Raw genomic sequence first — 49,151 nt, 5'->3', positions numbered from 1 at the left:
AAGTGTTTGATGTACTCAAGACAACCAACTAGCTTAGTTATCTCTCGTCATTACTGTTATAAAAAGTTCATTCATTTGAATGATGATTCGTTAAGAATTTTCGAGAATCGTATGTGTTTCACTGTTTAGTTATCAAGGTTGTTCCGCTGTCATTTCTTTGCGACAGCTTTTTTATTTTACCTCATCTCTTTTTGTTTGTCAAGAACTTTTTTAAGTTTTTTTCAAAACTTTTTTGATGAAGTTTTTTGTCTTTATTGACGACTTGTCTACTTTACCACAAGTAGAAAGCTTTGTCAACCACTTTTTTGATTTTTTAAATTTAAAATTTTAAAAAATCAAAAGCGGAGAAGGAGGGATTTGAACCCTCGCGCCGCGTTAACGACCTATACCCTTAGCAGGGGCACCTCTTCGGCCTCTTGAGTACTTCTCCAGTCTCCGAACTACTTAACCAATGTTAAATTGTGGAGTTGCGCATCTTTCGTAGCGCATTTGTTATTATACTTAAAAGATCACTTCTTGTCAACATCTTTTTTAAGTTTTTTATTTTTTATTTATTTTCATTTGCCCGGATAGTCTCTTCAATTCTTCTTTTTACCTCTGCGGCAATCTCAGTTGATTTCATATCTTTATATTCTTCATATTCCACGGGCTTCAGAAAATGCACTTGAACATTCAGCATTTTTGCAGAACCGGTATCAAATGCTTTATAAGAATCAATCAATGCAACCGGTACAATCGGACATTTTGCTTTCATGGCAGCCTTAAAACTTCCGCCTTTAAATTCCTGAGGATGGTTTCCATTTTTGCTTCTGGTCCCTTCTGCAAAAATAAGATAATTTCTTCCTGCTTTTACTTCTTTCGTTACATTAATGATCACCTGCATAGATTGTTTAATATCTTCCCTGTCAATCAAAAATGCCTTCATACATGAAAATACCTGCTTCAAAAACGGTACATTTCCAACTTCCTTCTTTGCAACTACTGAAAAAGGTACCGGGCAGACCTCCATTATGGCAAGCACGTCATACAATCCCTGGTGATTCGGATAAAACATAAATCCATTTTGCGAAGGTATATTTTCTACTCCATGGCCATCTATATGAAGATTTCCTCCACGATTAGCTGCATGGTCAATTTTTTTCAACATGGCATAACGCTGTTCCTCTGTGTATTTATCCACATGCGCAGCATACCAGTTCAGCATAATCCAATAATATGGTACGAATATAATATTCTTCAGTACCATTACAATGATTCTTTTCATTTCCAAGCTCCTTTCCTCTATGCAAAACTCCTCAGTGAGATAAAAATATTTTTTCGGTTTCATATCAGATCACGATATGAAAAAGGGCCACTGCAAGATTCAATCATCCTGCAGCAGCCTCCCTTCTACTCTGCATCCAGCTTATTTGCAATTTTCTCCTCATACCCCGGGTTCTTTTTGATAAATACATTGTATGCTTTCGTATAAGTCTTATAAGAATCTGCAGTCATAAACTTGGCATAGTCATCCGCAGCCTGATTCCGCAGATCATCTGTGATCTCGGAAGGTGACATTACATAGTATTTACCATCTTTTTTCTCCGTCATATAGGTTCCTACGCATGGATACTCCTGGTCATTTTCCAATACCAGATTGTAAATAATGTACACGTAAGTATAGTCACCGTTTTCGGAAAGAATATCGCACTGTTCCACCTTTACTTTTGTTGGATTATGAGCAGCAAAATATTTCAAAGTAGCATCAATCTCATTCTGCAGAAGTTCATTGGTATCCTTTTCCTGAGAATAACACTGCTTCACCTTCTTCTCACTTCCGCTTACATAATTCTTTATGAGGGCTTCCACTACTCCCTCCGGCGATTTATGATTTACGCCGCATCCGGACATTGCCATGATAAACATCATGGCAATACCCAGGATTAAAATTCTGGTTCTTTTTTTCATACTTCACAGATTCCTTTATTCTGCATCATTTGTATCCTGTGAATCCTCTTCTTCAAAAACTTCCTCAGTCTCCTCAGTCGGCTCCTCACTGCTGCCGTTCTCCGTATTTCCCTCTGCTTTCTCGCGAACCTTGGCAAGACTTGCCACTGTTACACCCTCATCCAGATTGATCAGCTTCACTCCGGAAGTGATTCTTCCAAGAATAGAAATTCCAGCACAGGTAATACGAATAATGATTCCTTCTGTAGTGATCATCATAATCTCGTTTTCTTCATTGACAGCTTTAGCACCAATCACATTACCGGTTTTCTCGGTGATCTTGTAACACTTCACACCCTTACCTCCACGGTTCTGGCAGGTAAATTCACTCATAGCTGTACGTTTGCCCATACCATTTTCAGATACTACAAGCAGGTAATCTCCCTGAGAATTCAGCTGCATTGCCACAACCTCATCTCCAGGATCAAGATTCATACCCCGAACACCCATGGAGCTTCTTCCGGTACTTCTTACATCAGTCTCCTTGAAACGGATGCACATACCGTCTTTCGTCACAAGCATAATATCTTTTGTATCGTCTGTAGCCTTAACTTCAATAAGCTCATCATCATCACGAAGTGTGATTGCCACAAGACCTGTCTTACGTACATTTGCATATTCTTCCATAGGTGTCTTCTTCACAAGACCAGCCTTAGTTGCCATAACCAGATACTTGCCTTCTTCGAATTTACGCATAGGAATAACAGATGTAATGCGCTCACCTGGCATAAGCTGCAGAAGATTGACAATTGCAGTACCTCTTGCAGTTCTTCCTGCCTCAGGGATCTCGTATGCTTTTAGTCTGTATACACGTCCTGTATTGGTAAAGAACATCAGATAATGGTGAGTAGTAGTCATAAGCAGTTCTTCGATATAATCGTCATCTATGGTCTGCATTCCCTTGATTCCACGTCCGCCTCTGTTCTGGCTGCGGAAATTATCTACAGTCATTCTCTTGATATAACCAAGTTTTGTCATAGTAATGACCGTATTTTCCCTTGGAATCAGATCTTCTGTGGAAAGATCATAGACATCATATCCGATGGCAGTTCTTCTCTCATCGCCGTATTTGTCAGCGATTGCGAGGATTTCTTCCCTTACAACACGAAGAAGGAGATTTCTGTCTGCAAGAATTGCCAGGAATTTGCGGATCTTCTCTTCTAATTCTGCATATTCTGCTTCCAGCTTCTCTCTTTCCAAACCGGTGAGAGCTCTCAGACGCATATCTACAATAGCCTGAGCCTGCACATCCGTCAGTTCAAATCTGTCCATCAATTCCTGCTTCGCAATCTGAACATTGCGGGCAGCACGAATGATTCTGATAACTTCGTCGATATTATCCAGGGCTTTCAGCAAGCCTTCCAAAATGTGGGCACGTTCCTGTGCTTTATTCAGATCATATTTGGTTCTTCTGGTAACAACGTCCTCCTGATGAGCCAGATAATGCTCCAGAAGTTCTTTCAGATTCAGTACCTTTGGTACAAGGCTGTCGCCCTGAGGTACCACGCAAAGCATAATAACGCCAAAAGTATCTTGCAGCTGGGTATGCTTGTACAGCTGATTCAGAACAACATTTGCATTGGCATCTTTACGCAGGTCAATACAAATACGCATTCCCTCACGGCTGGAATGATCATTCAGGTCAGTAATTCCATCAATCTTTTTATCACGGACAAGCTCTGCGATCTTCTCGATCAGCCGGGCTTTATTTACCAGATAGGGAAGCTCCGTAACGATAATACGTGATTTTCCATTTGGTAAGGTCTCAATATTTGATACTGCACGTACACGGATCTTTCCGCGGCCTGTGCGGTATGCCTCCTCGATTCCCCTTCTTCCGAGAATAGTAGCTCCTGTAGGGAAATCCGGACCTTTTACAACGTCAAGAAGCTCTTCAATTGTGGTTTCTCTCTGCTCCTCGATGGTATTGTCAATAATTTTTACAACAGCATTAATAACCTCACGAAGATTGTGAGGCGGAATATTGGTAGCCATACCAACAGCAATACCTGTAGTACCATTGACCAGCAGGTTCGGGAACCTGGAAGGAAGCACCTTTGGCTCTCTCTCAGTTTCATCAAAGTTTGGCTGGAAGTCTACAGTATCTTTATTAATGTCAGCAAGCATCTCCATGGAAATTTTGCTCAGGCGGGCCTCAGTGTATCGCATGGCAGCTGCGCCGTCGCCGTCCACAGAACCGAAGTTTCCATGTCCGTCAACAAGAGTATAGCGGAAAGACCAGTCCTGTGCCATATTTACAAGTGCTCCGTAAATAGAGCTGTCACCATGAGGATGATACTTACCCATGGTATCACCAACGATACGGGCACATTTACGATGTGGCTTATCCGGACCGTTGTTCAATTCGATCATAGAATACAGCACTCTACGCTGTACCGGTTTCAAACCATCTCTTACATCAGGAAGCGCTCTTGAAGCAATAACGCTCATAGCATATTCGATGTAAGATTCTTTCATGGTTTTCTCCAGATCCACATCATGGACCTGGTCAAAAATCTTGTCATCCATATTGTTCTATCTCCCCTAGATATCCAGATTCTTTACAAAGCGTGCATTCTCTTCGATAAATTCACGTCTTGGTTCTACCTTGTCACCCATAAGTGTGGTAAATACAAGGTCAATTTCGGAGGTAGCTGCCTCATCCATTGTAACGCGGAGAAGAATACGCTTCTCCGGATCCATGGTAGTTTCCCAAAGCTGCTCTGCATCCATCTCTCCCAGACCTTTGTAACGCTGGATCTTATTGTTGGAGTCTCGTCCTATCTCTGTAAGGATGGCGTTCAGCTCATCGTCATCATAAGCGTACCATACCTTCTTGTTCTTCTCGATCTTGTACAGCGGCGGCTGTGCCAGATATACATAGCCCTGCTTGATCAGTTCCGGCATAAATCTGTACAGGAATGTAAGAAGCAGTGTGGCAATGTGGGCACCGTCAACATCGGCATCAGTCATAATGATGATCTTGTGATATCTCAGTTTGGAAATATCGAAATCATCATGAATACCAGTGCCAAAGGCTGTGATCATAGCCTTGATCTCTTTGTTTGCATAAATCTTGTCCAGACGGGCTTTCTCTACGTTCAGGATTTTTCCACGAAGAGGAAGAATAGCCTGTGTAGCACGGTTACGTGCTGTCTTCGCAGAACCACCCGCAGAATCTCCCTCTACGATATAGATTTCGCAATTTTCCGGATTCTTGTCCGAGCAATCGGCAAGCTTGCCTGGAAGGGACATACTGTCAAGGGCAGACTTCCTTCTTGTAAGATCTCGTGCCTTACGCGCTGCCTCTCTGGCTCTCTGGGCAAGTACAGACTTCTCTACGGTCGCCTTGGCTACAGCAGGATTCTGTTCCAGAAAAATCTCAAGCTGTTTGCTTACAACACTGTCCACAGCTCCTCTGGCCTCACTGTTGCCAAGTTTCTGCTTCGTCTGGCCTTCAAACTGCGGATTGCCAATTTTAACGCTGACAATAGCTGTCAGGCCTTCTCGGATATCATCACCGGAAAGGTTTGGCTCGCTGTCCTTGAGAAGCTTATTCTTTCTGGCGTAATCGTTAAATGTGTTTGTAATGGCATTTCTGAAACCAGTAATATGGGTACCGCCTTCAGGAGTATTAATATTGTTTACAAATCCGTAAGTATTCTCTGTATAAGAATCATTGTGCTGCATGGCAACTTCAACCGCCACACCGTCCTTCTCACCCTCGCAGTAAATGATCTCCGGATAAAGAGCTTCTTTACTTCTGTTCAGATAAGTTACAAATTCACGGATACCACCTTCATAGTGGAAAGTTTTCTCCCTTTCCATACCTTCCCGCTTGTCAGTAAGAATGATCTTCAGACCTTTGGTAAGAAAAGCCATTTCACGGAGACGCTGTTTCAGGATATCGTAATCGTATACAGTCTCCTCGAATATCTGCTTGTCCGGGAGAAAAGTAACAGTAGTTCCGGTAGAATCACCACATTCTCCAACTTCCTTAAGCGGATACATTGTCTTACCACGCTCGTAACGCTGCTCATATCTCTTTCCATCTCTGCAGATTGATACTTCAAGCCATTCAGAAAGTGCATTAACAACGGATGCACCTACTCCGTGAAGACCTCCTGATACCTTGTATCCTCCACCGCCAAACTTACCGCCGGCATGAAGAATGGTAAATACCACCTCTACAGCTGGAATGCCGGCTTTATGATTGATTCCTACCGGAATGCCTCGTCCATTGTCTACAACTGTGATGGAGTTATCAGGATTGATCGCTACATTTATTTCTGTACAGTAACCAGCCAGTGCCTCATCTACGGCATTGTCCACGATTTCGTATACAAGATGATGGAGACCACGGCTGGATGTACTTCCAATGTACATACCAGGTCTCTTACGTACGGCTTCCAGACCCTCCAGAATCTGGATTTGGTCCGCTCCGTATTCTGTATTTGTTTCGCCCATGATATTCCTCCTGTTATGATCTATTAAAAAGTTACAGGAATTTACGGCTCATTTCTGCTGCCAGATCTCATTCCTGTTTTTGCGCATAAAAATACAGATTTATTATAGCACAAAATCCCCGTTTTTGCCAGTTAAAAGCCATTTCAAGATGTAAAAAAAACGGCGTATTTTCAACGGATATCCGTCAAAAATACGCCTTATCTCCCCCTATATGTCTGCTTGTCAGGAATAACACCTGCCAGAACAGTTTCTTCTCTATTTTTGCAGCAAAAGCGCCTGGTAAATATCTCTTTTTGTCACACCTCGATCCTTTGCAACCATCTTCATTGCCTCTTTGCGTGCGATCCCCTGATTCTCATAAATCGCCATATGTTCCTCAATGGAGATGTCTCTCCAGGATTCCTGTGACTCCTGTTCCATTTCCTTTCGGCTTCTGCCCTCGATCACCAGGACACACTCTCCAAGGGGCTTCTGATCTTTGTAAAAAGCAATCAGATCTTCGATTGTTGTCCGAAATGCCGTTTCATACTTCTTGGTAAGCTCACGGCAAAGAGTCATTCTGCGGTTTCCAAGAGCCTGGTACAATTCCTGCAGGGTACCAACCAAGTGATGGGGTGCCTCATAAAGGATGATGGTGCGGGTTTCGTTTTTCAACTCTTCCAGAATGGCTTTCCTCTCTTTTTTATCCGGAGGTAAAAAGGCCTCGAATGCAAATCTGCGGGTGGAAAGTCCGGACAGGGTAAGAGCCGTGATGCATGCTGCCGGGCCTGGAAGCGAAGTTACTTCAATTCCGGCATCGTAACACATAGCAGCCAATACTTCCCCTGGGTCAGAAATTCCAGGTGTTCCCGCATCTGTGATCAGAGCCACATTCAGACCCTCCTGCATTTTCTCAATGAGGGTGTAGGCTTTCTCCACTTTGTTGTACTCATGGTAACTGGTCATTGGAGTTTTTATGTCAAAATGATTGAGAAGCTTGATACTGTTGCGGGTGTCTTCCGCAGCGATCAGATCCACTTCCTTCAGAACACGGAGCACGCGAAGCGTAATATCCTCCAGATTTCCGATTGGCGTGGCACATAGATATAATTTACCACTCATATTTTTCTCCCTTCTGCAATCATCTGTTTTTCATTTTTTATTTGCGATCTTTTTAAATCATATCGTACATTTCCAGAATGTCCTTTGTATAGACTCCCGGCTTCTCATACACGATCAGCGGTCTTTCCACAGTAATCCGGGAATTGCCGCCTTTCAGGGCTTCTATGAGCACCATATTAGGCTCCCTGTCAATGTATGGATAAACAAGCTGCATACGCTTAGGCTCCAGCTTATATTTCGTCAAAACCTGCATAATTTCTGTCAGTCTGAACGGTCTGTGTACCATGTAAAAACGTCCTCTGTCTCCAAGAAGCTTCGAAGCCTGGCTTACCACATCCTCAAGAGTACAAAGGATCTCATGTCGGGCGATTGCCTTTGGCATATGCGGATTGGTCAGTCCATGCTGCCCGATCATATAGGGCGGATTGCAGGTGACAACATGAAAAGAAGCTGCCCCGAAAATACTGACAGCCTCCTTAATATCACCTTGTCTGATACTGACCCTGTCCTCCAGGTTATTGTATTTCACACTTCTTGCTGCCATTTCAGCACACTCTTCCTGGATTTCCAGACCTGTGAAATGCTCTCCCACAGTCTTGGAAGCAAGGAGTACCGGAATAATACCAGTTCCCGTTCCCATATCGAGAACCTTCTCTCCCTTCTTCACTCTGGCAAACCCAGATAAAAGAACAGCGTCCATACCGAAGCAGAATTTCCGGGGATCCTGAATGATATAATAGCCATTCTGCAGATCATCTACCCGCTCATTCTCCTTCACAAGATCATTAATCATCTAATTTGGAATCTCCCTTTTTATCTTCAAGATCCTTCAGTTCCTTTAATTCCTGTTCAGAGACTTTTACTTTCTTTTTTCTGGAACGGAATTTCAGTTCGCCTACAGGGAATTCCTGAATTTCTTTCTCATCACCAATTTCTACTACTACCTTTACAAGCTGGCGGAGTACATTTACACTCTGTACATTGCCCTGGATTCCGTCTGGAGTAGTTACCGTATCTCCGATTCCCGGAAGTCTGCGATTCAGCTCCTCATAGGTCTCCTGCTCATTCTTCAGACAGCACATCAGTCTTCCGCATACACCTGAAATCTTCGTCTGGTTCAGAGAGAGATTCTGTTCCTTGGCCATTCGGATGGATACAGGTGCAAACTCGGAAAGATAAGTATGACAGCAGAGACATCTGCCGCAGATACCGATTCCTCCAAGAATTTTTGTTTCATCTCTTACACCAATCTGGCGAAGTTCAATTCTTGTCTTAAAAATAGATGCAAGATCCTTTACCAGCTGGCGAAAATCAATTCTGCCGTCTGCTGTAAAGTAAAACAACACTTTATTGTTATCAAAAGTATACTCTGCGTCAATCAGCTTCATCTCAAGTCCATGCTCGCGAATCTTCTTCTGGCAGATCTTGAAAGCGTCCCTCTCACGCTCCCTGTTATACTTCTCTCTTTCATCATCGTCTTTGGTAGCCACACGAAGCACTTCCTTCAAAGGATGTACCACCTGGTCATCCACCACATCCTTAGGTGCAAGCACCACCTTTCCATACTCAACACCGCGGGCAGTCTCCACAATTACATGATCGCCCGGTTTCACTTTATAGTTCTTCGGATTGAAGTAATAGATCTTACCTACATTCCGAAATCTTACGCCTACTACTTTTGCCATTCTATTTCTCCCTGATTGTAAGGAACAGAAGCTCAAGAGCAAGTTCTGTATTTACATTGGCACGAAGACGTACTTTTGTTTTCTCCAGTGCATCCAGAATCTTCTCCAGGTTCTCATAGGAACGCTGGCTTGCCTGTTCCCTTATATAATTTATTTCCTGCTTAAATACAAGATTATCAACTTCCCGTGTAGCCTTAAACATCAGTACATCACGGAACCAGAACTGGAAAAGATCCAGATAGTCACTGATGTTCTGCTTGTCATTGGAAAGCTCCTTGATTGCTTCTGTAAGCTCATATACTTCCATTCCGTCTGCATTCTTCAGGATGCGGAGTGCATTCTGGGTCATATCTGCAAACTCCTGGGAAGTAGCTACCTTTTTCGCTCTGCCAATACTGCCATGAGCATAGGAAGCATCGATCTCAGCCTGATAATCCGGTATATGGAGATGCTCCATCAGGTACTTCTTTACCAGACCGTCATCTACAACCTTCAGATCCAGACGTACACATCTGGAACGAATGGTCGGCAGCAGAGCATCAATATTGCTTGTGAGAAGCATGATAACTGCATATTCCGGCGGCTCTTCAATGGTCTTCAGAAGAGCATTCTGTGCCTGGGGATTCATCAGCTCTGCATTTGCCACAATATAAATCTTGTATGGGCTGCAGTATGGCTTAATATCCACATCATTGATAATCTGTTCCCTGATTTCGTCAATTGTAATCACATTTGGCTTCTCATGGGTCACCATAATGATATCCGGGTGATTCTTACCGATTGCCTTCTTGCAGGAATCACAATGTCCGCAAGGCTCCGTACCGCCCTCTTCACACTGCAATGTCATCGCATAGGTTCCTGCCAGCAATTTCTTTCCAGAACCAGGGTCACCTGTAAAAATATACGAATGGGACACTTTCTCTGTCTGTATGGCATTCTTCAAATGTCTGATTATCTCTTCATGTCCTATAATGTCGTTAAACCCTAACATCGGAATCACCTCACCCTATCATTTTCGCTATTGTCAAAGGCTGCGGTCAGCACCCCTGCATAGCTTATTTTGTACAAATACACTCTAAATGTATTTACCCTTTAATTCTATCATGTACGACAAAATCATGCTATAGTTTTTTGTGAATTTATTCACTTATCAACAAAAAATGTGTTACTGTTCACTCCGTGACCAGTAACGCGCTTCGCGATGCACATTATGCCTGTCTAATATATTCAGCAATTTCTTCTACACATTCCTCCAGATCAACATTCTGGAATTTTCTCGTAATCCCGGCAGCAGCAATTTTTTCTTCGGAAAAATCCTCCTGATCTGCAAGAAATCTTCTGCACATTTCCTCATAGCGGGGTATCTCCTGACCACGCTCTCTTTTCAATGCTCTTGCAAGACGCTCTCCGTCCTCCACTTCGATATAAACAGGACAAACATTCTCTTTTCCATAGTATTCTCTCATTTTCACATAAGATTCAAGTGTACCGATTCCCAGATAGTCAGCATTTTCCAAATCCACCTGACCGTCATCTGCTGTAAAATAGTTCCAGATTCCATGTACTGTATGATAAGCTCTGGCCTCGATCAGATTTCCGCTGCTTCGAAATTCTTCCAGCTTTTTATCATCCACGAAATAGTACTGTTTACCATTCTCTTCCTCTGCACGGATTGGGCGGGTAGTATAAAGAACCAGCTTCTTAAGTCCCAATCCCTCATGTGCTGCCAGCCTGGCATATATATGATCCTTACCAGATGCGCTTTTTCCCATAATGTAAAATATTTTTCCCATAATGTATCAGGCAGGGGTTACACCTCTGCCTGCTCCTTTACTACGCTTATTGTTTCGTTATTTTCTCCGCAAAGACCGTGAAGATTCAGTCCCTGTTCCATATATCTTCTCACATTCCTTGTAAAAAGTCCAGTAATCTGTTCGCCTGGAACAATAATGGGAATCCCCGGCGGATAAAGATATACAAATTCTGCGGCAATTTTCCCTGCACTTTCTTCCAGAAGACAAAGCTGGGATGGGGCATCCATTGCCCTGGAAATGGACATAAGCTGCTTCATAGGACCACACTTGCAGGCATATTTTTCATTTCGCAAGCCATCGCTGCGGGTATCCTTTTTTTCACATCTTTCACAATCTTCAGAATTACATTTAACACACTTCTGCCTTTCCACTTCCGGTACATAATCTGAATTTCCAACAGCTATTTTCTCTGTTATATTCCTGCTCTTCTCTGCCAGTTCAGCTTCCTGTCTGTCGATTTCTTCTATAGCTTTGCAAAGCCTCCGGAATCCTTCCCTGGTGTCTCCAACTGCTGCCAGCGCAAGCACATAATTCTCTGTAGTCATCTCAACTTCCAAATGATATTTTCTTCGAAGGATTCCCGCAAGTTCCGGACCATTTAAACTGCTGTGCAATGTGGACAGAATCAGCTTAGAGCGGTCATAATCAAATATTTCTGTTGTGCCCTGTTCGTCCTTTTCTTCCCCAGTCTCTTCCGGTGTCTGTAACAGACGTATATACCTGCGCTGACCAAGCTGTCTGCGGGCGGCTTCCAGATTTTCCGTAAATTCATCAAATAATCGTCCGCTGTCTTTTTCCAGCTTCGCTACACAGGCATCCAGACTGGACATAAGTATATAAGACGGACTGCTGGTCTCATAAATTCCAAGAAATCTGCGGATCAGCTTCTCACTTACACGTTCACTGCACAGATGAAGCACTGCAGTCTGGGTCATGGCCGGCAATGTTTTGTGAAAGCTCTGGATCACCACATCTGCTCCCAGATCTGTTGCTGAAACAGGAAAATAGTCAGAGAATCTGAAATGAGCACCGTGGGCTTCATCCACGATCAGCGGAATTCCATGTTTGTGGGCAGCCTCCGCAATCTGGCGCACATCTGAAACCACGCCATCATAAGTAGGCGATGTAATAAGTACCGCTTCGATTTTCGGATTTTCCTCAAGATATCTTTCCACACGTGATACGGAAATTGAACCATTTATCCCCAAATCGTTGTCAGATTGTGGATAAATATATGTGGGAACCAGTTCCCGGAGGTATATTGCGTGGTAAACAGCCTTATGACAATTTCTGGCCACCAGAATCTGTCCACCCTTTTTCACAGATGCGGAAATGGCAGTAAGAATTCCTGCCGTACTTCCGTTGACACTAAAAAAACTTTTCCTTGTGCCGTACATTCTGGATAAAGCATTCTGCGCTTCAAGTAAAATTCCCTCAGAATGATGCAGATCGTCGAATCCGTCTATTTCTGTAATATCACGTTCAATAGGAAAATCCCCCTCTATGCACGCCTTATTCCGCTTGTGACCAGGCATATGGAAAGGATAAAAGTCGGATTTGCCGTAGTTCTCCAATTCTTTATATAGTCTTCTCATTTTACCTCTCAATTTTCTCAGAAATTATCACACTTTAAATCTGTATCCCACGCCCCAGATGGTCTCGATATACTGCGGCTTGGCATTATTATACTCAATTTTCTCACGGATTTTCTTGATATGAACCGTAACTGTGGCAATATCACCTACCGATTCCATATCCCAGATTTCCCTGAAAAGCTCTTCCTTTGTAAAAACTCTGTTTGGATTCTGGGCCAGGAATGTGAGCAGATCAAATTCCTTGGTGGTAAAAGTTTTCTCCTCGCCATTTACCCAGACGCGGCGGGCAGTCTTGTCGATCTTGATTCCACGAATCTCAATAATGTCGTTCTTCTGCGTGGTGGAACCGATCAGACGGTTATAGCGATCCATATGTGCCTTTACTCTGGCAACAAGCTCGCTTGGGCTAAATGGCTTGGTCATGTAATCGTCAGCCCCAAGTCCAAGACCGCGGATCTTGTCAATATCATCTTTCTTCGCGGAAACCATAATGATCGGAGTATTCTTAGCTTCTCTTACCTGGCGGCAGATTTCAAACCCGTCTATCTCCGGCAGCATCAGATCCAGAATAATCAGGTCAAAATCTTCTTTCAATGCCATATTAAGCCCCAGATCGCCTCTGTTGCAGATTATAACTTCAAATCCTGAGAGCTCCAGATAGTCTTTCTCAAGCTCTGCAATTGCTTCTTCATCTTCAATGATCAGAATTCTGCTCATTTCATTGGTACCTCCTGGTATTTTCTAAGTACAAAATACATGATCGTGCCGATTCCAAGACGGCTTGTGGCCCATACCTTTCCCCCATGGTCCTCCAGAATTTTCTTTACAATGGAAAGACCGATTCCGCTTCCGCCTTTGGAAGAATTTCGTGAAACATCTGTACGGTAAAAACGGTCGAAAATATAAGGCAGATCCTTCGGGCCAATACCTTTTCCATTGTCCTCAATCTCAATCTGGATAAAATCACCCACATCCTTGATTCGGATCTGAATGATTCCTTTAGGCTTGTCCATATATTTGATAGCGTTGCTGATAATGTTATGGATAACACGGCGGATCTGCTCCCCATCGGCAATTACCATAACATCTTTTTCCACGTAGTTGGCATAAACCAGCTCAATTCCCCTGGTCTCAAGTTCCAGACCAACTTCTTCTGAACAGTCTTCAAAATAATCTTCCACATTTAGTTTGCTGAAGGTGTAAGGAATGCGGTTGGTATCGATTTTGGAATAAAAAGTCAGCTCATTGATCAGATGATCCATCTCATTTGTCTTGTTGTAGATGGTGCGGACATAGCGATCCATTTTCTCAGGGGTGTCTGCCACTCCATCCATGATTCCCTCTACATATCCTTTCACTGCTGTGATCGGAGTTTTCAAATCATGGGAAATGTTGCTGATCAGCTCTCTGTTCTCTTTTTCTATAAGGCTTTTTTCTTCTGTAGATTCTTTCAGACGGCGGCGCATTTCCTCGAAATCCTGACAGAGCTCAGAAAATTCGTCTTTTCCTTCTACATCCAGAACGAAATCCAGGTTGCCCTCTTTTATATTCTGCGTCGCTTTTTTTAATTTAACCAATGGAACGGCAATGCTGCGATATACCCAAAGACCAACTACCAAAGCAACGGAGATCAGGATTACAAACGCACTGATAAACAAATCCTTGGCCATTACATGTACCCTGCCCTGACTGTCGGCTGAGTCTGTTATGGAAATATCATATACTGTTCCATCGCCCTCAGTCACTGCCTGTGCTTTCTGCGCCTGTGACTGGCTGAATCCATACAAAGTGGCGGCAAACAGAAGCAGAGGCATAAGAATGATCATGGTGAATCCCAGAATAATTCTTGTTTTTAGCTTCATAACAGTTCTATCCTTTTTCTTCTTTTTACGGAAATTTTCAACAGCTTCCCTGTCGTATGAAGCTGCTTCACCGGATTTATATAGATTATAGCATAAAGCTCTGATTTCATCTCTTAATTTTCTATAAAAAATAGCTCTATAATATTCAGTTTTTCAACATAAAAAACCTGGAAAAGACTTCTTCTGCTATATACCAGTCTCTTCCAGGCTCTAACTTTAATATGGAATTTTCAAGCAGGCTTCAATACAAGCCATTTTCTTTTACCCAAATTTTACGCAAGATATTTCTTCAGATCATCAACCTTGTCCAGATGCTCCCACGGAAGATCTACATCTGTACGGCCGAAGTGTCCGTATGCAGAAGTCTGTTTGTAGATTGGGCGGCGGAGATCAAGCATTTTGATGATTCCAGCCGGGCGAAGGTCAAAGTTCTCACGGATAATCTCTACCAGTTTCGCATCAGATACTTTACCTGTGCCAAATGTTTCTACATGAATAGAAGTCGGATGTGCAACACCAATTGCATAGGAAAGCTGGATCTCGCACTTGTCAGCAAGACCTGCTGCAACAATGTTCTTTGCAACATAACGTGCTGCATAAGCTGCAGAACGGTCAACCTTTGTGCAGTCTTTTCCGGAGAAGGCACCGCCGCCGTGACGTCCTGTTCCGCCATAAGTATCAACAATGATCTTACGTCCTGTAAGACCGCTGTCGCCGTTTGGTCCACCAATAACGAAACGTCCGGTCGGGTTGATAAAGTATTTCGTATCCTCATCTACCATGTCTGCCGGGATGATCTCATCAAATACATATTTCTTGATGTCCGCATGGATCTGCTCCTGTGTAACATCCGGGTCATGCTGAGTGGAGCAAACTACTGCATCAATACGGCTTGGTTTTCCATTCTTATCATACTCAACTGTTACCTGAGTTTTTCCATCTGGTCTTAAATATTTCAGAGTGCCATCTTTACGGACTTTTGTCAGCTGACGGGAAAGTTTGTGTGCCATGTTGATTGCGTATGGCATGTATTCTTCTGTCTCGTTGGAAGCATAACCAAACTGGATTCCCTGGTCACCAGCTCCAATAGAGTCAAGCTCGTCCTCATCCATCTGATTCTCTTTCTGCTCAAGTGCTTTATCAACACCCATTGCAATATCAGCAGACTGTTTATCAAGTGCTGTGATTACCGCACATGTATCAGCATCGAATCCGAATTTTCCACGAGTATAACCAATCTCGCGGATTGTCTCTCTTACGATTGACTGGATATCGATATTTGCCTTGGAAGTGATCTCACCCATAACCAGAACAAGACCTGTTGTAGTTGCAGTCTCGCAGGCTACACGGCTCATCGGATCCTGTGCGATCAGAGCATCCAGGATGGCATCAGAAATGGCATCACAGATTTTATCCGGATGACCTTCAGTTACAGATTCGGAAGTAAATAAGATTTTTTCTTTGTTTTCCATTCTTTTGTTTTTCCCTTTCTTCGATGGAGCGAAAATTTCCAAAACAGCTAATATCTATCGCTGCATTGTATGTTTTCCGCGAAAAAAAGAACAGCCCGGACAAGCGGACTGTCTTATAAATGACTTTTTATATAAACAATCCTCTTATTGTTCGATCACTCGCTCAGGTTGGCACCTTCCTCTCTTTCGAGGGGTTGCCGTGGCTTCATAGATCCTATGTATCTCCACCACTCTGAATAAAAGGCTATTCTTCAGTTTTCCTGTTGCAAGCAATACAATATACTGATTGCTTATAATTGTCAATAGACATTTAACGTCTTATGACTATTTTTCACCAGATTAAATCTGATACTCAACAGATCAAGGCTATCAGGCTGCGATCTGAAATTAACAATTCACCCTACACGCAGGCGGAATTTCTGGATATCCTTCTCACTGGAAACTCTCTCGATCTCTGCGCCAAGGCTGCGAAGCTTCTCTTCGAAGTTCTCATAGCCACGCTGGATGTAAACAATATCATCCACAATGGTGATTCCCTCTGCTGCCAGTCCTGCAATAACAAGAGCTGCCCCAGCACGAAGATCCGGTGCACTTACTCTTGCACCAGTAAGCTTATTCACGCCATCAATAATTGCAGAATTGCCTTCAACCTTAATACAGGCTCCCATTCTGGAAAGCTCATCGGCATATTTGAAGCGATTCTCAAAAATACTCTCAGTTACGATGCTGGTTCCCTCTGCAAGTGCAAGGGTAACCGCAATCTGCGGCTGCATATCAGTCGGATATCCCGGATATGGAAGGGTCTTCACATGAGTGCGATGAAGTCTGCCCACTGCACGTACACGTACGGCATCATCAAACTCCTGAACTTCACATCCGATTTCCTCAAGCTTAGCTGTAGTAGCTTCGAGATGCTTTGGAATTACATTCTTAACTGTGACATCCCCACCGGTAGCTGCTGCAGCGAACATAAAGGTTCCTGCCTCGATCTGGTCCGGAATGATGGAATACTCTGTGCGGTGAAGCTTCTCAACACCCTTGATACGGATCACATCTGTACCAGCACCTTTGATATTGGCTCCCATGCTGTTCAGGAAGTTGGCAACATCTACTACATGTGGCTCTCTGGCAGCATTCTCAATAATCGTACGTCCTGGTGCAAGAGATGCTGCCATCATAATATTGATGGTTGCTCCTACAGAAACTACATCCAGGAAAATATGGCTTCCATGAAGATTAGATGCCTCGGCAACAATGGCTCCATGAAGAATATCAACTTTCGCACCAAGGGCTCTGAAACCTTTCAGATGCTGGTCAATCGGACGGCTTCCGATATTGCAGCCACCTGGAAGAGGAACTTCTGCTCTTTTATATTTGCCAAGTAATGCGCCAAGAAGATAGTAAGATGCACGGATCTTCTTAATATACTCATAATCTACACTTACATCACCAATGGTAGAACCATTGATCTTAACAGTTGACTTATTGATTCTGTCAACCTGTGCTCCGATGCCAGCTATTGCCTCCAGTAAAACATTGATGTCTCTGACGTCAGGCAGATTCTCGATGAGAATTGTCTCATCCGTCATAATGGCTGCTGATAAAATAGCCAGCGCTGCATTCTTTGCACCTGCTATCTCTACTTCACCAACAAGCGGATTTCCACCTTTAATCACATACTGTTCCATAATACACCTCTATTATTCTTACTCCGCGAGCCAAAAAGGCTATTGTCAATTTCTCTCCAATAACCTGACAGCCCTCCTCTGATTCACAGTTACTGTTCACTTCGTTCATCGTAACACATTCCGCGAATAGTAACGATCTACAGTTACTTAATAACCCCTGTCTGTAGTGTTTCCAAAAGTGCCTGCAGACTTGCTTCCAAATCTTTCCCTTCTTCATCTACCACAATGTCTGCATATTTCTCGTATAAGGGAACTCGCTCCTCATATAAACTCTTCAAGGTCTGTCCTTCTTTCAGAAGAACTCCCCGCTTCTTAAGATTTCCAAGCCGTTTCTCAAGAGACTCCAGAGAAAGGCTGAGGTAAACTACCTTCCCAATTGATTTCAAGTGTTCCATGGCTTCACTGCAATATACCACACTTCCCCCAGTAGCAATTACAGTATTCTCTGTATCAATCGACGCATTTACGCGATTCTCAATAGCCTTGAAACCTTCTTCTCCTTCTTCATCAATGATCTGATAAAGACGTCTTTTTTCTTCTTTTTGTATTAAAAGGTCTGAATCTAAAAATTCGTATCCAAGTATTTTCGCAAGAACAACGCCCAGTGTGCTTTTACCTGCACCGGGCATTCCAATTAATGTTATATTATTCATTTTCATTCGATACTCCTTTAAATAATAACACATAAGAGCCATTATTGCAATCATATTAAAAAATTGTTACTGGGTTCGGTTTTTTAATGGATGATTTTTAAGTTTCTGATTATGCTTTTTTCCTTTTTTTACGCTATATCCAAAGGTGCCCAGTTTCTTTCCAAGTCCCAGATATTCTCCATGGGAATATACCATCAGTTTTGACTGATTCAGCTGAAATTTATTATTTTTATCCATATAGGCTTCGTCCGCATGCACTGCAACTACTTCCGCAAGGAACATGTGATGAGAACCAAGCTTCTCAATTTTCTTAACTTTACATTCAATATTTACAGGAGCTTCACCGATCATTGGTGCCTTCACTTGATCCGCCTTTTCTTTGGTAAGATGAAGCTCCTGAAATTTATCAACCTCTCTGCCGGACCGCACGCCACAATAATCGGTGGCGTATGCAAGCTCTTCTGTGGTAAGGTTCAGAACAAATTCCTTTGTCTTGCAGATCATATCGTAAGAAAATCTGGTGGGACGAACGGAGATGCTTACCATTGGCGGGTTGGTACACACGGTGCCAGCCCACGCTACTGTTATTATATTATCATTACCCTCGCCATCTGTAACGCTGACCATCACAGCAGGAAGCGGGTAAAGCATATTGCCTGGTTTCCAGGTCTGTTTTGCCATATTTTTGCTCCTCTTTTATGTGAAAATTTCCCGTGCAAAGAACCATCTGCGTTACTTTTCACTTTGTGAGCAGTATCTTTTAACAGCCTCTTTGCCGGGAAAATCTTTATTATCAGTTAAAGTCATTTGCCATGATCTGTGCAGCTTCCATCATAGCCGGGATCATCTGTTTCTTACGGGAAACCACGCCTTTCAGGTGGAAGCACTTATCCTCCGGTTCCTGCTGGAATGCGATTTTTCCCATTTCCTCGCTGCCCTCGCCGTAATAAATTACATCTGAGGACTCGTCCATAATATTGGTTAACATAAAGTAAACACGGGTAATTCCATGGCGTCCGCACTCGCTTACCATAAATGGTTTCAGACGAACTTTGATCTCCTGAAGCTCTTCCTCGTCCATGGAACTGATCTGTCCAACACCAAAAGCCACATTTCCTTCTGCAATAAATTTCTTGTAATCCTGATAGAAAATTTCTTCAGGTGCTTTATCTTTCAGATTGCTTCCAGCCTTAAACATTTCTCTTGCGAAATCTTCAATCTTAATGTCCGCGATCAGTGCAAGCGCACTTGCTGCGATCTTGTCCTGCTGGGTGCAGGTTGGGGAACGGAACATTAAGGTATCGGAAATAATGGCTGCACAGAGAAGTCCTGCAATCTTAGGCGGAATCTCCAGTCGCTGCTCGTCATAAATCCGGTAAAGGATTGTCGCAGTACATCCAACTGGCTCATTTCTGAAATTAATCGGCTTCATAGTTTCCAGAGAACCAAGCTTATGATGATCAATGATCTCCAGAATCTCTGCTTTCTCAATATTATCAACAGCCTGGTCTTTCTCATTATGATCTACCAAAATTACCTGTTTCTTGTGCATGTCAAGGAAATTTCGTCTGGAAATGGTTCCCACACATTTTCCCCGCTTATTGATAACAGGGAATGCACGATGGCGGTGCTTGATCATAACATCCTGGATATCATCTGTGAAATCTTCAGTATTAAAAGTTACCAGATTATCTTTTTTCATCACATAATTTACCGGAATACTCTGGTTGATCATGCGGGCAATTGTGTAGGTATCATATGGAGAAGAGATAATGATGATCTGTCTCTCCTGAGCTTTCTTTATTACCTTCTCACTTACCTGAATACTCATTCCTACAATAATGCAGCTTACATTCAGTTCTATTGCCTTTAACTGATCTTCCTCACGGTTTCCAAGAATAACCATATCATTTTCTTCGATATAGTTCTTCATCACCTCCGGATCAGCAGTTCCAATAAGGATTTTCCCTTTGGTAAAATAGCCGTGACCATTTCCTTCTACAATTTCACCGTCAAGAGTATCCCTGATCTTGTTATACTGAGTTCTGGCATTTGAAAGAAGATAGCTGTCCTTGGTATCCATGTAAACATCAGCAATATCGCCGATTGTTACAATTCCCTCCAGCTCATCCTCGCTGTTACAGATGGGAAGGGTCACAATGCCTTTATTCTGCATCATATCCCAGGCATTTTTCAGGGACATGGTACGGTCTGCATCCGGTTTTGGACGGATATCCATATCTTTTACCTGCGTTCCGATATTTCCCAGATAAGCCGGTGGCTGTACCCCAAAACGATTCAGTACATACTGGGTCTCTTCATTGATCTGACCGGCACGTCTTGGAATATAACGCTTGGTCTGGGTGGTTCTGTTTTTGATATCTGCGTAAGCAATTGCCGAACAAATAGAATCCGTATCCGGATTCTTATGTCCCATTACAAATACTTTCTGATTCTTCATTCACATTCTTCCTTCCAAAATTCAGCTGACCTCTGCACACTTTTCATCTGTAAACAGAGTTTTTTATTTCGGGTCTACTTTTCAAACACGCTCTACAGAAGATTTTCATTTTGGGCGATTGTCTTAATCGTCCAAATCTGCACTTTATATTAATTCAGTTTAATATTTGCAAATAAAGCTCCCAGAGATGTGGTTGCCTCTTCTCCGGACTGTGGGATTTCAATTTTCTCTTCTTCCACTTCTTTTGCCATCATATCAGTTGCTTCTTTGATACTCAGGCTCAGTTTTCCATCTTTCACTGCAGTTACTTTTACTTTCACCTTATCTCCAACTGCAAGAACTTCTGATGGTTTACGGATTCTCTTTTCGCAAATCTGGGAAATATGTACCAGTCCGGATACGCCGTTTCCAAGATCTACAAATGCGCCGTATGGCTGAAGGCTCTCTACAGTTCCTTCTGTTACAAAGCCTGGCTGGATATTGGAAATTTTATTCTTTCTTTCCTCTTCTGCTTTTTCCCTTAAAATTTCTTTCGCAGAAAGAATCAGTTTTTTGTCCTCTTTATTGACATCGATTACCTGAACCTGGATGTGTCTGTTCAGATATTCGTTGGTGTCTTCTACGTAATTCAAGGCCAGCTTGGAGGCCGGGATAAAGCCGCGCACACCTTCTACATAAGCAACTGCACCGCCGTTTACTACACCTTTTACCACTACATCAAGAACCTCTCCGGAGGCTTTCAGCTCTTTTAATTTGTCCCAAGCCAGGACGTCAGTAGCCTCAACTTTGGATAAAAGGATGTTACCATTTCCATCGTCTTTTCTTACGACTGTGGCGGAAACTTCATCTCCAGGGTGTACTTCTTCTTTAACGTTAAAGCCCGGCTCTCTGCTGTAATCTTCTACCGGGATAATACCTTCTGCATAATATTTTAAATCTACAATAATTTCTTTATCATCTACACTCACAACTGTTCCTGTGAGAATGTCGCCTTCTTCAATTTTCTTAAAAGAAGCTTCAAGTTCTGCTTCGTAATCCTTCATTGTCTCTGCCATGACCTAGACTCCTTTGCCCCTGTTTTTGCTTCATTATAGCACACCGCTTATTCGTTGCAAATAAATTTTGGAATGTACATTCGAAAAAACACCGCTCTTTAAGCGTCAGAGTGTAATATCTGGCGTTTAAAGAGCGGCATATTCAGACAAATTTTTCCAAAAATTGTGACGCACATCTTGCAAAAAACCTTTTTCAAACACGCTCCAGAGCGTGCAGATTGCAGGAATACTTTTTCAAATACGCTCTAAAACGAGGAGTGCCCCGGCAGTAGCTGCCGGGGCGATTATTATGAAAAAATTTTATGTGTAATGGTGTCATTACAACGTCTTCTGTGTATGTTCTTTCGAACTGATTATATAGTATCAGATACTTATGAACAAAATACATGCAAATTGTTAACGAATAATGAACATTTGTTTTATTTGCACAATTTCTTCTTTCATTTTCCTCTTTTTTTATAAATTTACCACATTTGCATCTTTACTTTAATTTGGTAAAGTTATACATTTTGCACATTTTACGTTTCTCATTCGAATAATCCTTTTACAAATTCGATTAACTTCGACACAAGACCTTTGGCATCATCCTTTGTAACACCCATATCCTGCAGCTTACTGTATACAGAATTTACATCGCTTCTAAGAGCATCTTCGTCAATTTTTGCATCCAGAACCTTGCGTACTACAGAAACAAGGGAATCTACCTCTGAATCAGAAAGAGATACCCCAAAATGGTCTGCTGCCTGAGTTACAGCACTTCGTACCTGGTCATCTGTGATGTTCTGCTGGTCTACAAGATCCTTGGCATACATAATAATGTCTACTGCTTTTCCAGGGTCAGAAGCAAGAAAATCAATTCCACTGTCCAGAAGACTTTCTACTACTTCTGTATCACTGGATGCCATAACCGGCATCGGCATGGAACATGCAAGAACTCCTGCAAGGATAAGTGCTGCTGATTTTTTCATTTTTATCATGATAATTACCTCCTGATTGAATGTTGCTGTTCAAGACTTGCCCAGTAACGATTAAATGTCATCTGTTCAAATCTCTCCAGTAACAATTAAATAGCTGCTGTTCATGGTCTGACCAGCAATAGTTAATATTCTGTTCACAAACTGCTGGAATCTGGTCATATTTATGATCTGATTTCCTCATATCAAGTAATTTTCTTCTGAAATTTAATCAATACCGGAAATAAATCTTCCTCCAGATTCCAGCCCATTATACTACACCTTTTCCTTTTATTTGTAAAATGTATCTAAAAACTTTATAATCTTTTTATAACTAATCTCCAAAAACAGCCCATTTTTCCAGGAAGTTACAAATCTTTTCAAATTCGTTCACTAATTTTTCATAAGATAAACACGATTCTTTCAAACTTTCCCGATATACTAACATCATAAAAATAATAACAGCCAACATTATTTTTATAAAATTTCTTTTTCATATGTCAGTCACCCAAAAGTGATTGACTCTCCTTCCTTTTAAAAAATATATTTGAGACAAAATAAAAATCACCCGTCTAGCCACCGGGTGATTTTTATTTGTATGAAATTTATGCAGTAAATCAGTTCCTTCTATCTCAATTTATTAAATACGTTCGCAAGATCAGCAAATTCTGCTAAAGTAAGCGCTTCGCCTCTCACATTTACCGGAATTCCGGTCTCTGCCATAGCTTTCTCAATTTCCTCTTTTGAAAAATCAAGCTCCTGGGAGTTCTTCAGTCCATTTACCAATGTTTTTCTTCTCTGATTAAAAGATGCCCGGATCAACCTGAACATCAGCTTCTCATTGTCCACCTGCACTGGCGGCTCTTCATATCTCACAAGCTGGATAACAGCACTTCCCACCTTCGGTCTTGGCATAAAACAGTTTGGCGGAACATTCGCAATGATCTGCGGTCTGGCATAATACTGAACAGCCAGAGACAAAGCACCGTAATCCTTTGTTCCAGGACCAACCTGCATTCTGTCTGCCACTTCCTTCTGTACCATAATGGTGATGGAAGAAATGGGAACATGGTTTTCAAAAAGTCCCATGATGATTGGCGTGGTAATATAATAAGGCAGATTGGCAACCACCTTGATAGGCTTGCCCCCATTTTTCTCCTGTGCCAGCGCCGCAATATCAACTTTCAGGATATCCTCGTTGATCACAGTCACATTATCCCAGTCTTTCAAAGTATCATTTTCCAGAATCGGGATCAATGTCTTATCAATCTCTACAGCCACCACTTCTCTGGCTGCCTCAGCCAGATACTGGGTCATGGTTCCAATACCCGGTCCGATTTCCAGAACAAAATCATCCTTGGTGATCTTGGAAGCCTCGATTATTTTTTCCAGAACATGGGTATCGATAAGAAAATTCTGACCAAACCTTTTCTGGAAAGCAAAATTATACTTTTGAAGAACTTCAATGGTATATTTCGGATTTCCTAAATAAGGTCTGGTCATATTAATTTCCTCTTTCTTTTAAATTATTTAATCATTATCTGCAAATCACACAATCTGGGCAGCTGTCTGCAATTCCCCTATTACTTATTTTGCAAAATCTTTCTCATAAAGAACCGTAAATCCATCACGGTCTACTCTCTTTTTCTTATTAAACTTCAGAAGTCCGCCCTGGGATTTCGCCATTGCTGCGTCAAGCATTTCCTTAACTGCGCCAATGTTCATAGGCTGGTCTTCTTTCTGGTTCACACCGATCAGATTATACAATGCAAGCATTCCCATCTGGTCGATCTTGTAACCATTTTCCTTGGTGTAAACTCTTGCAAAGTTTACAAGTTCATCATTGGTAAATACCGGAATGTTGATCATGGATGTAAACTTCTTGGCAAATTTCGGGAATCTTGCAATCAGCTTACGCATTCCGATCTTCTCATCCTCAATAATCACAGTAAGTCCGTCTGTGCGGAACTCCATAGCCTTATCCAGAATATCCACTGTTTCCTGTGTCAGTTGATTAGCATTCTCAATGACAAGGAAACCACCGCTAAGTTTACCAATCACTTTCGTAATATCCATCTCATTCAGCTGGTCGGCAAACACATAAGCCACCTTGGAAGCCGGCAGATTCAGCTCTTTACAGATTGCCGGAATCAGACTTGCGATCAGTCTTGTCTTACCAGTTTCTTTCCCACCCATGACGATCACGTTTCCAGTCTTGGAGGTCTTATCAGCCGCTGCCATCTGCACATCGCAAAGTGCACTGATCAGCTGTTCCCGCATTCCCGGAACCTTTACAAAATATGTAAACAGCTTCTTCTCATCATCGGTAAGTGATTTCTCTCTTGGCACAATGTCAGATGGATTTCTCTTATCCTTTGGCTGAATAGAATCAATAAACTGTTCCAGTTCTTCTTCCTCGGAAAGAGATTCAGAAGACTCTTCTTCCTCTTCATCCTCGTCAAAATCAAAGTTTTCGTCCTCAGAATCTTCCGGTTCTTCCTCTGCATCTTCAGTTTCAACCACATCATCAGCAGCTGGAGGCATATCCTCATCCTCTTCTTCTCCAATGCTCTCTCTGAGAAGCTTGGCAATAAATTCATCCTCAGACATGGAATCATCAGAAGGCTCTTCTTTCTCCTTATGTCCTGCCGGACCATTCATAAACTCATCCTCAGCAGCCTGAAGATCCTCTTCGGAAAGGAATTCCTCTTCCTCAAGTTCTACAACCGGCTTTTTCTGTTCTGGTTCTGGCTCGATTTCTTCCTCGTCCTCAGTGATAACTTCCTCTTCTTCCGGAATCTTCTCTACTTTTTCTTCTTTTACAGCTTTCTGAGGTTGTGTAGATATTTCTTTGGCGACTTCTACAATTTCTTTATTTTCTTCCTGAACTTTCTCTTCATCTACCTTCTCATCTGGAATCTCAATTCCCTGTGCAGAAGCAGCAGCAAGAATCGTATCCTCCAGATTGAAATTTGAAAAATCAAATGCAGGTTTCTCGTCTTTCATTTTCTCCGCAGCATCAGCCTCATCACTGAAAAGGTTATTCTGTACAGGTGCCTTGGGAACCTCAATCTCTTCCGGTACCATATTCTTCATAGAATCCGGAATATTCAGTGTAGGCATTTTCAGGTTCTCAACAGGTGTTTCTGTTTCTGTGGAAAATGCGTTCTTCTCTTCTGCAGACTCTGAACGATCTGCATTCTCTAAACCTTCTGTATTTTCTTCTGAAACTGCTTCCGCTGATTTCTCTGCAGTCTCATCTGCTGTATTCACAGATTCTTCAGCAACAGTCTCCTTGGTATTCTCCACTTTCACCTTGCCAGTTTCAGGCTCCAGCTCCGGTACACTTTCATATTCTTTCTCAGAAGCCGGATCACGAAGCATTTCTTCCTGAACCTCTTTCGTCTGCTCAGTGGAAACAATGCTGTCTTCCATTTCATCCATCTTACGGCTTCCAAAGATGTCACGAAGTCCTTTGGAAATTTTATCCTGAAGACTCTCTACGCCATCCAGATCCTCGCTCTTGATCTGAATACTTTCAATAGATTCGCTTCCCTGGTTCTCAGCTTTCGGTGCTTTCTCTTCTTCCTTGATGGTATCTGCTTCCTCAGGTTTCAGAAGCTTCGGTACAAACTGCTGTTCATACCGCTCTTTCTCCTCGCCGGTAAGAGCACCCATACGCTGTTTCAGGTCCATAGCCTTCATCACGTAGTTACCCTCGTTGAACCAGAGAATGATCTCGTTGCAAAGCTCCAGACATTTCTCTTTGTCACCATCCTGATAGTACAGTTTGGCAAGCTCGTAAGACCATTTTTCGGTAAATTCTTTCTCCTTATAATCCTCCAGAACCTTGATCTGCTCTGCAAGAGGAGCCTTTTTTTCTTTCAGGATCTTGTATTTCAGGATGTACTGCGTATTATCATTTGGCGCAACTTCCCTGTACTCCTGATAAAATTCCACTGCCTCGGAAACCTGTCCCAGCTTCAGGGAAACTTCTACAAGACGATAAAGAATGTTCTTACCAATGGAGGCTCTGTGATAAGCCAGCAGGAAAATTTCCTTGCTGTCCTCATAGCGTTTATTGGCAGCATAGATTTCACCAACCACACAAAGGGTACGAACATTTTTCACACGGCGCCAGTCAATGCTGTCTACAACATTCATGGCTCCCTTATAGTCTTTCTGTTCTACTAAATGGTTAATCTCTTCAAGTTTAACCCGAAATTCCTCTTTGTCCAAATTTTTCACCAACTTTCCATAGTTAATGCCAGTTTAGCATATCGCATACTACTTCGCAAGCTTATTTATCTGCAGGACCCCCTATCGGCTGATACACATGCCCTGCCACAACGTGAAACACTTTATTGATCGTAAACTGATGACTGACAAAATCATCCAGACCAGTACAGGTGATCATGGTCTGAATATCATGAATACTCTCAAGAAGATAATTCTGACGGCTGCTGTCCAGCTCCGAAAGGACATCGTCCAGAAGCAGAACCGGTTTATCATGAATGATCTTCTCCACCAGATAAATCTCCGAAAGTTTCAGGGAAAGAGCTGCTGTTCTCTGCTGCCCCTGCGAACCATATTTGCGGATGTCAATTCCGTTTACAGCCACCATTAGGTCATCCCTGTGAGGTCCGGACGAAGTCATTTTCATCCGAAGATCCCGGTCTCTGTTGCGGAAAAGGCTCTCTTCCAAAGCCTCACTCTCCACGCTTGGTTCATATATCACTTCTATATTTTCAATACCGCCGGTAAGATTTCTGTGAATTTCCTTAATGATCTCATTAAGGGACTCCACAAATTCTCTTCTTTTGCCAATGATCTTACGGCCATAATTTACCAGCTGCATATCCCATACATCCAGAGTCGCCCCAAGATCCGGCTGCTTATACATATCCTTCAGCAGCTTATTTCTCTGGTTCAGAACATGATTGTATCCGGCAAGATCTGTGAGGTATAGTTTATCCAGCTGACAAAGCTCCGCGTCCATGAATCTTCGTCGCTCTCCCGGACCGTTTTTGATAATATTCAGATCCTCCGGGGAAAAGAAAACCAGATTCACCACACCGAGAAGCTCTCTCGCCTTCTTTATGGGAAGCCCGTTGATTGCCACGCCCTTGGCCTTATTTTTCCGAAGGTGCATGTCAATCTTATAAGACATGGAATCTTTTCCCACCATCATGCGGATATGGGCTTCATCCTGTTCAAAGCGGATAATCTCCCGGTCTTTGCTTCCTTTATGGGATTTGCTGGTTCCGCACAGATACACAGACTCCAGGATATTGGTTTTTCCCTGTGCATTATCCCCATAAAAAATATTGGTTCCTTTGTCAAAAGAAAGTTCCAGCGATTCGTAATTTCTGAAATTGCTTAATTTTATGGATTCAATATAAGCCATTTTACTCGTTTCCGGACAGAACCTTCACATCCTGGCCATTATAGGAAATAACGTCACCGCCATAAACCTTGCGGCCTCTTCTGGTATCTACTTCGCCATTTACTTTTACAAGTCCGTCGTTGATCACATATTTTGCCTCAACACCGTCTGATACAAGTTCAGCAAGTTTCAGTGCCTGGCCAAGTTTGATAAATTCATCTCTGATTCTGATTTCCAATTTTCTGCCTCCACTCTTCTGGCATCACGACTGCAATTCGTTTTCCAGACTGTCTCCAGCCATTATTGGCAGTCCGTGTTCACTTCCATACTCTTCCAATTGTCTGTTACGTTTCTCTCTGTGGCAAGTGTCATTATCTTGCCTGGTTCTGATTTATGTTAACCGGAAGAATCAGATACGTGTAAGTTTCTTCCTCATCTCTGATAAAGCAAGGTGCTTTCGGGTTTACCAGGTAAATGTCGATGGTCTCATCATCAATAACCTTCAGTGCATCGATCAGGAACTTGGGATTAAATCCGATCAGAATATCTTTCCCCTCTTTCTCAATATCAATATCCTCGTTCATGGAACCCATTGCAGAATCAATCTTCAGCTCCATGCTGCCATCTGTAATGTGGATAATGATCGGTTTCTTATCTCCTTCTCTTACAAGGAGTGTGGCACGGTCGATACAATCCAGGAATTCTTTTTTGTTAATGGAAAGTTTGGTCTCATAATCGCTGGAAAGCATCTGGTCAATACGGAAATATTCCCCCTCGATCAGACGTGAAACTACCATAGTCTGGTCAAATTCAAATAAAATATGATTGTTTGTGAAGAAAATGCTGACTACATCATCCATTTCTCCGGATAAGATCTTACTGATCTCATTCAGAGTCTTGCCTGGAACTACAACCTTGCGGTCTGAATAGTCTTTCTTCAGAGGCATTTTGCGGATCGCAATACGGTGTCCATCCAGAGAGACAATTTTCAGACAATTATCCTTAATTTCAAACAGCTCACCAGTCATTAATTTGTTGTTATCGTTGACTGCAATTGAGAATATTGTCTGATAAATCATATTCTTTAATGTATATTGAGAGATAGTTAATGGTTCATCTCTTTCAATCATAGGAAGATATGCGAAATCTTCTCCTGATTTTCCAGGAATATTAAATTTTGCTTTCTCACAGGTGATAGTTGCAGCGAATTTTTCATCAGTTTTAATGGTAACATCGTTGTCTGGAAGTCTTCTGATGATCTCGTAAAAGATTTTCGCATTCAGGGCAACCATTCCTTTTTCTTCTATAGTACCTTCGACAATGGTTTCGATTCCAAGTTCCATGTCATTAGTAGTAAATTTGATCTGATTTGTTGTTGCATCAATCAGAATACATTCCAGAATTGGCATAGTTGTTTTGGATGGTACAGCTTTTAAGGAAATGCTGACGCTCTTCAACAAGTTACTTTTGGAGCAAATGATTTTCATAATGTGTATAACTTCCTTTCTGGAGAAAATGGGTTTTTCATTAAATATATTTAAGAAGATATCCGCCGTATCCGCCGTAGGGGGTGTGAATATGTGAAAAACTCACTTCCGCCCAGTGAATAAAAGGGTTTCGGGTATGGATAACTTCGTGTAAAAGCATTGGTTTAGAGTGTGAATAACCTGTGTAAAACCACATAAGAGATTTTGTTGCCAAAAGTTATTCACATTAATACACATAATGTCAACATCTTATACACATGAAATGTGGAAAAAATGTGTTAAGTTTGTGGATTAATTTTTTTCTTTAATGTATCGATGGTGTTCTGGAGCTGTTCGTTGGTCTGGAGCTCCTTTTCAATCTTTTCTACGCCGTGCATAACGGTAGTGTGGTCGCGATTTCCAAGATACTGTCCTACATTTTTCAGCGGGATCGCCAGAATTTCACGGCAAAGATACATTGCCACCTGTCTTGGCATCACGATCTTGGAACTTCTTTTATTTCCACAAAGATCGGCAGTACTTACATTAAAATGCTCTGCTACCATAGAAATAATGTAGTCTGCAGTAATCTGTTTATTTTCATTCGGTGCGACGATATCCTTCAGAGCCTGCTCGGCAAGTTCAAGGGTAACCTCTTTTTTCTCCAGTTTTGCATAAGCAACTACCTTATTGAAGGCACCTTCCAGCTCACGGATGTTGGATTTGATATTATTTGCAATATATTTGATAACATCTTCGCTTACATTGTAGCCGTCCATGTCTTCTTTTTTATGAAGAATGGCCATCCTGGTCTCGTAATCCGGCAGAGTAATATCCACGATCAGTCCCCATTCGAATCTGGAACGGAAACGCTCATCCAGAATTTCCATATCCTTCGGCGGTTTATCGGAAGATATGATAATCTGTTTGTTTGCACTGTAAAGGCTGTTGAAGGTGTGGAAAAATTCCTCCTGCGTGGATTCCTTTCCTATAATAAACTGAATATCATCAATGAGAAGGACATCAATGTTACGGTATTTCTCGCGGAATTTACTCATGGCGGTGTTATTTCCATTACGGATGGTCTCGATCAGCTCATTGGTAAATTCTTCACTTGTAACATAGAGAACCTTACTGTTATCATCATTTTCAATAATAAAGTGGGCGATGGAATGCATAAGATGGGTCTTGCCAAGTCCTGCACCACCATAGATAAACAGCGGATTGTACGTATTTCCCGGAGATTCCGCTACTGCCAGGGCTGCAGCCTGAGCCAGTTTGTTGTTGCTGCCCACGATAAAAGTATTGAATGTATATTTGGGGTTCAGATTTGCTTCTTCACATCTGGCCTTAAAACGGTTGTCCTGATCAGGTGCAGCGTCGGAAATGGATTTCTTCGCCGGGACGTCTTCTGGAAGGATAAATTTCACTTCGCAGTCGGTCATTCCGGTAACTTCGCTTATGGTAACCTGCAGAGGCAGTTTGTAATTCTTATTAATGTAGCTTAATCGCACCTGGTCGGAAGCGACGATGGTAACTACATTTCCACTGACATCATAAACCTTCAGGGGTTTCAGCCATGTGTCGAATCGAACATCGGAAAGATCGTGCTCCTTTTTCACAATTCCCAGGATTTCATCCCATTTTTCTATTACTGTGCTCATTTTTTCCTCCCGTACACATCTGATTGTTTCTTATATTAAATGATGCCGTCCGTCGGCGACATGTCCGTTTATCAAAATACCAGCTGGAAACAGGAAATTAGGGTGTGGCAGGCTAAATATACCGGAATTTTACTGGTATTTTGATAAACGGACATAAATATCCTTATATATATTATAATAAATCCTGTCTTTTCGCAACGACAAAATCTTATTTATATAGGAAATTTATGTGGAAAAGTATGCACATCCTGAGAAAAAATCAGAACTGCTGTGGATTGTCGTAAAAGGATGGGGATGTGGGTGGGAAAATGTTGTACTGGACGTGAAAATAGGAAAAACAACTGGGGAAAAGTGCAGAATTGTCCACAAAACATCCACAATTTGAAAAAATTGCAGTGGATAATAAAAAAATTCCAGGAAAAAAATGGGGGATATCTTGTGAATAAACTGGAAAGTTATCAACATTTTGTGTGTGGATAAATGTGGATAAAAAGGTTGATAACTATTCTGGTTACCATAACATGGTTTTGCGGGTTTCAATAATGAAAAATTATGTGTATAACTCTATCCACTGTCGAATCCCCTCGAAATATACTGTTTTTTGTGACATATGCGTTAAAATCAACAGTCAAAAGTGGATATTTTTGCTGATAATCCCCAGGTTATCCACAAGTTATCCACAAAATGTGGATAATGTTACGTAAACCTTTTCAAAATGACAGGTTATGCACAGTGTGGAAAACTTTGTGGATATAAAAAATTCCAGGAAAGCAAGAATTTTTACTTGACGAGAATGCCATTTATGAATATAATTGAAATGATGTTCTGATTAGGTTAATAATTTTAAATTCCATATAGATAAAGGAGGTGCTTTACCTATGAAAATGACATTTCAGCCGAAAAAAAGATCTAGAGCGAAAGTCCATGGCTTCAGAGCTCGTATGAGCACAAAAGGCGGACGTAAAGTATTAGCTGCCAGAAGATTAAAAGGAAGAAAGCAGTTATCTGCTTAAGACCGTTAAGACCGCAGTTACTGTGGTCTTTTCTTCTATACAGAAATAATTATTTCAATATCATATAAAGGAGAATCAGATGGAATACTCAGACTCCTTAAAGAAAAATAACGAATTCCAAAGGGTATACCGAAAAGGAACATCACAGGCAAATCGGTATCTGGTGATGTATGTGCTTGAGAACCATGACAGGCACATGGAGAATCGTCTGGGAATATCAGTAAGTAAAAAAGTAGGGAATAGTGTGGTACGCCACAGAGTCACCAGACTGATACGAGAGAGCTACCGCCTGAATGAGAGATCCTTCCGTCAGGGACTGGACATTGTAGTGGTCGCAAGACCAAATGCAAAGGACAAGTCCTATCAGGAGATTGAGAGTGCGCTTATGCATCTTGCAGGCAGAATGAAGATCCGCCGTGAGGCTGAGCTTCATGTGGAAGATTAAACGGTATTTGGGCAGTATTGTTGGTTCGGTAAAGGAGCGGCAATATTGAAACAGATTTGCAGGAGAAATTATCATGAGCAGATTTAGTCCAAGGAATATCATGATTCATATGATTCGTCTCTATCAGAAATATATATCGCCGATGAAGAGAACAAAATGTCCTTATATTCCCACATGTTCTCAATATGGTTTAGAAGCAATTCAAAAATATGGTGCGTTAAAGGGCGGGCTTCTTGCAGTGTGGAGAATTTTGCGCTGCAATCCTTTTTCACATGGAGGATACGATCCTGTGCCATAAACTGTACTGAAACAGATGGTGTACAATAAATGACACTTTAAACTGATTTTCAGCACAAAAACTAAAACTTTGACAATTGAATAGTTACACCGAAAAAGCCTAGGAGGAAACAAACTTGGATATGATTTTATTAACGAAGAGCAGTGTCCCGATTATTGGACAGGTTGCTTCTATTATGGGCTGGATCATGGACGGGATTTACAGAGTTCTTGATCTGGTGGGTATTCAGAACCTGGGTCTTTGTATCATTATCTTCAGTATTATTATTTATGCACTGATGACACCATTGCAGGTTAAACAGCAGAAGTTTTCTAAGTTAAGCTCTGTTATGCAGCCTGAGCTTCAGAAGATACAGAAGAAATACAAAGATAAAAAAGACCAGGCGTCCGTGCAGAAAATGCAGGAAGAAACTCAGCTTGTATATCAGAAATACGGTGTTTCACCTACCGGCAGCTGTGTGCAGCTGTTGATCCAGTTTCCTGTCCTGATGGCATTATGGCAGGTTATTTACAAAATTCCTGGTTATGTTGGCAGTGTAAAGAATGTTTTCACAGGCCTTGTTGATCAGATCACAAGCGTAAGTGGCTACACAGACCTGATCCAGAGCTTTATCACAGACAATAAGATGACTCGTGTACAGCTGGCGCTGGATAACGGAAAAGCGACCAGTAATTCTGTCATCGATTTCCTTTATGCATTATCTCCATCTCAGTGGAAAGATCTTGCATCAATGGATCAGTTTAAGGGATTTGCAGATACCATTAACACCACGTCTGCAGAAATTTCCAAAATGCAGAATTTCTGTGGATTAAACATTGCAGATCAGCCTCTGAACTACATTAAGGCTGCTTTTGAGGGAGCATCTATTGCACTGGCAATCGCTGCACTTCTGATTCCTATTCTTGCATGGGCGACTCAGGTACTGAACTATAAGCTTATGCCACAGGCTACTTCATCTGCTGAAGGAGCTGTTGATACGATGCAGGCTTCCATGAAGACTATGAATACGGTTATGCCGCTTATGTCAGCAGTATTCTGTTTCACATTCCCGGTAGGTCTTGGTATTTACTGGATTGCAAGTGCGGTTGTAAGAAGTGTTCAGCAGTGGTTTATCAATCGTCATCTTGATAAGATGGATATCAATGATCTGGTAAACGAGAACATGAAGAAGATGGAGAAACAGCGTACGAAAGAAGGACTTCCGCCGCAGAAGATCACTAATCAGGCAAACCAGTCTACTAAGAATATCAATACCAAGATTGATAAAGGTTCCAGTAACACAAACGCAGAAGAGAGAGCCAGAAAAGTAGAGGAATCCTACCAGAATGCAAGAAATGCAAAACCTGGAAGTATTACAGCAAAAGCAAATATGGTCAGGGATTTTGACGAGAGAAACAAGAAGAAGTAATTGTTGTCGGGAACGGAGGGTTTCATAGATGGAGGAGTTTATCCAGTTTTCAGCAAAAACGAAAAATGAAGCAATCACCAAGGCGTGCATCGAATTAGGTGTTTCCAGTGATCAGCTGGAAATTGAAGTGGTTTCTGAAGGTAGTTCCGGATTTTTTGGCATCGGAAGCAAACCGGCAATCATTAAAGCACGCAAGATCAATACAGTTTCTGAAGAGGATGAGATACAGGAAATCGTTGATACTGTTAAAGTGGATGCGATTAAGGAAGAGCAGAATAGAAAGCCTGCCAAACCTTTTGTAAAAGCTGAGAAACCGGCACCAAAGAGTGAACCGGTGAAAGAAAAAGCACCTGTAAAAGAGGCGAAAGAGCCAAAGCCTTTTAAAGAGCCAAAAGAAAAACAGCCGCGCCAGCCGAAGGAGAAACCTTTTAAGGAGCGTCCTGTAAAAGAAAAACCGGCAAAAGAAAAAATGCCGAAAGAGCCAAGAGAAGAGAAGCCGAAACAGTCCAAACCTGTTGAGATCATCACAGATCCGGCAGAGATCAAAGAAGTGGAAGAGAGAGCAATTGTTTTCCTTCGCGACGTATTTGCATCTATGAATCTTGGTGAAGTGGAGATCACTTCCAAATACAACACAAATGACGGTTGTCTGGAAGTTGCTTTTGAAGGAGAGGATATGGGAATTCTCATCGGTAAGAGAGGACAGACCCTTGACTCCCTTCAGTATCTTACAAGCCTTGTTGTAAATAAGGGCAAAGCAAACTATATCAGAGTAAAGCTCGATACAGAAGATTACCGCAGACGTCGTAAAGAGACTCTGGAGAATCTTGCAAGAGGAATTGCCTACAAGGTTAAGAAAACCAGAAAGCCAGTTGTACTTGAGCCGATGAACCCATATGAGAGAAGAATCATTCACTCAGCACTTCAGGGCAATAAGTATGTAGAGACTGTCAGCGAGGGCGAAGAGCCGTATCGTCATGTGGTTGTAAAATTAAAAAGATGGTAAATCTTGCATAAAACATCTGAATGTGTTATAAAAGATTTGCAGAATGAATAAGAGGTTATTCCAGGTGAAAGATGGAAGAACTGAAGCGTTATGCTTTTGTTTTAATATCTTTCCCTGGGGTAACTTTTTTTGTATAATAAAATAAGATGATAGGAGTGTCAAAAAGTCTTTTGCCACTCATTTGATACCCAGGATTGCGATCCAGCTACGCTGTTCCCACAATCCTCCAAATATTCGAAATCCGCTGATTTACTACGTAAATCGCTGCTTTCTCATATTTGGCGTGTCCCAGGTTCAAACGCCTTATCGTGCAAGCACGAACGGATTTTTGACCTTTTGACACTGGTATCATAAGATGTGTTAAGTTTATAATTTGGATTGTAATTCACATGGAGGAAATCACATGAATACAACGATTGCAGCGATATCTACTGCTGTGAGTGCTTCGGGAATCGGAATCATCCGAATCAGCGGCCCGGAAGCCATGGACGTTATATCCCGCATTTACCGTTCCAAGGGCGGGAAAAAGAAAATTAAAGAAGTGCCCACCCACACCATTCATTATGGTTATATTTATGATGGAGAAGAAGCGGTGGATGAAGTTCTGGTCATGGTTATGCGCGCCCCCAAAACGTTCACAGGAGAAGATACCGTGGAGATTGACTGTCACGGCGGTGTCTATGCCATGAACCGGGTTCTGGAAACGGTTTTGAAAAACGGCGCCAAGATTGCTGGTCCCGGAGAGTTTACCAAGAGAGCCTTCTTAAATGGCAGGCTGGATCTTTCCCAGGCAGAGGCAGTTATGGATGTGATCCAGGCGAAGAATGAATATGCGTTGAAAAGCTCCATGAGTCAGCTGAAAGGCTCTGTACAGAAGACCATCAAGGAGATTCGAAGCGACCTGATCTACGAGATTGCTTTTATCGAGTCTGCTCTGGATGATCCGGAGCACATCAGTCTGGAGGGATATCCACAGAAATTACATGGAATTGTGGAAAAAGAGCAGAAATCCATTGAAGAGTTGTTGAAAACTTCCACAGATGGCAAGATCATCCGGGAAGGAATTGAGACGGTTATCGTGGGTAAGCCAAATGCAGGTAAGTCCTCCCTGTTAAACCTTCTTGTAGGGGAAAATAAGGCCATTGTAACGGATATTGAGGGTACTACAAGAGATATTCTGGAGGAGTATATTACCCTTCATGGAATTACGCTGAAAATTGTGGATACGGCAGGCATTCGCGAGACAGAGGATGTGGTGGAGAAAATCGGTGTTTCCAGGGCACGGGAGGTTGCAAAGGGTGCAGATCTGGTGTTATACGTAGTAGACAGCTCTACACCGCTTGATGAAAATGATGAAGAAATCATTGAAATGCTGAAAGACAGAAAAGCAATTGTACTGTACAATAAAACAGATCTTGCTTCGGCTGTGAGTATGGAGGCATTAAAGGAGAAAATCAACCATCCTCTCATTCCGATTTCTGCGAAAGAGGAGACTGGAATTGCCCAGCTGGCGGATACCATTAAGAGTATGTTTTTCAGCGGGAAAATCTCCTTTAACGATGAGGTTTATATTACAAATGCCCGTCACAAAGAGGCATTGGAAGAGGCAGCAGACAGCCTTGCAATGGTAAAACAGAGTATTGAGGATGGCATGCCGGAAGACTTCTTTTCCATTGATCTGATGGCTGCTTATGGAAGCTTGGGGAAAATTACCGGGGAAGAAGTTGGGGAAGATCTGGTGAATGAGATATTTAGTAAGTTTTGTATGGGTAAGTAGTGGTAGAGGGACGCGATAATATATGAATGAGTGTGTTATAGAGGAGATAAAAATGAAACATTTAGAGGAGAATTATGACATAGTAGTGGTCGGTGCCGGACATGCTGGCTGTGAGGCAGCGTTGGCTGGGGCGAGACTGGGATTGAGTACGATCATGTTTACGGTAAGCGCAGAGAGTATTGCGCTGATGCCTTGTAACCCAAATGTAGGCGGTAGTTCAAAGGGACATCTGGTCCGTGAGTTGGATGCTCTTGGTGGAGAGATGGGAAAAAATATTGACAAGACTTTTATTCAGTCTAAGATGCTGAACTGTTCCAAGGGTCCGGCAGTGCATTCCCTTCGTGCTCAGGCTGATAAGCAGGCTTACAGTAATGAAATGAGAAAGACGTTGGAGAATCAGGAGAACCTGACCATCCGCCAGGGAGAGGTTACCAAGCTTCTGGTAGAGGATGGCAAGATCACAGGTGTGAAGACGTATTCCGGCGCTGTCTACCATTGTAAGGCGGTAGTTTTGTGTACTGGAACTTATCTGAAAGCACGCTGTATTTACGGTGATGTAAGCAATTATACAGGTCCAAATGGACTGCAGGCAGCCAATTATCTGACTGATTCTCTGAAAGAATTGGGAATTGAAATGTTCCGTTTCAAGACTGGAACACCTGCCCGAATTGCAGGAAATACCATCGACTACAGCAAGATGGAAGAGCAGTTTGGGGATGAGAGAGTAGTGCCATTTTCTTTTTCCACAGATCCGGAGGATGTGCAGATCGAGCAGAAATCCTGCTGGCTGACTTATACCAATGAGGCTACCCATGATATCATCCGTGCAAACCTGGATCGTTCCCCACTGTACTCTGGTATGATCGAAGGAACTGGTCCGCGTTATTGCCCTTCTATTGAGGATAAAGTAGTTCGTTTTGCAGATAAAAAAAGACATCAGGTGTTTATTGAGCCAGAGGGAATGTACACAAATGAGATGTACATTGGCGGTATGTCCAGCTCTTTGCCGGAAGATGTGCAGGAGGAAATGTACCACAGCGTACCAGGCCTTGAGCATGCAAAAATTGTGAAGAATGCTTATGCTATTGAGTACGATTGTATTAACCCAAGACAGCTTTATCCAACGCTGGAGTTTAAGAAAATTAAAGGTCTTTTCAGTGGCGGACAGTTTAATGGAAGTTCAGGTTACGAGGAGGCAGCAGCCCAGGGACTGATCGCTGGTATCAATGCAGCCATGGAAGTGCTGGGAAAAGAGCAGCTGATCCTGGATCGTTCTGAGGCTTATATCGGTGTTCTCATTGATGATCTGGTTACAAAAGAGAACCATGAGCCATACCGTATGATGACCAGCCGTGCCGAGTACCGTCTACTTCTCCGTCAGGATAATGCGGATCTGAGACTTCGTAAAAAGGGCTGGGAGGTAGGTCTTGTAGATGACGAAACCTATGCAAAAGTAGTGGAAAAAGAACGCTTGATAGCGGAAGAAATCCAGCGTGTGGAGAATACAAATGTGGGTATGACAGAGGCAGTTCAGAGCCTTCTGGAAAGCAAAGGAAGCACACCACTTAAGTCAGGAATCAGTCTTGCAGAGCTGATCCGCAGACCGGAGCTTTCCTATGCAGAGGTGGCTCCTATTGATAAGAACCGCCCTGAACTTGCCTGGGATGTGCAGGAGCAGGTAAACATTAATATTAAATACGACGGCTATATCCGCCGCCAGATGAAGCAGGTAGAGCAATTTAAGAAGCTGGAAGCCAAGAAAATTCCAGAGGATCTGGACTATGAGAAAGTAAAGAGCCTGCGTATTGAGGCACGGCAGAAACTGGAACTTTACAGACCTGTTTCCATTGGACAGGCATCCCGAATTTCCGGTGTTTCACCGGCGGATATTTCGGTGCTGCTGGTTTATATGGAGCAGTATGGGAAGGAGCGTCACTAAACGGACGCGTTTCTGCAAGTAATATTCCACGCAGGTCGGTTGGGCACTAGAGCGTGTTTGAAAAAGGCTTTCTGCAAGATGTGTGTCACAATTTGTGGGAGATTTTGTTCGGATAAGGGCGCCGTAGCGGGCTACGGCAACCGAATTCGGGCAAAATCTCCCGCAAAGTGGGGCGTGCAGATTGCGGAAATGATTTTTCAAACACGCTCTACGGTGAAATAACTGGTAACTACGACTAAGACGCTTGGGAGAGACCTCTCGTCTAAGTCGATCTGACCAGTGGATTTCACCTTCGTTAAAAACGCACCTGAAATGACCTGCTAAAGAATATTACTTGCAAAAACGCTGTGTATTAGCAACTGGAAAGTAAAAAAATAAGTAGTTTGAGGTATAAGGAGAAGTTTATGGAATATGATTTAACCCTCTTTGAGAAAGGACTTGAAGAGCTTGGAATTGCTCTGCCCCAGGAGCAGAAGAAGCAGTTTATCACTTATTATGAGTACCTTGTAGAGAAAAATAAGGTAATGAATTTAACTGCAATTACCGAGTACAAAGAGGTAATTTTAAAGCATTTTCTTGACAGTTTATCTATCGTAAAAGTTGGCAGTTTTGACCAGAAAAAGCTGACGGGAAAGTCCGTGATCGACATCGGAACCGGCGCTGGTTTCCCTGGAATTCCGCTGAAAATAGCTTTTCCAGAGCTTAAAATTACCCTTCTGGATTCTTTGAATAAAAGGGTGAATTTCCTTAATGAAGTAATCGAAATGCTTGGATTAAAAGACGTAACAGCCATCCACGGAAGAGCTGAAGACTATGCGAAACAGAAGGAACACAGAGAAAAATACGACTTCTGTGTCTCCCGCGCAGTAGCCAATCTAAGCACCCTTTCCGAGTATTGTATCCCCTTCGTAAAAGAAGGAGGCAGCTTTATTTCTTATAAATCCGGCAAGATTGATGAAGAGCTTGCGCAGGCAGAAAATGCTGTGAAAATCCTTGGTGGAAAAGTTCAGGATGTAGTGAAATTTCCACTTATGGACACGGATATGGATCGTTCTTTTGTGGTGATCAAGAAGATGAAACCGACCGCCAAGAAGTACCCCAGGAAGGCTGGCTTGCCGGCGAAGGAGCCGCTGGCGTAGAATATGTGTTAATATTAAGATAACTTTAGTCCTGAAAGAGGAAGAAATCCGTACTATATTTCTCTCCGATAATATCGGCGATTTTTTCTGAGATAACATAGGTTCTGTCTCAATCACTTTCAAAGGAATTGTCTTCATTGGGAATAGTTTGGTTAGTAGCTTGGTTAGTGTGATTAACCAAGCTACTAACCAAGCTCTTAAACATAACCATAATATCCTCACACTTAATCGTATATTCTGGCATAGGATTTCCAGCTTCCTCGCAACTGTCTTTGATTTTTTCTATTCCACATCCCCGTGCCTTAGAGCGTGTTTGAAAAATCATTCCCGCAATCTGCACGCCCCACTTTGCGGAATGTATTTTATTTTGGGACACATTTCTAACACAAAATAATCACATATTTCTCACATAATTATCTAAATTTCCTCACAGGTTGCACATAAAATAATCATAGATAGATGCATGGGATAAGCCATGCATCTGCAACTTGAAGGAGGTAAGAAACTTGATTGAAGTAAAAAATCTGGTAAAACGCTACGGCGATCACACCGCTGTAGACCACCTTTCTTTTGAAATAGAGAAAGGCAAGATTTATGGTTTCCTGGGCCCCAACGGCGCCGGAAAATCCACAACCATGAATATGATAACCGGCTATATTGCATCTACCGAGGGAACAGTAGTCATAGACGGTCATGATATTCTGGAAGAACCTGAGGAGGCAAAAAAATGCATCGGATATCTACCCGAAATGCCGCCCCTTTATTTTGATATGACCGTTCTGGAATATCTGAAATTCGTAGCAGATCTGAAGAAAATTCCTAAAGATAAAAAAGCCACTATGATCGAAGAAATCATGGACATGGTAAAGATTACTGACATGAAAAATCGTCTGATCAAGAACCTTTCTAAAGGTTACAGACAGAGGGTTGGTATTGCGCAGGCTGTGCTTGGTTACCCGGAGGTTATTATTCTGGATGAGCCGACTGTCGGTCTTGACCCAAAACAGATCAACGAAATCCGCGATCTGATCAAAGGCCTGAAACAGAAACACACCGTTATCCTTAGCTCCCATATTTTGTCCGAAGTCAGCGCCGTTTGCGACTACGTGCTGATCATTTCCCATGGAAAACTGGTAGCCAGCGATACCCCTGAGAATCTGGGAAAACTGGCAGCAGGCTCAAACAACCTGAATCTGCTTGTAAAAGGTCAGAAAGACACTATCAGAGCCGCTCTGGAGGCCGTAGAAGGGGTAAAAGAGGTTACGGTAAAGAAAAGCCCGGAGGAAGGCGTATACGCCATTACAGTGGGAACAGAAGAGAATATGGATGTGCGTGAAAAAGTGTTCTACAGTATGGTAAATGCCAGCTGTCCGATCCTTGAAATGCAGTCTAAGAAAGTTTCTCTGGAGGAGATCTTCCTTGAACTTACAGAGAGCGAGAAAAAAGATAAAGATGCGTCAGGAAAAAAATCCGGAAAATCTTTCTTTAAGACGGCAGCAGATGCTAAGAAGTATTTGAATGAGAAAAACGAAGATACTGTCCCTGATAATGGACTTGAAGAAAAAGAGTTTGATGAATCGGGCGAAGTATCCAATGATGTGTCAGATAATGGACTGTCTGGTGATAAACAGGATAGTTTTGCCGCATCTGAGGAAGAAAAGGGGGAAGAGTAAACCATGCTTGCTATTTATAAAAGAGAGCTGAAAAGCTACCTGACCTCCATGGTCGGCTACCTGTTTATGTTTTTTGTGTTGCTGATCGCAGGTATTTACTTTTCAGCGTACCAGCTTTCAGCTGCTTATCCGAAATTTGAATATACTTTAAATGCCATGACCTTTGTGTTTCTGATTGCAGTGCCGATCCTGACCATGCGTGTACTTGCTGAGGAAAGAAAGCAGAAAACAGACCAGCTTCTGCTTACTTCTCCAGTATCTGTATCCGGCATCGTAATGGGAAAATATCTTGCACTTGTGACTATTTATGCAATCCCTATTGCAGTTCTGGCAACCTATCCGCTGATCATGTCAAAGTTCGGAACCGTTGCATTTGGCTCTGCGTACACAGCACTCCTTGGATTTTTCCTTCTGGGAAGTGCAAACATTGCGATCGGCGTATTTTTCTCAGCAATCACTGAGAGCCAGGTAATTGCAGCAGTTCTTACCTTTGTATTTTTATTTGCTTTTTATATGATGAATGGAATTTCTTCCTTTTTCTCAGAGACGGCAATGTCTACATGTGTGACATTTGGCATTTTGATCATAGCGCTTAGCCTTATGATCTACAGTATGATTAAAAATGCAGTGATCTCAGGTGCTGTCTGCGTGATTGGAGAAGTGGCACTGGTAATCGTTTACGTTGTAAAATCCAGCGTGTTTGAAGGAGGAATCCAGAAGGTTCTTGAAGTGTTTAACTTAAGTTCACACTTTGAAAACTTTACAAACAGTATTTTTGATGTGACTGGAGTTCTTTATTTCCTGTCTGTCATTGCCATTTGTATATTCCTTACCATGCAGACAATTTTGAAGAGACGTTGGAATTAAGGAGGTGGGGAAAATGTTTTTTAAGAAGAAAAATGATAACAATATTGACAATAACGATAAAAACGTAATTAATATCGAAAACGTCGAAAATAATAACAATAATAACAAAAAAGAAAAACGAAAATTTAAAGACAGTATTAATAAAAAGTACTTGAAAAATGGAAGCTACAGTTCTGTTATGATTGTTGTTTTCGTTGCTATCATTATTGTTATAAATATGATTGTAGGAAATCTTCCTTCAAAGTATACGCAGCTGGATATCAGCTCCGAGAAACTTTACACCATCGGTGATGAGACAAAAGCGATGCTGAAAGATCTGGACAAGGATGTAACCATATATCAGATCGCCCAGAGCGGAAGTGAGGATGAGACTATCAGTAATCTGCTTCAAAGATATGCAGATGAATCTGATCATATTAAGGTGGAACAGAAAGATCCAGTGGTCAATCCTAAATTTGTCAGTGAATACACCAGTGACAACCTTTCCTCTAATAGCTTAATTGTTGTATGCGGAGACAGAAATAAGGTTGTAAATTATAACAATATTTACGAATCTACAATGGATTACAACACATACAGTTATCAGACAACAGGCTTCGACGGCGAAGGTCAGATCACAAGTGCCATCGCATATGTAACCAGTGAAAACCTGCCGGTATTGTATACATTAGAGGGACATGGAGAGCAGGAGCTTGATTCTACGATCAAGGAAGATATTGAGAAAGCAAACATGGAAATCAAATCCCTGAATCTGCTTACAGAGGGAAGCGTTCCAGAGGATGCCAGCTGTCTGCTGATTGATTCTCCTACAACAGATATCTCAGAGGATGAGAAGACTGCATTGATCGATTATCTGGAAAATGGTGGAAAAGCAATGATTTTCTCCGATTACACAGGAGAAAAAATGGAAAACTTTGATGCAGTGCTGGAAAACTACGGCGTAAGCAGAGTAGATGGCCTGGTATTTGAAGGAAATGCACAGCATTATGCCGCTCAGATGCCGTACTACCTGGTTCCAACTGTAAACAGCACAGATATTACATCTGATGTGGCTTCTTCCGGATATTACATTCTGATGCCGTATGCGCAGGGAATCCAGAAATCTGATGATGTGAGAGACACTGTGAATATTGAAAGCCTTCTTACAACTTCCGACAGCGCATATTCAAAGACAGATTTGAACAGCGGTTCTCTTGAAAAGGAAGACGGTGATGTGGATGGCCCATTTGACCTGGGTGTCAGCATTACAGAGACTGTAGATGATGATAAAGAGACTCAAATTATTTATTATTCCACATCAAACCTGCTGCAGAGCCAGATCAATCAGATGGTTTCCGGTGGAAATGAGAAACTTGTGATGGCTTCTTTAAGTTCTCTGGTAGACACAGAAGACAGTACAACAGTTTCTATCCCATCAAAGAGTCTGGAAGTATCTTATCTGACTTTGACAGCATATGATGCAAGCTTCTGGAAAATCTGTACCATTGGTCTGATTCCTGGAGCATTCCTGTTGATTGGATTTATGATTTGGTTAAAGAGGAGAAAAGCCTGATGAAGAAAAAATCAGTAAATCTTATTACAGCAGTGGGCGTTTTAGTTGTCCTCAGCGGCGCATACGTAGGCGTAAAAACCTACGTAGCCAAGCAGGAGGCCGCGGATACTGAAAGTGCGGAGGAAGAAAATCCGGAAATTATTTCCATAGCGTCTGCTGATGTGAAATCAATAAAATTTGTAATTGATAAAAAAGAAGTTACCTTTGAAAAAGATGGAGATTCCTGGGTGAAAAGTGATGAAACTGGTTTCCCGGTAGATCAGGATAAAATCGATACACTAGTCAGCTCCCTGAATTCTATAAAAGCGGAAAGAACACTGGAAAATGTGGAGGATGCATCAGAATATGAACTGGATCAGCCGGATAACACGATCACGGTTACCACAGAAGATGGGGGAACGACAGTAATCCAGCTTGGAATGGAGAATGATTCCACAAGTCAGGAATACATTGACTTGAACAAGGATTCTTCTACAGTTTATGTAGTAAGCAATTCCACGTTTTCTTCTTTTGAGGGAACTTTGTACGACTTTGCAAAAAGCGGCGTTTTCCCAACTGTGGATTCCTCTACGGTCAGCAAAATTTCTGTAGATGGAAAAGATTCTTCCTATGTTGTAGAGAAAGATGAAAATAATTTCTGGAATATTACTGGTGATGGAGAGACTGAGAAAGCAGATTCCGCGAAGGCAGCTTCCTTAGCCAGTACATTATCCAGTGTGGCTTATGCAAGTTATGTAAATTATAACTGCGCAGAAGATGAGCTCTCTCAGTACGGATTAGATAAGCCGTATGCAGAGATTACAGTGGATTATCAGGAAGAAGTTGAGAAAGAGTCCACTGATGATGAAAACGAGGCTGAAAATGGCGATGAGGAGGTCTCAGAGGCATCTGGGGATGAGAACCAGGCGGATGAAAATGCGGATTCTGAAACAGATGGAAGCGAAAGCTTGGATGAAAATGCGGATTCTGAAACAGATGGAAGCGAAAGCTTGGATGAAGATGCGGATTCTGAGACAGATGGAAACGAAAGCTCAGATGAAGATGCGGATTCTGAGACAGATGGAAACGAAAGCTTAGATGAAGATGTGGATGTGGCAGACACAGAAGATTCAGAAGCTGTAGAAAATGAGAATACAGATGAAACAGCAGATGACAACGTCGAAGCAGAAGATACAGATGTAACTGAATCAGATGACGAGGCTGGGGTGGAAACAGCAGATACTGAATCCGCAGAAAGTTCTGAAGATGCAGAAGAAGATTCAGAACCGGAAACTGAAATGGTTGACAGAGAACTTGTAATTCAGGTTGGAGATCAATCTTCAGATGGTGGAAGATATGTTCGGGTAAATGATAGCAACGAAATTTATACAATATCCGAGGATTCTCTTGATACTTTCCTTGGAAAAACAAATGCTGATTTCTGGGATTTGACAGTAAGCTATTTGTCTGCAAATAATCTGGATACTCTGGATGTGAACTACGGAGGAGAAGATTATATCGTAAATGTTTCACGTGAAACATCTGAGGATGAAAACGTAGAAACATCGGATAATGAGACGGAAGATGAAGATACAACAGATAGTACCAGCAGTGATGTTGCCGACGGCAACGAAGTAGAGGGAAATGCTGCTGATGATAACACTTCATCAGGTGATTTGACCGGCGAAGATACTGAAAATACAGATGACAGTTCTTCTACTGCAAGCACCACAAGTTCAACTAGTGTAACCTTATCTTATACACTAAATGGAAAAGATCTGGACAGCACAACATTTACAACGTTCTACAATAAGCTGATCAACATGACAGCGCAGAAACGTCTGACTGATGAATTTAAGTCCAATGCAGATCCGGAAATGACTGTGAAATTTACAGATATAGATGGCAATGAAATGGAAGTGAAGTATTATTCCTATGATACAAATTACTATGCCGCTGTTATAAACAAAAAAGTATATCTGGTAAATAAAATGACAGTGAAAGAACTGTTTCAGGCATTTGAATCTGTAACTGGTGAAAAAGAGAAAAACGAAAGCGCTGAGACAGCAGATCCTGAAACAAATGCCTCTACAGATAATGCTGAAACAGAAACGACAGAGACTTCAGAGGATGTTGAAGAGTAGCTAAAAAATATGCTAAAAAGATCTTTGCCTGTGAAAAGAACAGGACAAGGATCTTTTTTATTGCTTGAAAAACTGTTGAATTGCCTGCTGCATAAAAATTCTACCGAATATGAATATGCGTGTATATTGTTTTATGAGTAACTATACTAATCAAGCAGGATGCGTGGAATTGAGGGAGGGATGAAAAAACGCGTGGCGGGCTACGCTAGAACGTGTTTGAAAAAGCAGTCCCGCAATCTGCACGCCCCACTTTGCGGTATATTTCACCCGAATTCGGGCGAAATATACCACAAATTGTGACACACATCTTGCAGAAAGCTTTTTTAAAACAGGCTCTAAGGTTTATTTGTGCGAGCGGATCCACAGGAGGTGGGTGGTATAGTTAGTTCAAAAAATAATGTGTGAGAGAGTACTTGAAAAAGCATTCCTGAAATCTGCGTGCCCAATTTTACAGTATATTTTGCAGAATGCCTTTTTCAAACACGCTCTGGTCCGCTGACATTTCAAACGGTATGAAATATGTAATTAGCGTTGGCTATTTTATCTGTTTAAATTTCTATATACATTATTTTTGGAAAATAAATTTTTAAAATCTTTGACTTTTACTCATATGGTTTTACATTAGTTGCCTGTATGAAAAGCCCGAAAATAGAAACTTTGCTTTTGCTTTCTACAATATTACGGTAAATATAAAATGTAATAATAACATTTATAAAATAAAAACCCATTAAAATACGCAATAAAGTCCAAAAAATGACACTTGACAACATAACGACACAACAAAGACCTATTTAATGTACTATAAATAACAAAACAAGCAAATGAAACCGTAAAAATCCTCTAAAAAATATATTGTCATGCGGAAATATACTTTTAAACAATTCTGATTAAAACAAAAAGATTGTATAAAGATAAAATAGAACAACGCATAATTGAAAAAATAACAAAATAATACGAAAAGAGCTCTGAGATATATTTTAAAAATCATTTCGCGATCTGCACACCCCACTTTGCAGTATATTTTACCTGTAGTTGGGTGTTGTTAGTACGCTACAGCACCTTCATTCTGGCTAGCTCACCCACAAATTGTGGCGTACATCTTGCAGAAAGCCCTTTTCAAACACGTTTTGGAATGCATCAAAAAAATCATTTTCGCGATCCGTATACCCTACTTTGCAGTATATTTTTTCTGAATTTGACTGACATAGTTCGCTACGGCAACATCATCCTGGTCAAAGCCCCACAAATTGTGACGTACATCTTGCAGAAAGCTTTTTAAATATGCTCTGGAAATATAGAAAGAACAGGAAAAGTATAAAGTATAATAAATTATCATTACAAAAGCAAAAAACTTCGAAATTATATTGTACAATTTCGAAGTTTTTATTCTGCTTTGAAGACATATCTATAATTTTATTTTTAGAAGAATGCACCAACCTGCTCAAGAAACGCTTCTGCATTCTCAATATGTGGAAAATGCTTGGAACATGAAATAGTTGCTGACTCAATTGCTGGATTTACTTTCTGATAAGCTTCTACAATTGCGGCACCATTTGGTTCGTCTTCGCCCTCTACGATATAAATACTATTATCAATTGATTCTACAGCATGGCGAATGTTGATATTCATATATTTAGCACTTTGGCTGGAGTATAGGCATTTTGCATAATAACCACCTTTGTGCGCAGCTTCATAATATGCATCCAGGACATCTTTATCTACATGGAATGGATTATAATAAAGATTATCAAGGAAGAAATCATTAATTGTTTCACGTGAAACAATTATATGGTAGATAAAGGTTCCAAATATAGGCAGTTCGATAAAAAATTTGAATAATTTATCCTTTTTTGTGGTAGTTTGGGCAAGAGAAATCATGCTTACCGGATTAATAAACATGATTTTATTAATGCTTTCTTTATCGTAAGCAGCGGCAGTAGTAACAAATGAACATGAGAAACCACTTGCAATGATGTCGGTTTTCTCTTTAATTACATTTTTTATAAAATCGCAGATGATTTGTACGAAAAGAAAATTTGTATATGTAATTCCAGCCTTTTCCGAACGTCCGCAACCTAATAGATCGAGGGTATATACGGTGTGTTCCTGAGCGAGCTGATCCTCAACACGAGACCATTCGTATCCACTGGCTCCAGGCATTGTATCATGAATAAGAAGAAGTGGAGAACCTTTTCCCTTCTTGGTATAATAAATTTTTCCGAATCGCCAATTATAATAGTTGTGATTGGAAAAATCAAGCATTTCTTTTAACTGGGAAGAGGCAACAATTACTCTATTGGTGAGATGGATGACGCCAGCGGCAATCGTAGTCAATGCAGCCAGAGTCAGAATTTTATGTTTAGTGTCTTTCATTTTATAGAGGACCTCCTTTGGGTTTGTATGTATATTATACGCCAAAGAGGTTGATTTTACAATGTTTTTTGACGTATAAATAGGAATTGACAGAATATTGGGTTGCTGTTTATTATGTGAACAGCAACACGCTTTGCGATACGCAGAAAACAAGAATTCGCATAAAGTTCTTTAGGAGGGACGAATTTGGACAATGTGTATTACTCTCTCGCCGGCGCAACGCTCCGATG

At 41.7% G+C, this 49,151-nt stretch carries 42 protein-coding genes, 1 tRNA gene, 2 pseudogenes and 1 riboswitch; of the genes and pseudogenes, 16 read left to right on the top strand and 29 right to left on the bottom strand.

Translation table 11 applies throughout. The annotated features are described in order from the left end of the window. Positions 1-342: 342 nt before the first annotated feature. The 19 genes from PGQ38_RS14875 to PGQ38_RS14785 all read right to left on the bottom strand — a co-directional run bounded on the left by PGQ38_RS14875 (position 343) and on the right by PGQ38_RS14785 (position 21,839). Positions 343-430: transfer RNA gene (locus PGQ38_RS14875), tRNA-Ser, on the bottom strand. A 117-nt stretch (positions 431-547) separates the two neighbouring features. Continuing rightward, positions 548-1,264 carry a lysophospholipid acyltransferase family protein gene (locus PGQ38_RS14870; RefSeq protein WP_195992757.1) on the bottom strand — a complete coding sequence of 239 codons (717 nt, stop codon included), beginning with the start codon at positions 1,262-1,264 and terminating at the stop codon, positions 548-550. A 125-nt stretch (positions 1,265-1,389) separates the two neighbouring features. Next, positions 1,390-1,947, bottom strand: a complete 558-nt coding sequence (locus PGQ38_RS14865; protein WP_173716664.1) for a hypothetical protein — start codon at positions 1,945-1,947, stop codon at positions 1,390-1,392. A 15-nt stretch (positions 1,948-1,962) separates the two neighbouring features. Next, positions 1,963-4,515, bottom strand: a complete 2,553-nt coding sequence (gene gyrA / locus PGQ38_RS14860) for a DNA gyrase subunit A (protein ID WP_173716663.1) — start codon at positions 4,513-4,515, stop codon at positions 1,963-1,965. Between the two features lie 15 nt (positions 4,516-4,530). Then, positions 4,531-6,453 (bottom strand): DNA topoisomerase (ATP-hydrolyzing) subunit B, encoded by a 1,923-nt coding sequence (gene gyrB / locus PGQ38_RS14855; protein WP_148463034.1) that lies wholly within the window; start codon positions 6,451-6,453, stop codon positions 4,531-4,533. A gap of 255 nt (positions 6,454-6,708) precedes the next feature. Beyond that, positions 6,709-7,554 carry a 16S rRNA (cytidine(1402)-2'-O)-methyltransferase gene (gene rsmI / locus PGQ38_RS14850; protein ID WP_118580874.1) on the bottom strand — a complete coding sequence of 282 codons (846 nt, stop codon included), beginning with the start codon at positions 7,552-7,554 and terminating at the stop codon, positions 6,709-6,711. A 52-nt stretch (positions 7,555-7,606) separates the two neighbouring features. Continuing rightward, entirely contained in the window at positions 7,607-8,347 is a 741-nt protein-coding gene (locus PGQ38_RS14845) for a tRNA1(Val) (adenine(37)-N6)-methyltransferase (RefSeq protein ID WP_195392124.1), read from the bottom strand. Beyond that, positions 8,340-9,239 carry a PSP1 domain-containing protein gene (locus PGQ38_RS14840; RefSeq protein ID WP_118580868.1) on the bottom strand — a complete coding sequence of 300 codons (900 nt, stop codon included), beginning with the start codon at positions 9,237-9,239 and terminating at the stop codon, positions 8,340-8,342. Before PGQ38_RS14840 ends, PGQ38_RS14845 begins: the two co-directional genes overlap by 8 nt. Before the next feature lies 1 nt (position 9,240). After that, complete coding sequence (gene holB, locus PGQ38_RS14835; protein ID WP_270432451.1) at positions 9,241-10,230, bottom strand: DNA polymerase III subunit delta'; 990 nt, start codon at positions 10,228-10,230, stop codon at positions 9,241-9,243. A gap of 217 nt (positions 10,231-10,447) precedes the next feature. Further along, the gene (locus tag PGQ38_RS14830) at positions 10,448-11,032 is read right to left on the bottom strand and encodes a nucleoside/nucleotide kinase family protein (RefSeq protein WP_118580862.1); all 585 of its coding nucleotides are present in this window, start codon (positions 11,030-11,032) and stop codon (positions 10,448-10,450) included. Between the two features lie 17 nt (positions 11,033-11,049). Further along, complete coding sequence (locus PGQ38_RS14825; protein ID WP_270432449.1) at positions 11,050-12,648, bottom strand: aminotransferase class I/II-fold pyridoxal phosphate-dependent enzyme; 1,599 nt, start codon at positions 12,646-12,648, stop codon at positions 11,050-11,052. Positions 12,649-12,675: 27 nt separating this feature from the next. Then, positions 12,676-13,365, bottom strand: coding sequence for a response regulator transcription factor (locus PGQ38_RS14820; protein ID WP_118580859.1), 690 nt, complete (start codon positions 13,363-13,365; stop codon positions 12,676-12,678). Then, positions 13,362-14,510 carry a sensor histidine kinase gene (locus PGQ38_RS14815; protein WP_270432447.1) on the bottom strand — a complete coding sequence of 383 codons (1,149 nt, stop codon included), beginning with the start codon at positions 14,508-14,510 and terminating at the stop codon, positions 13,362-13,364. Before PGQ38_RS14815 ends, PGQ38_RS14820 begins: the two co-directional genes overlap by 4 nt. 272 nt (positions 14,511-14,782) lie before the next feature. After that, positions 14,783-15,982: a methionine adenosyltransferase gene (metK, locus tag PGQ38_RS14810; protein WP_173718499.1), complete on the bottom strand. Its 1,200-nt coding sequence runs from the start codon at positions 15,980-15,982 to the stop codon at positions 14,783-14,785. 141 nt (positions 15,983-16,123) lie between these two features. Next, positions 16,124-16,225, bottom strand: a riboswitch (SAM riboswitch). Positions 16,226-16,377: 152 nt separating this feature from the next. Next, positions 16,378-17,670: a UDP-N-acetylglucosamine 1-carboxyvinyltransferase gene (locus PGQ38_RS14805; RefSeq protein WP_118580853.1), complete on the bottom strand. Its 1,293-nt coding sequence runs from the start codon at positions 17,668-17,670 to the stop codon at positions 16,378-16,380. A 143-nt stretch (positions 17,671-17,813) separates the two neighbouring features. Next, complete coding sequence (locus PGQ38_RS14800; protein ID WP_195380225.1) at positions 17,814-18,323, bottom strand: shikimate kinase; 510 nt, start codon at positions 18,321-18,323, stop codon at positions 17,814-17,816. Between the two features lie 66 nt (positions 18,324-18,389). Further along, positions 18,390-19,004, bottom strand: coding sequence for a flavin reductase family protein (locus PGQ38_RS14795; protein WP_118580850.1), 615 nt, complete (start codon positions 19,002-19,004; stop codon positions 18,390-18,392). Positions 19,005-19,116: 112 nt separating this feature from the next. Beyond that, positions 19,117-20,784 carry a putative manganese-dependent inorganic diphosphatase gene (locus PGQ38_RS14790; RefSeq protein WP_148463040.1) on the bottom strand — a complete coding sequence of 556 codons (1,668 nt, stop codon included), beginning with the start codon at positions 20,782-20,784 and terminating at the stop codon, positions 19,117-19,119. A gap of 149 nt (positions 20,785-20,933) precedes the next feature. Then, positions 20,934-21,839, bottom strand: a complete 906-nt coding sequence (locus PGQ38_RS14785) for a S1 RNA-binding domain-containing protein (RefSeq protein WP_173771296.1) — start codon at positions 21,837-21,839, stop codon at positions 20,934-20,936. A 119-nt stretch (positions 21,840-21,958) separates the two neighbouring features. Here PGQ38_RS14785 and PGQ38_RS20840 point away from each other — a divergent pair, with 119 nt between their 5' ends. Continuing rightward, a complete protein-coding gene (locus tag PGQ38_RS20840) occupies positions 21,959-22,111 on the top strand; it encodes a DUF6783 domain-containing protein (RefSeq protein WP_416386759.1) in 153 nt (50 codons plus the stop codon). A 255-nt stretch (positions 22,112-22,366) separates the two neighbouring features. Here PGQ38_RS20840 and PGQ38_RS14780 read toward each other — a convergent pair whose 3' ends face one another. The 7 genes from PGQ38_RS14780 to dnaA all read right to left on the bottom strand — a co-directional run bounded on the left by PGQ38_RS14780 (position 22,367) and on the right by dnaA (position 31,308). Next, the gene (locus PGQ38_RS14780; RefSeq protein WP_118580844.1) at positions 22,367-22,816 is read right to left on the bottom strand and encodes a DUF1002 domain-containing protein; all 450 of its coding nucleotides are present in this window, start codon (positions 22,814-22,816) and stop codon (positions 22,367-22,369) included. A gap of 603 nt (positions 22,817-23,419) precedes the next feature. Further along, positions 23,420-24,295, bottom strand: a complete 876-nt coding sequence (rsmA, locus tag PGQ38_RS14775) for a 16S rRNA (adenine(1518)-N(6)/adenine(1519)-N(6))-dimethyltransferase RsmA (protein ID WP_173771298.1) — start codon at positions 24,293-24,295, stop codon at positions 23,420-23,422. A gap of 84 nt (positions 24,296-24,379) precedes the next feature. Beyond that, complete coding sequence (locus PGQ38_RS14770) at positions 24,380-27,040, bottom strand: tetratricopeptide repeat protein (protein WP_270432443.1); 2,661 nt, start codon at positions 27,038-27,040, stop codon at positions 24,380-24,382. Positions 27,041-27,092: 52 nt separating this feature from the next. Next, positions 27,093-28,199, bottom strand: a complete 1,107-nt coding sequence (recF, locus tag PGQ38_RS14765) for a DNA replication/repair protein RecF (RefSeq protein WP_173771300.1) — start codon at positions 28,197-28,199, stop codon at positions 27,093-27,095. A gap of 1 nt (position 28,200) precedes the next feature. After that, a complete protein-coding gene (locus PGQ38_RS14760; RefSeq protein WP_173716655.1) occupies positions 28,201-28,416 on the bottom strand; it encodes an RNA-binding S4 domain-containing protein in 216 nt (71 codons plus the stop codon). 133 nt (positions 28,417-28,549) lie between these two features. After that, a complete protein-coding gene (gene dnaN / locus PGQ38_RS14755) occupies positions 28,550-29,665 on the bottom strand; it encodes a DNA polymerase III subunit beta (protein ID WP_173771302.1) in 1,116 nt (371 codons plus the stop codon). Between the two features lie 278 nt (positions 29,666-29,943). Then, the gene (gene dnaA, locus PGQ38_RS14750; protein ID WP_118580826.1) at positions 29,944-31,308 is read right to left on the bottom strand and encodes a chromosomal replication initiator protein DnaA; all 1,365 of its coding nucleotides are present in this window, start codon (positions 31,306-31,308) and stop codon (positions 29,944-29,946) included. A gap of 878 nt (positions 31,309-32,186) precedes the next feature. Here dnaA and rpmH point away from each other — a divergent pair. From rpmH to mnmG, 7 genes are all read left to right on the top strand, one after another. Further along, positions 32,187-32,321 (top strand): 50S ribosomal protein L34, encoded by a 135-nt coding sequence (gene rpmH, locus PGQ38_RS14745; protein WP_005423866.1) that lies wholly within the window; start codon positions 32,187-32,189, stop codon positions 32,319-32,321. Between the two features lie 79 nt (positions 32,322-32,400). Then, positions 32,401-32,766: a ribonuclease P protein component gene (gene rnpA, locus PGQ38_RS14740; RefSeq protein WP_148463049.1), complete on the top strand. Its 366-nt coding sequence runs from the start codon at positions 32,401-32,403 to the stop codon at positions 32,764-32,766. 73 nt (positions 32,767-32,839) lie between these two features. Continuing rightward, positions 32,840-33,064 (top strand): membrane protein insertion efficiency factor YidD, encoded by a 225-nt coding sequence (yidD, locus tag PGQ38_RS14735; protein WP_118580820.1) that lies wholly within the window; start codon positions 32,840-32,842, stop codon positions 33,062-33,064. Between the two features lie 121 nt (positions 33,065-33,185). Beyond that, complete coding sequence (gene yidC, locus PGQ38_RS14730) at positions 33,186-34,472, top strand: membrane protein insertase YidC (RefSeq protein WP_118580883.1); 1,287 nt, start codon at positions 33,186-33,188, stop codon at positions 34,470-34,472. A gap of 28 nt (positions 34,473-34,500) precedes the next feature. Continuing rightward, positions 34,501-35,478: an RNA-binding cell elongation regulator Jag/EloR gene (gene jag, locus PGQ38_RS14725; RefSeq protein WP_118580817.1), complete on the top strand. Its 978-nt coding sequence runs from the start codon at positions 34,501-34,503 to the stop codon at positions 35,476-35,478. 403 nt (positions 35,479-35,881) lie between these two features. Then, the gene (gene mnmE, locus PGQ38_RS14720; protein ID WP_173770017.1) at positions 35,882-37,255 is read left to right on the top strand and encodes a tRNA uridine-5-carboxymethylaminomethyl(34) synthesis GTPase MnmE; all 1,374 of its coding nucleotides are present in this window, start codon (positions 35,882-35,884) and stop codon (positions 37,253-37,255) included. A 52-nt stretch (positions 37,256-37,307) separates the two neighbouring features. After that, positions 37,308-39,194, top strand: coding sequence for a tRNA uridine-5-carboxymethylaminomethyl(34) synthesis enzyme MnmG (gene mnmG / locus PGQ38_RS14715; RefSeq protein WP_187565408.1), 1,887 nt, complete (start codon positions 37,308-37,310; stop codon positions 39,192-39,194). On the opposite strand, the pseudogene PGQ38_RS20120 reads toward mnmG, so the two are convergent. Beyond that, positions 39,132-39,335 (bottom strand): annotated as a pseudogene (locus PGQ38_RS20120) (DUF6783 domain-containing protein); the annotation flags it as partial. The gene mnmG and the pseudogene PGQ38_RS20120 sit on opposite strands and share 63 nt — an antisense overlap. Here PGQ38_RS20120 and PGQ38_RS20115 point away from each other — a divergent pair. Together PGQ38_RS20115 and rsmG are read left to right on the top strand one after the other, a co-directional pair. Beyond that, positions 39,273-39,416 carry a DUF6783 domain-containing protein gene (locus tag PGQ38_RS20115; RefSeq protein ID WP_306797078.1) on the top strand — a complete coding sequence of 48 codons (144 nt, stop codon included), beginning with the start codon at positions 39,273-39,275 and terminating at the stop codon, positions 39,414-39,416. The pseudogene PGQ38_RS20120 and the gene PGQ38_RS20115 sit on opposite strands and share 63 nt — an antisense overlap. A gap of 182 nt (positions 39,417-39,598) precedes the next feature. After that, complete coding sequence (rsmG, locus tag PGQ38_RS14710; RefSeq protein WP_195992773.1) at positions 39,599-40,333, top strand: 16S rRNA (guanine(527)-N(7))-methyltransferase RsmG; 735 nt, start codon at positions 39,599-39,601, stop codon at positions 40,331-40,333. A gap of 109 nt (positions 40,334-40,442) precedes the next feature. Here the strand turns inward: rsmG and PGQ38_RS20835 are convergent, their stop codons facing one another. Then, positions 40,443-40,709: a DUF6783 domain-containing protein gene (locus PGQ38_RS20835; protein WP_368361759.1), complete on the bottom strand. Its 267-nt coding sequence runs from the start codon at positions 40,707-40,709 to the stop codon at positions 40,443-40,445. Positions 40,710-40,839: 130 nt separating this feature from the next. Here PGQ38_RS20835 and PGQ38_RS14705 point away from each other — a divergent pair, with 130 nt between their 5' ends. The 6 genes and pseudogenes from PGQ38_RS14705 (at position 40,840) to PGQ38_RS21025 (ending at position 47,827) form a co-directional block, all read left to right on the top strand. After that, positions 40,840-42,006: an ABC transporter ATP-binding protein gene (locus tag PGQ38_RS14705; RefSeq protein WP_173716649.1), complete on the top strand. Its 1,167-nt coding sequence runs from the start codon at positions 40,840-40,842 to the stop codon at positions 42,004-42,006. A 3-nt stretch (positions 42,007-42,009) separates the two neighbouring features. After that, complete coding sequence (locus PGQ38_RS14700) at positions 42,010-42,873, top strand: ABC-2 transporter permease (RefSeq protein ID WP_173736363.1); 864 nt, start codon at positions 42,010-42,012, stop codon at positions 42,871-42,873. A gap of 13 nt (positions 42,874-42,886) precedes the next feature. Continuing rightward, entirely contained in the window at positions 42,887-44,425 is a 1,539-nt protein-coding gene (locus PGQ38_RS14695) for a GldG family protein (RefSeq protein ID WP_204454350.1), read from the top strand. Next, positions 44,425-46,548 (top strand): DUF4340 domain-containing protein, encoded by a 2,124-nt coding sequence (locus PGQ38_RS14690; protein ID WP_204454348.1) that lies wholly within the window; start codon positions 44,425-44,427, stop codon positions 46,546-46,548. The genes PGQ38_RS14695 and PGQ38_RS14690 overlap by 1 nt, the downstream gene beginning before the upstream one ends. 159 nt (positions 46,549-46,707) lie before the next feature. Then, positions 46,708-46,930: pseudogene (locus tag PGQ38_RS20830) on the top strand (DUF6783 domain-containing protein). Between the two features lie 588 nt (positions 46,931-47,518). Next, on the top strand, positions 47,519-47,827 hold the full coding sequence (locus PGQ38_RS21025; RefSeq protein ID WP_334304077.1) for a DUF6783 domain-containing protein: 309 nt from the start codon (positions 47,519-47,521) through the stop codon (positions 47,825-47,827). Positions 47,828-47,967: 140 nt separating this feature from the next. Here PGQ38_RS21025 and PGQ38_RS14685 read toward each other — a convergent pair whose 3' ends face one another. Continuing rightward, on the bottom strand, positions 47,968-48,921 hold the full coding sequence (locus PGQ38_RS14685) for an alpha/beta fold hydrolase (protein WP_204454346.1): 954 nt from the start codon (positions 48,919-48,921) through the stop codon (positions 47,968-47,970). Between the last annotated feature and the right edge of the window lie 230 nt (positions 48,922-49,151).

This window comes from Blautia faecis, assembly GCF_027662325.1.
Lineage (GTDB): Bacteria > Bacillota > Clostridia > Lachnospirales > Lachnospiraceae > Blautia_A > Blautia_A faecis.
Note: the sequence above shows the minus strand (reverse complement) of the source record. Positions and strands in the feature narration are given on the sequence as shown.

Coding starts and splice junctions, on each gene's coding strand:
- PGQ38_RS14870 (WP_195992757.1), bottom strand. CDS start 1,264: ATGAAAAGAATCATTGTAATGGTACTGAAGAATATTATATTCGTACCA.
- PGQ38_RS14865 (WP_173716664.1), bottom strand. CDS start 1,947: ATGAAAAAAAGAACCAGAATTTTAATCCTGGGTATTGCCATGATGTTT.
- gyrA (WP_173716663.1), bottom strand. CDS start 4,515: ATGGATGACAAGATTTTTGACCAGGTCCATGATGTGGATCTGGAGAAA.
- gyrB (WP_148463034.1), bottom strand. CDS start 6,453: ATGGGCGAAACAAATACAGAATACGGAGCGGACCAAATCCAGATTCTG.
- rsmI (WP_118580874.1), bottom strand. CDS start 7,554: ATGAGTGGTAAATTATATCTATGTGCCACGCCAATCGGAAATCTGGAG.
- PGQ38_RS14845 (WP_195392124.1), bottom strand. CDS start 8,347: ATGATTAATGATCTTGTGAAGGAGAATGAGCGGGTAGATGATCTGCAG.
- PGQ38_RS14840 (WP_118580868.1), bottom strand. CDS start 9,239: ATGGCAAAAGTAGTAGGCGTAAGATTTCGGAATGTAGGTAAGATCTAT.
- holB (WP_270432451.1), bottom strand. CDS start 10,230: ATGTTAGGGTTTAACGACATTATAGGACATGAAGAGATAATCAGACAT.
- PGQ38_RS14830 (WP_118580862.1), bottom strand. CDS start 11,032: ATGGGAAAAATATTTTACATTATGGGAAAAAGCGCATCTGGTAAGGAT.
- PGQ38_RS14825 (WP_270432449.1), bottom strand. CDS start 12,648: ATGAGAAGACTATATAAAGAATTGGAGAACTACGGCAAATCCGACTTT.
- PGQ38_RS14820 (WP_118580859.1), bottom strand. CDS start 13,365: ATGAGCAGAATTCTGATCATTGAAGATGAAGAAGCAATTGCAGAGCTT.
- PGQ38_RS14815 (WP_270432447.1), bottom strand. CDS start 14,510: ATGAAGCTAAAAACAAGAATTATTCTGGGATTCACCATGATCATTCTT.
- metK (WP_173718499.1), bottom strand. CDS start 15,982: ATGGAAAACAAAGAAAAAATCTTATTTACTTCCGAATCTGTAACTGAA.
- PGQ38_RS14805 (WP_118580853.1), bottom strand. CDS start 17,670: ATGGAACAGTATGTGATTAAAGGTGGAAATCCGCTTGTTGGTGAAGTA.
- PGQ38_RS14800 (WP_195380225.1), bottom strand. CDS start 18,323: ATGAATAATATAACATTAATTGGAATGCCCGGTGCAGGTAAAAGCACA.
- PGQ38_RS14795 (WP_118580850.1), bottom strand. CDS start 19,004: ATGGCAAAACAGACCTGGAAACCAGGCAATATGCTTTACCCGCTTCCT.
- PGQ38_RS14790 (WP_148463040.1), bottom strand. CDS start 20,784: ATGAAGAATCAGAAAGTATTTGTAATGGGACATAAGAATCCGGATACG.
- PGQ38_RS14785 (WP_173771296.1), bottom strand. CDS start 21,839: ATGGCAGAGACAATGAAGGATTACGAAGCAGAACTTGAAGCTTCTTTT.
- PGQ38_RS14780 (WP_118580844.1), bottom strand. CDS start 22,816: ATGATAAAAATGAAAAAATCAGCAGCACTTATCCTTGCAGGAGTTCTT.
- rsmA (WP_173771298.1), bottom strand. CDS start 24,295: ATGACCAGACCTTATTTAGGAAATCCGAAATATACCATTGAAGTTCTT.
- recF (WP_173771300.1), bottom strand. CDS start 28,199: ATGGCTTATATTGAATCCATAAAATTAAGCAATTTCAGAAATTACGAA.
- dnaN (WP_173771302.1), bottom strand. CDS start 29,665: ATGAAAATCATTTGCTCCAAAAGTAACTTGTTGAAGAGCGTCAGCATT.
- dnaA (WP_118580826.1), bottom strand. CDS start 31,308: ATGAGCACAGTAATAGAAAAATGGGATGAAATCCTGGGAATTGTGAAA.
- rpmH (WP_005423866.1), top strand. CDS start 32,187: ATGAAAATGACATTTCAGCCGAAAAAAAGATCTAGAGCGAAAGTCCAT.
- rnpA (WP_148463049.1), top strand. CDS start 32,401: ATGGAATACTCAGACTCCTTAAAGAAAAATAACGAATTCCAAAGGGTA.
- yidD (WP_118580820.1), top strand. CDS start 32,840: ATGAGCAGATTTAGTCCAAGGAATATCATGATTCATATGATTCGTCTC.
- yidC (WP_118580883.1), top strand. CDS start 33,186: ATGATTTTATTAACGAAGAGCAGTGTCCCGATTATTGGACAGGTTGCT.
- jag (WP_118580817.1), top strand. CDS start 34,501: ATGGAGGAGTTTATCCAGTTTTCAGCAAAAACGAAAAATGAAGCAATC.
- mnmE (WP_173770017.1), top strand. CDS start 35,882: ATGAATACAACGATTGCAGCGATATCTACTGCTGTGAGTGCTTCGGGA.
- mnmG (WP_187565408.1), top strand. CDS start 37,308: ATGAAACATTTAGAGGAGAATTATGACATAGTAGTGGTCGGTGCCGGA.
- PGQ38_RS20115 (WP_306797078.1), top strand. CDS start 39,273: ATGTGTGTCACAATTTGTGGGAGATTTTGTTCGGATAAGGGCGCCGTA.
- rsmG (WP_195992773.1), top strand. CDS start 39,599: ATGGAATATGATTTAACCCTCTTTGAGAAAGGACTTGAAGAGCTTGGA.
- PGQ38_RS14700 (WP_173736363.1), top strand. CDS start 42,010: ATGCTTGCTATTTATAAAAGAGAGCTGAAAAGCTACCTGACCTCCATG.
- PGQ38_RS14695 (WP_204454350.1), top strand. CDS start 42,887: ATGTTTTTTAAGAAGAAAAATGATAACAATATTGACAATAACGATAAA.
- PGQ38_RS14690 (WP_204454348.1), top strand. CDS start 44,425: ATGAAGAAAAAATCAGTAAATCTTATTACAGCAGTGGGCGTTTTAGTT.
- PGQ38_RS14685 (WP_204454346.1), bottom strand. CDS start 48,921: ATGAAAGACACTAAACATAAAATTCTGACTCTGGCTGCATTGACTACG.